Raw genomic sequence first — 44073 nt, 5'->3', positions numbered from 1 at the left:
CCGCGGCAACCTCGCCTCCTCCTACTGGCAGGCGGGGCGGACCGGCGAGGCGATCGAACTGCTGGAGCAGGTGGTGGCCGACCTGGAGCGGCTGCTGGGCGGCGAGCACCCCAACACGCTCACCGCCCGCGCCAACCTCGCCTCCTCCTACTGGCAGACGGGGCGGACCGGCGAGGCGATCGAACTGCTGGAGCAGGTGGTGGCCGACCTGGAGCGGCTGCTGGGCGGCGAGCACCCCGACACGCTCACCGCCCGCGCCAACCTCGCCTCCTCCTACTGGCAGACGGGGCGGACCGGCGAGGCGATCGAACTGCTGGAGCAGGTGGTGGCCGACCTGGAGCGGCTGCTGGGCGGCGAGCACCCCGACACGCTCACCGCCCGCGCCAACCTCGCCTCCTCCTACTGGCAGACGGGGCGGACCGGCGAGGCGATCGAACTGCTGGAGCAGGTGGTGGCCGACCGGGAGCGGCTGCTGGGCGGCGAGCACCCGGACACGCTCACCGCCCGCGCCAACCTCGCCCATGTCCGTGATGCTGCGGCAGCTGTACAGCAACCGGATACAGCAACCCCAGCAACCGCCCCCGACCACCAACCCCCCTCAGAAATCCCCGAGCGACCGGTATGACCGTCCCCGCCCGATCTCTGTAGAGCTACGGATCAGATGCTGCTCTACGCAAGCACCTCCAGGACGCATCAGCGGTGAGTGTCTAACTGCGTGACAACGCCGACGAACACCGGCGGACGACCGCGAACGTCAGCGGACCAACAACGCAGGTGAGATACGCACCAGCCCAAGGCAGCGCCCCCGCCCAAGTTGCTTCGGGACGAAGAGGTCGTGGGTTCAAATCCCGCCACCCCGACAGCCAAGTAGCAGGTCAGAGGCTCCTAGGAAATTTCCTAGGAGCCTCTGACGTTGCTGCATGTCTATCTGCTTGTGCCAGTCGGGTAAGCGCTCATGGATGACCCGAGCTCACGATCAAGCCGTGGCCAATTTCGCAAAGATCGCAGGTCGCCTGGACGGCTTTGTGGATCTGATGGGTCCAGTGATCGGTGGCATGGTGCTGGCGGTAGGCATCGGTCCTACCGCGACGGTGGATCCACGGGCTGGCCCATCGCGGGAGCGGTCCTGCTGGTGATCAATCTCTGGGTGGCCTGGCGCCATCTCGCCAGGCGCCGGAAACCGGTCTCCGCACCGTAGCAACGCCACACAAGCGCCAGCTTCTGACTTCCGTCCCCGAGTCCGGGCGCACCTTGTCTCACCATAAGGTCCGTCCTATGACGACGCGTGCTTGGTTCGAGATCGATGATCCGGACGACGACTTCGAGTTCGACGACGCTGAGAGAGCTTTCGTATCAGCGCTGAGCGGGCGTTGCACGGCCTGGGCGCCGACTGATGTTGTCGGGGAGGTCGGACGCCCGGACGACTGGGAATCACTCCTCGCTCATGTCAGCCTGTCCGACCGGGCGGAGCCCCGCCGACACTTGATCGATCTGGGTGTGCACCTGGTCGGTGACCGCGTCCGGGGGGACCGTCTGCACAATCAGCTGTATCTGCTCCCGGATCGTCCCAGTGCTTGGGCACTTGATGCCACGGGCTCCACGGAACAGCTCGCCGAGCTTGCCGCCGAGTGGTTCCGCGCGGTGCTGGACAAGCCGATCGTGTTGTATGTCTGGCTCCACGAGGGCTACGCCTACGCTGCGCGCTACGCATTCGCCGACAGCGGCGAGACGATCTGCCAAAGCTACGCGGAGAGCATCGCCCCACCGGGCCAAGCCGCTGAGCTGAAAGCCGCCGGCCACGTGCTCGGCAAGGGCTGGATCCAGACCGTCGGCTTGCCGGCGGCCTCCCTCTATCTGCACATCCGGGGCGACCTCGAAAGGGGCGGCACCGTATCCGGTGTTCCGGCAACGACCAAGCGTGGACCGCTTCCCGGACTTTGGTACGAATGATCATTTGCCTCCCGTTGGCCTGCGCCGCACCACGACCGCACCAGAAAAAGCGGGGAAGGGGCCTTGCCCCGATCGGTCGGTGCTGATCGGCTGAGCCCATGGCTACGGACCCCAGCGAGTACGACAAGGCAATGCCGATCGTGGTAGCCCATCTCGCGAAGATCGAGCGGGCGGTCGACCGGACCCGTGCCTCATATGCGGGGCAGCCGTTCACGGCGGTCCATCAGGCACTTGCCCAAGCGCTGGAAGACGAGGGCGCTCAACGAGTCGTGCCGCAGGTCGTCGAGGAGTTGGCGCGCCAGATCTCCGGTGCGGCGACCGAGCCGAGAGGAGCGGAGGGGTGAGTGCCCAACTGCGAGACAACCACGAACAACAGTGCGTTGCTCCGTGCCTGCGGCCACGACTTACGGCTGCTGCTGGGCGGCGCCGAAGGTTTCATCCATGACGACGGTTCTGGTCTGGGCTGATCCCGTCGACGCTCGTGAGCGCCCGGCGGACGTGGGCCGCGTCGACCGCCCTGGCTTCCTCTGTCCTCGGGTCGTGGACGTCCCATGTCGGAGATCCGCTACGCTCCGCGCCATGAAGCTGAAGGCAGTGGCCAAGCTCATACTCGTCGGCGCGGGCGGCATGGCCGTCATCGCGGCAACGGGAGTGTGGGCGCTGTCCGGTGGGCTCTACGGCTGTACCAGGGCTGACGAAGAGCTCGCGCCCACCCTGGCGTCCCTGTCCATCCTCGACGCGCGCCCGAGCCAGACGCAGCCCCAGGACGAGCGGTACTCCGGATGCGACGAGGACGACGGGTTCGCCTACGCCGGGCAGTACTACCGACTCACGACCTCCCGGGCCGGCGTGCTGAACTTCTATCGCGAAGCCGCCAGAGAGGACGGCTGGCGACTCGAGAGTGCCGACTCCTCACCGTCCCCCGCACCTGGCAGCCTCGCGGTCGACATCTCGGCGCTCTGTTTCGAGAAGCCCCTCGCGGGCACTACCGCCCATCTCGCTGTGTGGTTCCCCAGCGATCTCGGGGAGGACTCCGACGACTTCGGCGTGGAAGTCACAGCCAGTCTTGACGGGACCGCCTGGTGCTGAGTCGGAGTGCGGCTGACACATGACGGCCTTCAAGTACCGGTGACGTCTGAGTTCCCGCGAGGGTCGCGTCACTGGCAATTCAGGTGAGCTCGGTGCGTCGTCCGGTTAGGGTCGGGCCGTGCCCGAGCTGAAGCAGCTGGATGCTGGTCATGCCCCGGCGGTCCTGGCCTTCGAGCTGGCGAACCGCGAGTACTTCGCTGCCTCGGTTCCTGATCGCGGCGACGACTTCTTCGACCAGTTCACCAGCCGGTACCAAGCCCTGTTGGCTGAGCAGGAGGCCGGCGTCTGCGCTTTCCACGTCCTCGTCGCCGAGAACGGCTCGGTACTCGGCAGGTTCAACCTGGTCGACATCGAGGACGGCGCCGCGGACCTCGGCTACCGGGTCGCGCGGCACGTCGCCGGCCGCGGCGTGGCGACCACGACCGTCCGGGAGCTGTGCCGGTTGGCGGCGTCGCGGTACGGGCTGCGCGCACTGCGGGCGGCCACGGCCCACGAGAATGCCGCGTCCCGGAAGGTGCTGGTCAAAGCCGGGTTCGTACTGGTCGGCCCGGCTGGCCCGTCTGACCTCGGGGGTAAGACGGGAAGTTGGTATCAGCGGGACTTGGTGGTCGATCAGTAGCCCGCGATCAGACAACCAAGCGATCAAGCGGTCAAGCGGTCAGGTGCCACCGTAGGCCGCGGGAAGTCGATCGAGCTCCGCCAGCAGCAACGGCACCTGACGCTCGTTGAAGACGGCATCCCCGTACGGGTTCAGGGCCCACAGCATCGGGAAGTGCACCGGGTCCAGCGCAGGGAAGAGGTCCGTCCACTCCAGTCCCCCCTGAGCACGAGTTACCGGCTTTCCCCGGTCTCCGCGTACCTGCATGTTGATCACGCGTCGACCATATGGGCGGTTCGGCACTTCCGCATGCGCATACGTGGGCGGCCTCACATGGTGAGCGGCAGGGACGTGAGGCCGCGGGTCAGGCGGGTGTGGCGCCAGGTGAGGGAGCTCGGGGGGACGGCCAGGTGGAGGTCGGGGAAGCGGGTGAGGAGGGCTTGGAGGGTCAACTCGGCTTCGGCTCGGGCCAGCGGGGCTCCCAGACAGCGGTGGATGCCGTGGCCGAAGGCCAGGTGGCCGGTGGGGTGGCGGGTGAGGTCGAGGTGGTCGGGGTCGGGGAAGTGGCGGGGGTCGCGGTTGGCGGCGCCGGGGGCTATGAGGACCGGGGCGCCTTCGGGGATGTCGGTGCCGCCCAGGGTGAGCGGTTCGGTGGTGTAGCGGAACGTGGCGATCCCGACCGGGGAGTCGTAGCGGAGGAGTTCGTCCAGGGCGTCGGCGACGAGGTGGGGCTCTGCCCTCAGTCGGGCGAGCGTCTCGGGGTGTCGCAGAAGAGCGAGCGCCGCGTTGCCGATGAAGTTGGTGGTGGTCTCGTGGCCGGCCACGAGGAGGAGGACGGCGAGGGAGACCAGTTCGTCCTCGGTCAGGCGGTCCTGGTCGTCGCGCGCGGCGATGAGGGCGTCGAGCAGGCTGTCACCGGGCGAGTCGCGGGTGGTGGTGACCAGGTCGGTCATGTAGGCGGCCAGTTCGTGGGAGGCGGCGTCGATCCGGGCGGGGTCTCCGGCGGCGAACAGGTCGCTCGACCAGGTGCGCACGAGCGTGCGGTCGGATTCCGGTACGCCGAGCAGCTCGCAGATGACGGTGACGGGCAGGGGGACGGCCAGGGTCTCGACCAGGTCCACGGTGCCACCGTGTTGCGGCCAGGCGTCCAGGAGTTCGTCGATCAGGCCGGCGATGTAGGGGCGCATCCGGGCGACGGCGCCGGTGGTGAACGCCTTCGTCACCAGCGCCCGTAGTCTCGCGTGCTCCGGCGGGTCGGTGGCCAGCATGTTCTGGGAGACGGCCGGGTGGAGGTCACGCTGAGACGGTCGGCCCGCGAAGAAGCGCGCGGTGTTCTTCGAGAGGCGAGGGTCCGTGAAGGCCTGCCGTGCTTCCGCGTAGCCCGTGACCAGGTAACTGTGGCGGCCTCCCGAGCCCGTGGGCACCTTGCGTACCGGCGCCTCGTCCCGCAGTCGGGCGTAGGTCGGGTAGGGATCGGTGAAGAAGCGCGGGTCCTGCAAGGGGTCGGTCATGCGTACGGGTCCGTTCGCCTTTCTGAGGGTGCCGGTGGTGTGTGCGAGTCGGTCGGTCATGCGTGCGGGGCCTGTCCCGTGGCCGGCGTCGGGTGGCGCCGGTTCGTTCTCATGCTCGCGGGTCCGATCCGGTTCTCGAGCGCGTCAGGTCGTTCTCATGCTCGCGGGTCCGATCCGGTTCTCGAGCGCGTCAGGTCGTTCGTGGTGGTGGGGTGTGCGGGCTCCTGCTGTGCGTAGGCGTGGGCCACGAGGAGCAGCCATGCGGTTTCGGCTCGGAGGTCGCCTGCGCGGGAGGCGGCCCCGGGGGCGGGGGGCGCGGGTGCCCGCTGTGGTTCGCCGCCGGTGTGCTTCGCGTGTACGGCGGCTCGTAGGATCGCGGCCTCCACCAGCGCGTCCCCTTCCGGGGTGCCTGCCAGGCCGCGTGCGGTGGCGGTCCGCTCGGCCTGTTCCCGTACGTGTGGGGAGCGGTGGGGGCGCAGGGCGAGACCTCCGTCGTTGATCTCGATCACCCGGCGGTGGAGGTGGAAGTCGGAGTCGTCGGCGGGGGACCTGTGCACGTTGTCGGACTCGTGGGAGGAGTCGGTTGTGGCCAGGACGACTTCGGGGGTCGCGTCGGTGATGTCCTGCCACAGGGGGGCGAGCGCGGCGAAGGAGCGGGACTCCCAGCGCCGGCGGAGGAACTGGCTGAACGGCCAGGCGACCGCCGGGAGCGTGAGCCCCAGGGTGATGAGGAGTACGGCCAGGGCCGGCGCCGTCACGCTGAACACGCAGCGGAACGGGCTGATGGGCGTCGAGCAGCGGGTTCCGTGCGGGAGGAGGTTCAGTTCCAGCCCGATGGAGATCAGGCCGAACACCTTGTACGCCGCGTAGAGCAGGGCGAAGAGGCAGCCGGTGGCGGTGATGCGCAGTCCGACGCGCTGGCTCCTGCGCCGTGAGTGGTGGGACTGTTTCCAGGTCTGCTCGCAGAAGTCCTTGGCGGTGACGCCCAGGTAGGTGATGTAGATCAGGACGTAGAGCGCGTAGAGCTGGGGGAGTCGTCGTTCAGCTGGCTCGCGGCGAAGAGCACCGTCATGCCGGCGACGGAGATGCCTAGGAAGAGCACACGCAGGCGGATGCTTCGTCTCGCCTCCTCGGGCTCCAGGTTGAGCTGGAGCATGAACGCCAGGACGGACGTCGCTGCGGCCAGGGTGAATGAGTTGCTGAGCAGGCGGCCGACGTCGGGGACGACGCTCTCGACGGCGCGCTCCACGAACGACACGTACGAGGCGAAGGCCAGGGCGAAGGACACCAGCAGCGAGGCCATGGCCCAGGTGCCGGTGGGGCGGTGGCCGCCTCGTCCTCGTACCCAGTAGACGGCGGCGAGGAGCAGCACGATGGCCACCCCCGCGAACAGGAGGTCGATCATGCGTGCCGACGGCCCTTCTTGGTCGTCCTGGTCGGTCTGGCGAACAGGGCTTCCCAGCGCTCGGCGCCCTTCTCGGGCTCACTCGGCGGGAGTTCGCGTCCTCGGTAGATGTGCTGTCGGATGACCGTGGCCATGATCTCGGCCTCGCGCTCGTCGTCCGTGGAGTAGCTGGTGCGTCCGTTCATCCGCTGGACGAGGGTGGGGTTGAAGCCGATGGCGTGGAAGGCGTCGGCGTCCAGTTCCAGGCTGCCGGGGTGGTCACAGATGATGTGGCTGACCTCGTGCGCGAGTATGTGGTTCTGGTGCAGGGCCGAGGTTCCCTCCTCGTAGAAGAGGAGGTCGGCGTCAGGTGTCTCCAGGCGGATTCCGCAAGGGGCGTCGATCGCGCCCAGCGTGTTCAGGGGCCTGAGGATGATCGGGCGGCCGCGCTTGTCCGCCACGGCGTCACAGAGGTCCCGGGTGTTGAAGCGGTGGGGAAGGCGCAGCGCGTCCACGCGCCGTTCGCACTCGCGGCGTATCCGATCGAGGTCCATGTCCGGTCCTGACGTTGCTCGGGTCAGGCCCGCTGGAGCGTGCCCCGTACGGCCGGAGTGCGATCCGGAATCCCCGGCGCCGAATCGCTCGAAAGCTTAGGCGAATGCCAGGGTCACTTGAAGAGGATCTCGGCCCTGTTGGCCGAATGGCCGGAAACCGAGTGCTTCTGCCGATCCTTGACCGCCGTGAGTGCGTGAGTGCCGTGGCCGGCGGTCTTCGGGGGCGTCGAGGGTCGTCGCCAGCGGCCTTCGAAGCCGCCGAGTGCCGTTGCCTGCACCGCAGGGGCCCGTACGGTGCCGTGGCCGGCGGTCTTCGGGCGCGTCGAGGGTCGTCGTCGACGAGTGCCGTCAGTCGTCCAGGTTGAGGGTGTTCGCCGCGGTTTCGCCCGGCAGGCCCTCCAGGATCCGGGCCTGTTCGATCACCGCCGACACCATCTGGAGGGTCTCCGTGCTCAGGCCGTTGGCGCGCAGGGCGACCGTGCGGACGTTCTGGTCGCGCATGGCGGCCAGGACAGCGATCTCCGCCCGGGTGCGGTGGGCGGCCTCCTCGTCGACGAAGTAGCCGGCGGGGACGCCGAAGAAGTCGGCGAGAGCCTTGATGGTGTGCATCGTGGGGTTCTTCTTGGCTCCGGTGCGCAACTGCTGGATCGCGCTCGCGGTGAGGCCCTTGCCCTGGCCTCCCGAAGCCTCCCGGATGCCCTCGGCGACCTCGGCGTATGTGTAGGGCCCGCGATTCTGCGGGTGGACCTGTTGGAACAAGTAGTCCAGCAACTGCGCGAAGCTGCGCGGCTCGTCGTCTGTCACAACCGGCACGTCCTTGTCCCCTGATCGACGCCATGTCCACTCTGGTGCGTGCGGAGCGGCAGACGCGATGGCTTCCGGCCCACTGTAGTTGACGATCGCCCACAACCACGGTGTACGTTCTGCGGGGAGTCGCTCACACCAGAGTGTTCCCCACAGCGGGTGGCCGGGTTCCACGGGGGTGGACCCGGCCACTTCCATGTGCGGCATCCCGCTTCTTCCATGTGCGGCATCCCGCTTCGTCACGGTCTCCCGTCCCGCTTCGTCCGGCACCGGTCCCTCCCCACGTGGGGACCGGTGCCGGACGGCGCGGGGGTGTCGATCCGTGTCAAGGGACGTGGATCGAGGACCGTCATGAGGGCTCGCGGAGGTGGGCGGCGGCGCGGCGGTGTCATCGCCGGGCTGGCCGGAAACGTACGGAGTCGTGGGTCGGTTCTGCGGGTACACGCCGGGGACCCGTGGGTGCGCTGCCCTGGCGGTACGCGGCTGCGCTGATCCTGCCAGCCCCGGGGTCACGGCGAGGAGGGCCTGGGTATCCGGCCATGACTTCGTCGCAGGTCAGCCATATAAAGTGAGTTTTCCGGTCCGGATATCCAGGTGGCGGGGGGAGCTGAGGGGGGATGCCTTGAGTCACGACTCAGGGGCACGCACGGCCTTCGCGGAGCGTCTCGCACTGCTGTACAAGGAAGCGGGCAACCCACCTCTCAAGAGCGTTTCCGAGTCGGTTGTCCGACTGCAGCGGGTGGACGAGCGCGGCCGGCCCGTACGGGTCTCCGCCCAGCGGATCAGCGACTGGCGGCGGGCCAGGAACGTACCGGCGCAGTTCGCCGCGCTCGCCGCCGTACTGCAGGTCCTGATCCCCGAGGCCCGGCGCGCGCGGCCCACTCCGGTGTCCAGAGGGCTGTACGACATGGCCCAGTGGCAGCGGCTGTGGGAGCGGGCCCTGGCCGACCCCGTCGGGGAGCGCGGGGCGGCTTCCGCTTCCTCCCCGTCGGAGACGGCCTCCGCCGCCGTCGCGGAGGAGCACGGTCCGAGCGAGGGCCCGCCCTTCCCCGGTGGCGTCTGCCCCTACCGGGGGCTGGCCTCGTACCGGCAGCAGGACGCCCGCTGGTTCTTCGGGCGGGAGCGGAGCACCGGCGCGCTCGTCGCTCAGTTGCGCGCGGCGGAGCGGACGGGTGGGCTCGTCATGCTCGTCGGCGCCTCGGGCGCGGGCAAGTCCTCCCTCCTCAACGCCGGGCTCGTGCCCGCGATCCGTGGCGGCGCCCTGGACGGTGCCGAGGGAGACGCCGATGAGGGGCAGGCGAGCGGGGGTCGCCCCAAGCGCCGGAGGACGGGTGAGGTGCTCCAGTTCGTGCCGGGTGCCGATCCGCTCGGTGAGCTGACCCGCTGTGTACCGGAGCTGGGGCGGGTCGTGTCCGGCGCGTACGAGCCCGGCACGCCGATGTTCGCCGACGCCGTACGGGAGGCGGTCACTGACTGGGCGCTGCGGAGCGACCGGGGTGGACGGAGCGAGCAGAGCGGACCTGGCGCACACAACGGACCGGACCCGCACAACGGACCGGGCGCGCACAACGGACGGAGCGAACAGAGCGGGGCGGGTGGAGAAGTCACGCCCCCCGGCTCCCCCGCCCGCCCCGTCCTGATCGTCGACCAGTTCGAGGAAACCTTCACGCTCTCCTCCGACGAAGCGGGCCGGCGTACGTTCGTCCAGTTGCTCGACGCCGTGTGCACGCCCGGCGGTGCGGGTGAACCGGCGCCCGTGCTGGTCGTCCTGGGTGTCCGGGCCGATTTCTACGAGCAGTGCCTCGCCCACCCGGAGCTGGCGGACGCGTTGCAGCACCGGCACATGGTGCTCGGGCCGCTGACCACGGCGGAGCTGCGGGAGGCGGTGACGGGGCCGGCCAAGGCCGTGGGGCTGGAGCTGGAGCCGGGGCTCGCGGAGCTGATCGTGCGGGAGGTGAGCGCGGACGGTCCGCGCGGCGCGCACGACGCGGGGGCGCTGCCGCTGCTGTCGCACGCGCTGCTCGTCACCTGGCAGCGGCGCAAGGCGGGACGGCTGACGGTGGCCGGTTACCGCGCCGCCGGCGGCATCCAGGGCGCGGTGGCGGCCACCGCCGAGCGCGCCTGGTCGGGCCTGGATCCGGCGGCCCGTACGGCGGCCCGGCTGCTCCTCCTGCGGCTGGTGCGGCTGGGCGAGGACACCCACGCCACCCGACGTCGCGGCACCCGGCGGCAGTTGGCGCACGAGTCGACCGACCCCCGCAAGACGGAGGAGTCGCTGGAGGCGCTGGTGCGGGCCCGGCTGGTGACGCTCGACGCGGACACCGTGGAGATCACCCACGAGGCGCTGCTGCACGCCTGGCCCCGCCTGCGTGGCTGGATCGACGAGGGCCGCGGCGACCATCTGCTGCGCCAGCGGCTGGAGGAGGACGGCCGGGCCTGGGAGGACTCCGAGCGCGACGCGTCCCTGCTCTACCGGGGCTCGCGTCTCGAGCAGGCCCGTACCTGGGCGCGGTCCGCCGGGGACACCCTGCTGACCCGGAGCGCTGTGGAGTTCCTGGCCGCCTCGGTCCGCCTGCGCAGGCGGACCGTGTGGATCGCCCGGAGCGCGGTGTCGGCACTGGTCGTCCTCGCGCTCGTGGCCGTGGGCTCGGCCGTGGTGGCGTGGCAGCAGCGCAACGACGCGGTGTTCGAGCAGGTGGTAGCCGAGGCCGATCGCGTCCAGTACACGGATCCGTCGCTCTCCGCCCAGCTCGACCTGGTGGCACACGGTCTGCGGCCCGACGACGAGGGCACCCACAACCGCCTCGTCTCGATCGTCAACGCCCCGCTGGCCACCCCGCTCCTCGGCCACGACGGTGCCGTCTACCTGACCTCCTTCAGCCCGAACGGCCGGACGCTGGCCACCGCCGGCTACGACCGGACCGTACGGCTGTGGGACGTGGCGGACCCGTCCCACCCCAAGGCCCTGGGCAAGCCCCTCACCGGTCACACCGGTTGGGTGAGCAGCGCGGTCTTCGGCCCGGACGGTCGCACCCTCGCCAGCGCGGGCGACGACGGCACGATCCGGCTGTGGGACGTACGGGACGTGCGCGCCCCGCGTGCGCTCGGCGAGCCGCTGACCGGGCACGACGGCACGATCTTCCTGCTCGCCTTCAGTCCGGACGGCAGGACGCTGGCGTCCGTGAGCGAGGACCGGACGGTACGGCTGTGGGACGTGAGCGACCCCGCGCGCCCGACCGCGCTCGGCGAGCCGCTGACCGGGCACTCCGCTCCCGTGCGGTCCGTGGCGTTCAGCCCGGACGGGAAGACGCTGGCGACGGGGGGCGACGACGACGTCATCAGGCTGTGGGACATGGCCGACCGGCGGCATCCGGTGCGGATCGGCCGGGTGTTGGCGGGGCACACGGCCACGGTGCACTCGCTGGCGTTCAGCCCGGACGGGAGGACTCTGGCCAGCGGCAGCTCGGACAACACGGTGCGGCTGTGGGACGTGGCCGCACCGAGGCGGGCGAGCGCGCTGGGGTCCCCGCTCACCGGACACACCGGCCCCATCTGGTCCGTGGCCTTCAGTCCCGAGGGGGGTCTGCTCGCCGCCGCCAGCGCGGACAGTACGGCGAGTCTGTGGAATGTCGAGGACCCGGCGTTCCCGTCCAAGGTCGGCGAGCCGCTCGCCGGGGCCAGCGGGGAGATGTTCGCCCTGGGGTTCGGTCCCGACGGCCGGACGCTCGCCACCGGGAGCGGTGACGGCAAGGTCCGGCTGTGGTCGATACCGACGTCGGACATGGTCGGCCGGAACGGTGCGTTCCGGCCGGACGGGCGGGTGCTCGCCACGGCCGGGCGCGACGGCCGGGTCCGGCTGTGGGACGTGGGGAAGCCCGGCCGGCCCGTTCCCCTTGGTGAACCGTTCCTGTCCTCGGACCACGGCAATCGCGCCCTGGCCTTCTCCCCCGACGGCCGCACCCTCGCGATCGTGGCCAGCAACCGGGCGCTGCACCTGTGGAACGTCGGCGATCCCGCTCGCCCCGTCCCGTACGGCTCGCCCGTCGAGCTGCGGACCCGGTACACCGACGCGCTGGCCTACAGCCCGGACGGGCGCACGCTCGCCACCGTCTACGACGACCACACCGTCCAGTTGTGGAACGTCGGCGACCCGGCCCACGCCGTTCCGTTGGCCAAGCGGCTCACCGGTCACACGGGGTACATCCTCGCCCTCGCCTTCAGCCCGGACGGCCGCACGCTCGCCAGTGGCAGCGCGGACGGCACCATCCGGCTGTGGGACGTGACCACCCCGGGCCGCGCCACCCGCCTCGGCGAACCCCTGCTCGACCACTCCGGGTCCGTCAGCGACCTCGCCTTCAGCCCGGACGGCCGCACGCTCGCCAGTGGCGGCGACGACGACACGGTCCGGCTCTGGAACGTCGCCGACCCCGCGCGCGCGACCCGGATCGGCGCGTCCCTCACCGGCCACACCGAGGCCATCGTCTCGCTGTCCTACAGTCCCGACGGCCGGACCCTGGCCAGCGGCGGCGACGACAGCACCGTCCGCCTGTGGGACGTCGCCGACCCGGCCGAGGCCTCCCCCATCGGCCAGTCGATGAGCCCCACCGCCAAGACCGGCAACTTCCTGGCGTTCAGCCCCCGGGACCACATACTCGGGGTGTCCAGCGGCGCCGACACCGTACGACTGTGGGACCTGGACGTCGACGACGCCGTACGGCACATCTGCGCGACCACGCGCGGGGTGCTCACGCGGGAGAAGTGGGACGAGTACCTGTCGCGGCTGGACTACGAGCCACCTTGCGCGGGTGCCTGACGGACGTTCGGGCGGCGTGAGCGGCCGGGCGACGGGGCCTGACGAACGGGTGCGTGACGCCCGCAGTCACCTAACAAACGTTTGGACAATGCCTCGCGATCGAGTGATCCCGATCACAACTTGTCAACGCACTCGACCAGTCGGCTCCCGTCCGGCGACCAGCCTTGTTAGCCTTGGCCATAGCCCGGTCGCTGGTGCATCCCCCGTCGCCAGCGACCGGGCCCTTTCATGCCCCGCGCCGACGTCCACGCCCACCGGGCCCGCACCGTCCCTGATGGCCCGCCGGCTCACGAGGGCCGTGCCCCGCCGTCAGCCGTTCCAGGCCTCGTCGTACGGATCCTGGGGTGCCTTGACCGGCTTCGTGGTGGTGACGTGGAGGTAGGGCACGGCGGTGCCGTTGAGCGGGTCCTCGGCCCGCTTGGGGGTGTAGGCGCCGGTCACCTCGATCCAGGTGTCGGGCTGGAGGACGGGCGGGAGGTCGCCGGTGAGGGCGATCTTGACGGGCTGGGCGTCGGCGGCGCAGCAGTTGAGGGCCATACGGACGAGATACGGGGCGCCGGAGCCGTCGAGGGCGAGGAAGCCGGTGACCTTGAGTTCGCGGCCGGCGAGGGCGCGGCCCTCGTCGTAGACCGCGCGGCCGGCGTAGTCGGCGACGCTCAGCCGGAGGGTGCCGTGGGCGGGGAGCGTGGGGTAGCCCCAGGGCTGCTCCTGGAGGGCCGTGCCGGTGCGCATCGCGGTGTAGGAGCCGGCGGCGGGCGGGGCGACCAGGACGAGGGCGAGGAGGGGCAGGACGAGGAGCCAGGCGACCCGGGGTTCGTGGTGGGGGTGGTCGCCGTCGGCGTGGGGTCCGCCCCTCTCGGCCTCGGCGCCCTCCCGCCGGGGTGCCGGCCGGCGTTCGTACCGGAGCGTGGCGATCGCGGCGGCCACGAGGACGATGCCCGCGCCGATCAGGAGGGGGCGCAGGCCGGCCTTGACGTAACGGAGGTAGAGGTCGGTGAAGCCCGCGTGCAGGAGGGCGCCGCCGGTGAGGAGGAGGACGACGGCCTGAGCCTGGCGGTTCACAGGAACACCGCCCCGACCAGGGCCGACACCAGGATCGCGAGGGCGAAGGTGGCGGGGGCGAAGCGGAGCGCGAAGGCGCGGCCGAAGGTGGCGGTCTGCATGGCGAAGAGTTTCAGGTCGATCATCGGGCCGACGACCAGGAAGGCCAGCCGGGAGGTCAGGGAGAACTGCGTCAGCGAGGCCGCCACGAACGCGTCCGCCTCCGAGCAGATCGACAGCAGTACGGCCAGGACGGCGAGGGCGAGGATCGCGACGACCGGGTTGTCGGCGGCCGCGTTCAGCCAGCTCGCCGGGACGACCGCCTTCAGCGTGGCCGCCGCCATCGCGCCGACGACCAGGAACCCGCCCGCGTGCATCACGTCGTGCCGTACGGAGCCCCAGAACGCCGCGCCCTTGCCCTGCCCCTCGTAGGACGGCCGCTCCGGTGGGCGCATCCACTCGCCGCGGCCCAGCCGTTGCCACAGCCAGCCCATCGCGCACGCGACCAGCAGGCTGGCCACGAACCGCGCAAGCACCATCTCGGGATCGCCCGGGAAGGCCACGGCGGTCGCCGTCAACACGATCGGGTTGATCGCGGGAGCGGAGAGGAGGAAGGCGAGCGCGGCGGCGGGCGTCACGCCCCGGCGCACGAGGGCGCCCGCCACCGGCACCGAGGCGCACTCGCACCCCGGCAGCACCACACCGGCCATCCCCGCCGCCGGCACCGCCAGCGCGGGCCGCTTCGGCAGCGCGCGGGCGAAGAACGACGCCGGCACGAACACCGCGATGGCCGCCGACAGCAGCACGCCGACGACCAGGAAGGGCAGGGCCTGGACGACCACCGCCACGAACACCGTCATCCAACTCTGGGTCACCGGCGCGGACAGCAGGCCCCGGAGAGTGTCCTGCGCGACCACCGCCAGGACCAGCAGCATGGTCAGCAGGAGGGGCGGGTTGAGGTGCCGACCGTGGGGCTCGGCTTCCTTGGATGTGGCCACGGGGGACGGTACCTCCGTACGGGTACGGCAGTCGTGCGGGGGCCGGTTCGTCACCGGACTCCCCTTCTCATACGGGGACGAAGGGGCGGCTGCTCAGCCGCGGAGCCCTCTCCCTCGACCTCTTTTCATAATGGGATCCATTTTCATGTAGCGTGTCGACCCCGATCCGAGGAGGACCCCATGGCCGTTCCCAAGCGGAAGATGTCCCGCAGCAACACCCGTCACCGCCGCGCCCAGTGGAAGGCGAGCACGCCCCCGCTCGTGCCGTTCACGGTCGACGGCACCACCCACCTCGTACCGCAGCGCCTGCTGAAGGCGTACGAGCGCGGACTGCTCCACCCCGAGGGCTGAGGCCGTGGCCATGGTCCGGGACCGGCTGCCCGTCACCGTGCTCTCCGGGTTCCTCGGCGCGGGCAAGACCACCCTGCTCAACCATGTCCTCGCCAACCGCGAGGGGCTGCGCGTGGCGGTCATCGTCAACGACATGAGCGAGGTCAACATCGACGCCGCCCTCGTGCGCGGCGGCGAGGCGGCGCTGTCCCGCACGGAGGAGCGGCTGGTCGAGATGACCAACGGGTGCATCTGCTGCACCCTGCGCGACGACCTGCTGGAGGAGGTGGACCGGCTGGCGCGGGAGGGCCGTTTCGACTATCTGCTCATCGAGAGTTCGGGGATCTCCGAACCCATGCCGGTCGCGGCCACCTTCGCCTTCGCGCGCGACGACGGGGCCACCCTCGACGACCTCGCCCGGCTCGACACCATGGTCACGGTCGTGGACGCGGCGAACTTCCTGCCGGAGCTGGCGGACGGCGACGAACTGGTGGCACGGGGGCTCGACCAGTACGAGGACGACGAGCGCACCGTCAGCGATCTCCTGATGGACCAGGTGGAGTTCGCCGACGTGATCGTGCTGAACAAACTGGACCTCGTCGACGCGGCGACCGCCGAGCGGCTGGCGGCGACGCTGGCGCGGCTCAACCCGGCCGCGCGGATCGTGCCGGTCAGTCATGGCCGGGTGCGGGTCGCCGAGGTGCTCGGCACCGGGGCGTTCGACCTCGAACGGGCCCAGCAGGCGCCGGGGTGGGTGCGCGAGCTGAACGGGGACCATGTGCCGGAGACCGAGGAGTACGGCATCTCCTCGACCGTCTTCCGGTCCGAACTCCCTTTCCACCCCGGGCGTTTGTGGACCTTCGTGACCGAGGCCCTCGACAGCGGTTCCTTCGGGGCCGTTCTGCGCTCCAAGGGGTTCTTCACTCTCGCCAGCCGGCCGGGGGTCGTCGGGCTGTGGTCCCAGGCCGGGTCCGTGGCCCGCTTCGAGCCGTCCGCCGCGTACGACGACGAGGCGCCCTACGCACAGGAGTTGGTCTTCATCGGCACGGGCCTGCGGGCGGAGGCGTTGCGCTCGGCGCTCGCGGAGTGCCTGGTGAGGGAAGGCGAGGCGCTGCCCCGGTCGGCCTTCGCCGATCCGTTCCCCGCGTGGGAGACGTACGGGATCGATGACAGCTGTGAGCACGAGCATCAGGTGTCGGGGTAGGGGTCGGGGCGGGGGTGACTGCCGGGTCGTGAGTCGTCCGCGGGTGATTCGTGGTTGCTCGCGCAAGTCCCCGCGCCCCTGACAAGCAGGGACTGCGCCCCCTGCTTGTCTCACGACCGCACGACGCTACGCCCCCGTTCTCGCCCGCCGCCCCAACAGCTCCGCCAACCCCCTGCGGGTGGCCGCCAGCACCACGCGGTCCTCGGGGCGCAGCACGTACGTGGGCGGAAGGTCCCAGACCAGGCCCGAACCCGGCGGTGGCGCCGCCGTCCGCTCGCCGGCGTCCTCTCCGGACGCGCCCGTGTCGAGGGCCAGCACCCGCCACGAGCCCGCCTGGAAGGTTTCGGCGACGGTCCGGCCCTCCAACCGGGGGTGGCCGCGGACCTCGACGGCGGCGAAGAGGAGGACGCGGCGTTCGACGGGGATCGCGCCCAGGATCTGGCGGCCCATCATCGCTCCCGCGAAGGCGGGGGCGGCGAGGTGGGTGACGCTGCGGCTGCGGGTGAGGGCGCCGGGGTGGGCGGCACGGAGGGTGCGGTACACGGCGGTGGCGAAGTCGTCGTCGTAGAGGCGCAGCACGACACGCAGGTCGGGGCGTACGGAACGCGCGTACAGCCCCGCTTCGAGGTTCGTCGTGTCGGAGCTGGTGACGGCGAGGAGGGCGTGGGCACGGTGGATCTTCGCGGCCTCCAGGACACCCTCCTGCGTCACGTCGCCCAGCACGACCGGTACCCGCAACCGACGGGCCTCCGCGAGCCCCCGCGCCTCCGGGTCGGCCTCGACGCACACCACCGGGATGTGGAGTTCCCGCAGACGGGCGAGGACACGGGTGCCGATCTTGCCGAGACCGAGGAGGACGACGTGCCCGGAGAGCCCGCGCGGCGGCTTGCGCAGGGCGGTGCCGCTGCGGAAGGTGCCCAGCGCCTCCAGCACGGCGGCCAGGAGCACGGGCAGGAGGAGTAAGCCCATCAGACCCGAGAGAAGTTGGAGGATCTGACGCGAGTCGCTCTGGTCGGTCGCCGGGTCGTTGATCGCGAAGAGGTCCAGGAGGGTCGCGTACGTCGCCTGCAGCGGAGGCTCCCCGGTGATCACCATCTGGGCGACGGCCAGGGCGAACACACATCCGACCAGCCCCGCGAGGGACCATCGCAGCCGCCGTGAGAACAGCGACCCGAAGGCCCCGAACGCTCCGAACGCTCCGAGCGATCCGCCACCCGCCCGGCCGGGCGGCAGCGCGGGTCCCGCGTAGCGGACGGTGTCGAGCACGACGGCCCCGCGCCCGGTGGCGGCGGCCACGGCCCGCTCGTCGGGCAGGAGTTGGGGTCCGCGCTCCCCGCTGCCCTCGGAACCGTCGGCTCCGGCCGGGTCGTTGGTGGTGGCCGAGAGGAGCGCGAGCGTGCTCAGGCCTCCCGGGCTCTGACCGCCACGTCCCGGAGGGCGTTCCACGGCCCGCAGCATCAGCCCGTCCGTCTGCACGACCTTGCTGGTCCCGGCGACGGCGGTCGCGGCCAGCGCGGGCGCGGCGGTGTCGGCGTCGGAGAGGACGGTCGTCGAGGCGCCGAAGCCGTCGATCCCACCGTCGGCACCGTCCCCCGTGGCCAGCGCCGAGGCCTGGTCGAGGAGTTCCTCGATGTGCTGCCCCAACCGGCGGTTGTAGAGCCGCAGGACCAGCCGGAGACGGGGGTTGAGCCGCCGAGCGGTCAGGGCGGCGCGGATGTTGGTCTCGTCGTCGTCATAGACGAGCGCCAGCGCCGCGGCCCGCTCCACTCCGGCCTCGGCGAGCACCGCCTCGGTGGCCTCGCCGGCCTCCAGGACACGCTCACCGTTCCGGTCGTTCGGTTCCGGGGTCCGGTCGCCGGTCGCCGGATCGGCGTTGCCCGCGGCCCGGTTGACCACGGCCGTGACCCGGTCGAAGAGCGCGGCGGCGCCTCGGGCGCGTCCCACCACCGGTCGTGGCTCGACCCGTGCGGTGGGCGGAACGACGAGCGTCACCTGCTCCCGGTACACGGTGCGCAGTTCGGCGGCGAGCCGGTGCGCCAGTCCGTCGTCCCCGCAGACGACCATGTGCGCGCCGGAGTCGGCGGGCTGTCCGCTCCGGCCTCTCGGACCGGGCTGCCGGCCCACGCCGAACGGACCGGCCGGCGCGCCGGGGCCGGACGGCGTGTCACGACCGGCCGGACTGCCGGGGCCGGTACGGCTGTTCTGCTGAGAAGGGGTCACCACGAGGCAGAAGACTGCCGTATCGACAGGACCGGTTCCTTGGTGATCCAGATCACAGTCGGCGGTGTGAGTGCGACGACGGGTGGAAATCCGTACTCAAGAGGGACGGGGTGACGACGGTGTCCGGATGCGAGGATGGGGCGCCATGACCGCAGGGTGGGGTTCGCGCGCGGTGCGCGCCGCGATGTTCGCGGCCGTCTGCGTGCTGCTCGCCGCCCTGGGACACGTGATGATGTCCGGCAGTCAGGTCCCCTGGTGGGCGATGGCCACCGGGGCCGTCGCGACCGGCGCGGTCGGCTGGTGCCTCGCCGGACGTGAGCGCGGACTGCCGCTGATCACCTCCGTCGTGGTCGCCGCCCAGACCGCCCTCCACTGGGGCTTCGAACTGGCGCCGTCGCCGGGCGGGACGGTCCCGCCGAGCCGTACGGGTCCCATGGGTTCCGGCCATATGACGCACGCGGTCCACCCTGGTGCGGCCGGTCACATGGACCATGTGGACCACGTGAGCCACTTGGACCACACCGGGTCCCTCCTGGACGCCTTGGACCGCACCGGGCCCCTCCTGGACGGTCCGTACGCGTCCTCGTCATCGCTGCTGTCGGGGCTCGTGTCCCTGTACGCGTCCTCGTCCGGGATGTTCGCCGCGCATCTGCTGGCTGCGCTGCTGTGCGGTCTGTGGCTGGCGTACGGCGAACGCGCGGTCTTCCGGATGCTGCGGGCCGTGGCCGGGTGGCTGGCCGCACCACTGCGACTGTCGCTCGCGCTGCCGGCCACGCCGGAACGGCCGCGACCCCGGGTGCGTCGCGGCCGTACGGGCCGCTCGCCCCGACGGCTCCTTCTCGTCCATGCGATCACCTCTCGGGGTCCGCCCGCCGGGACCGCTGTCGTCTGACGACAGCCGGTGACCCGGGGCCGCCGCCATGGCACACGCTCCGGGCTTCGGTCGTACGCCGTCCTCTCGCGGAACGCGGAAGCGAACGCGGAACGGAACGCGGAACGTACGGCCGGTTTCCTCTTTCCCTACCGGACCCACCGGACACGGACGAAGGGGCGCACCCCCGCACCCCCGCACGCGCGCACGTGTGCACGTGCGGACGCCCGCACGCTCGTACGCCCGCAGGGCCACACGCCTTTGAGGCGATGCGCCCACAGGGCGCTCGCGTGCTGTTGTGGGCGCCCTTTCGGCCTGCGCCTATGGCCTGCCCTTCAGCTTGGCCCTGCCCGTGTCGGTGGTTCGGATCCCGGATGACCCGAGAAGGACACCAGGTGATCACCCTTACTCCCCCCGACGAGTCCATAACCGCCTGGGCGCTCGCCGCCCGAGGTGGGGACCCGGAGGCCGTCGAACGGTTCGTCGGCGCACTGCACCGTGACGTCCAGCGGTTCGTCGCCCACCTCTGCGCGGACCCCCAGGCCGTGGACGACCTCGCCCAGGACACGTTTCTGCGGGCGCTCGGCAGCCTGCACCGGTTCGAGGGGCGCTGCTCGGCCCGTACGTGGCTGCTGTCCATCGCTCGGCGGGCGGTGACCGACAGCTTTCGGTACGCGGCGGTCCGGCCCCGGCTGTCCGACGTGCCGGACTGGCGGCTGGCCGTGGAGCGTGCCCAGCCGCGTGGGCTGCCGGGGCTCGACGACGGGGTGGCACTGGCGGATCTGCTGGGGGCGCTGCCCGAGGAACGGCGTGAGGCGTTTGTGCTGACGCAGTTGGTGGGGCTGTCGTACGAGGACGCGGCGGAGGTGTCCGGGTGTGCGGTGGGGACGATCCGGTCCCGGGTGGCTCGGGCCAGGGCGGCGTTGGTGGGGTTGTTGGCGGCGGCTGAGGGGTGCCGGGAGGGGCAGGGGGCGGAGGTTCTGGTCGCCGCCTGACTCGGGGGCGCGTCGTCGTGCCGGGGGTGCCGGGATGTTTTTCGCCCCCGCCGCCCCTACCCGTCCCAATCCCCAGGGGCTGCCGCCCCTTCTACCCCCAGGAGGCAGGATGGGTTGGTCGGTTGGGTGCGGGTGGGTGGGGGCTGGTCGCGCAGGGCTTGTCGCGCAGTTCCCCGCGCCCCCAAAGGCAAAGAGCACGGGGCGCAGCCCCCGCCCTTTCAGGGGCGCGGGGAACCGGGCGAGCAACCACACACCACCCGCACCCACCGACGCACCCGCACCCCGAGCTCTCACGCGCCCGGCGAAGCCCCCACGTGGCGCTGGGCGAAGTCGAGTTCCAGGCGGACCTGTTTGATGCGTTCGTCGACGACGAGGGAGCCGTGGCCGGCGTCGTAGCGGTAGACCTCGTGGACGGCGCCCCGGTCGGTGAGTCGGGCGACGTAGTTGTCGATCTGCCGGATGGGGCAGCGGGGGTCGTTGACACCGGCGGAGATGTAGACCGGGGCCTTCACGGCGTCGACGTACGTCAGGGGCGACGAGGCCTCGAAGCGCTCGGGGACCTCCTCCGGTGTGCCGCCCAGCAGCGTGCGGTCCATCGCCTTCAGCGCCTCCATCTCGTCGTGGTAGGCGGTGACATAGTCCGCGACGGGGACCGCGGCGATACCGAGCGCCCAGGCGTCCGGCTCTGTGCCGAGGCCGAGCAGGGTGAGGTAGCCGCCCCAGGAGCCGCCCGTGAGAATGAGACGGCCGGGGTCGGCGAAGCCCGAACTCACGGCCCACTCACGGACCGCCGCGATGTCCTCCAGCTCGATCAGACCGACCCGGTGCTTGAGTGCGTCGGTCCAGGCGCGGCCGTACCCCGTGGAACCCCGGTAGTTGATGCGGATCACGGCGTACCCGTGGTCCAGCCAGGCAGCCGGTCCGGCGGCGAAGGCGTCGCTGTCGTGCCAGGTCGGGCCGCCGTGGATGTCGAAGACGGTCGGGTACGGGCCCGTGACACCGGCCGGGCGCTGCACGAGGGCGTGGACACGGCCGCCGGGGCTGTCCACCCACACGTCCTCCACCGGCACGGAGCCGGGCGACCTCATACCCGGCGGGTCCAGCACGATCTCGCCCGTCGTGGAGCGGACGACCGGCGGTTCGGCGGCCGAGGACCACAGGTACTCGACACTGCCGTCAGGGCGGGGCGTGGCTCCGGAGACCGTCCCCCTCGGGGTGTCCACGCGCTCCAGCCCGCGGTCCGCCAGGTCGTAGCGGAACAGCTCGCTGCGGGCCTCGAAGCTGTGGGCGACGAGCAGGGCGGTGCCGTCCGGGTACCACTCGGCGCTCAGGTCGCCCTCCAGCCGGTCGGAGAGTCCAAGGTCGGTCTCCTCGCCGGAGAGCACGTCCCAGACGAGCGGCTCCCAACGCCCGCCCCGCTGGTGGACGACGAGCAGCCGGGTGTCGCCGTCCACGGGGGCGAAACCCATCACCTCCAGCCCCAGCTCGACCGTGCCGCCCTTGGTGTCGTCGAGCTCGGCGACCGTCGTGCCGTCCGGCCGGACCACGCGCAGCGCCGAGTGCATCGCGTCCCCGTGCTCCGTGTGCTCGATGGCGATCAGCGAGCCGTCGTGCGAGAGGTCGCCCACGCCGGCCGACTCCCGGTGCCGGTAGATCTCGACGGGGGCCTCGCCCTGCCGGGCCACATGGATCGTGGAGCCGTCCTCGTCCGTGGAGCGGCCGACGATCGCCGTGCGGCCGTCGCGGCCGATGGCCAGGCCCGCCGGGTACGACGGCTCCAGCCCCGGTGTCGCCTCCTCGTCCGGGCCGCCGTGGAACGGCTGGCGGCGCCAGATGCCGAACTCGTCGCCGTCCTTGTCGTCGAACCACCAGATCCACGCGCCGTCCGGCGAGAGCACTCCGTCCGTCGTGCCGTTGGCCCGGTCCGTGACCTGGCGTTGCTCGCCGGTCACGCGGTCCCACGCGTACAGCTCGTACGTGCCCGTGGCGTTGGAGACGAACAGCGAGCGGTGCGGTGCGTCCTCCGCCCAGTCCGGCAGGGACACCCTCGGTGCCCGGAACCTCTTCTCCCAGTCGGGCATGGACCCGCTCTGCTCCTGCGGGGTGGCCCCGTTGCGCTCAGTCATGGCCCCATACTGCCCGGCCCGCACGACAATGTGCCGCCGAGGCCCCCAGCCTGTGGATAACCACCGCCTGGCCGCGTACGGACCGTGGAGCGGCGGCGTCGACCCCGCGGCCCGGGGCCCGGCGCGGGCACCGTACGGTGGAAGGCGTGTACCGGTTTCTGCTGACGCCCCGATGGTGGGGGATCAACGTCTTCGTGCTGCTCGCCATCCCCTTCTGTGTGTTCATGGGGTCCTGGCAGCTCAGCCGGTTCGAGGACCGGATGCAGGACCATCGTGCCGCGACCGAGCGGATCGACCCGGCGGACCGGGCCCCCGCGCGACCGCTGGCCGAGCTGTTGCCGGTGGACAAGGAGACCTCGGGCGAGCAGGCCACCGTGACGGGTCGGTACGGCGAGCAACTCCTCGTGCCCGACCGTGAGGTGGACGGCCGGAACGGCTTCTACGTGCTGACGCTGCTGCGCACGGACGAGGGCAGGGCCCTGCCCGTGGTCCGGGGCTGGCTGCCCGGCACCGCCGATCCGGACCGGGCGCCGGCCCCGCCCACCGGTGAGGTCACCGTCACGGGCTCGCTGCAGGCGTCCGAGACCCCGGGGTCGAACGGCGTGCCCGTCCAGGGCGGGCTCCCGGCCGGGCAGACCTCGGCGATCAGTGCGGCGACGCTGGTGAATCTCGTGCCGGACGAGCTGTACGACGCCTGGATCACGCTCGACAAGGCCGACTCCGGGATGAAGGCCGTGCCGGCGACCGCCCCGCAGGACACCGGCCTCGACCTCAAGGCCTTCCAGAACCTCGGCTACACCGGCGAGTGGTTCGTCTTCGCCGGCTTCGTCGTCTTCATGTGGTTCCGCCTGCTCCGCCGCGAGGTCGAATTCCTTCGGGACGCGCGACTGGGCCTGGTCCCGGACGACATCCAACCGGACGACATCCAACCGGACGACATCCGACCTGCCGGAAACACCCCCGACGAGAACCACCCCCGGGAAGCCGAGCCGGCCAAGTAGGACCGAGGGTTGCGACCGCCGAGGGAGCCCCTGCCCGTACACCCCGTCCAACCTGCGGGACGCCGCGAGGGCCTGAGTACGGCGGATCGGCGCCTACAGCGAGCTCCGGCGGATCGGCGCCTGCCACGCGACCCGGCGGATCGGCGCCTGCCTCGAGCCGCAGTGCCGTCGGTCCTGCCGGGCCTTCCTGCCCAGCGGTGCGCCCCCGCCCTCCTACTGTGCGGGACAGCCCGTCAGGAGCCGGCCAGCAGTCCCGTGCGGTAGACCACGCCCGCGCAGGCGTTGCCGACGGTGGTGGTGAAGGTGGCCGTGCCGCCCTCGGCGGTGTAGGAGACGAGGACGCTGCCGTCGGCGACGCCACCGTCCTCGGTGACGAGCTGGGGGGAGACGGAGCCGGCGCCGTCGGTGGTGGTGCCGGTGGTCTCCTCCGCCGTGGGCGTCGGGGTCGGTGACGGGTCCGTGCCGCCGGTGCCGCCGTCGGTCGTACCGCCGCTGGTGGTGGGGCACGGCTCCGACGGCACCCAGGCGAACTGCACCTCGTAGGCGGCCCCCGGCGCCAGCACGAGCTGGGTGGGGGACAGCGACGGGTCGGGCAGCCCGGCCGCCACGTCACCGGTGACATGGTTCGTGACGGCGATCTTCGCCCCGTCGGCGGCACCCTGCGCGGCGGTGCTCACCCCGCCCGCGCCGCTGACCGTGCAGCTTGTGCCGGAGATGTTGGAGACGCGGAACGAACCGTAGACGGCACCGCTGGAGTCCGGTGCGCCCACGTTGGCACCGCCGCCGAGCTGCGCCGCCGTGCACAGGGGCGAGGCCGCGGTCGTCGGCGTCGGGTCCGCGCCGGTCGTGGAGCCGTTGCTCTCGCCCTTGCCCTTGTCGCCCTTGTCCTTGTCGGTGCCCTTGTCCGACTCCTGGGAGCCGCCGGAGGAGCCGCCCGACGTACCGCCTCCGCCGGTCTGGCCCTTGGACTGGCCCTCGGTCCCCTGCGTGTGCGAGCCGTTGCCCATGGGGGAGGTGTTGACGTCCGAGCCGGTGGAGTTGGAGACGTGGACGAGGGCCGGGATCGCCGTGCCGATGAAGAGCGCGGCGGCCGCCAGACCGACCACGGCCTGCCTCTTGCGCGCCCGGCGGGCCGGTACGGCCCGCCGCAGATGGTCCAGCGTGCCGTCCCGGGGCTCGATCTCCGCCACCGCCTGGTGCAGCAGGTTGCGCAGCACCAACTCGTCCGACTCGAACCTCGAGTCGCCGCCCGTCCCCGGTTCGGCCGAATTCAGGTCGGCCGCATCCGGGGTGTCCGAGCGTGAGTCGTTCGGGGCGCGGCCTTCGAGACCCTGGCCCTTGGAGGTGGGGCCTTGTTCTTCGGGGCCGTGATTCACAGTTCCGTTCCCAGCGTGCGATTGCGTTTCTTCGTGCTCTTCGAGCCCGCGCCCCCCGACGCGCCCGTCCCGCCCGCGCTCCTCGGCGCGTTCGTCCCCGCGCGCTGCCGCGCGTTCGTCCTCGTCCCGACGTCCCCATGAGGCACGCCTACGGGCGCTGAGCTCATCGCGCTCGTCGCGCCCGTCACTCCCGTCGCGCTCATCGGGCCCGTCACGCTCATCGCGCCCGTCATACGACTCGCGCCTGTCGGGTCCGTCGTCCTTGCCGTGCGTGCTCATGCCGGCGCCTCCATGGCGACGCGCAGTGCCGCGATGCCCCGGGAGCCGTACGCCTTGACCGATCCCAGCGATATGCCGAGCGTCTCGGCGACCTGGGCCTCGGTCATGTCGGCGAAGTAGCGCAGCACGAGAACCTCGCGCTGCCGGCGCTGCAACCCCTTCATCGCCTTGATGAGGGAGTCGCGCTCCAACTGGTCGTACGCGCCCTCCTCCGCGCTCGCCATGTCGGGCATCGGCTTCGACAGCAGCTTCAGACCGAGGATGCGGCGGCGCAGGGCGGAGCGCGAGAGGTTCACGACCGTCTGGCGCAGATAGGCGAGCGTCTTCTCCGGGTCGCGGACGCGCTTGCGCGCCGAGTGCACCCGGATGAAGGCCTCCTGCACGACGTCCTCGCAGGAGGCGGTGTCGTCGAGAAGGAGGGCCGCGAGGCCGAGGAGCGAACGGTAGTGGGCGCGATAGGTCTCGGTGAGGTGGTCGACCGTCGTACCGGAGGCCGGCACCGTGGTCGTGTCCTCCGCGCCGTCGCGCTGACTGGGTATGCGGGTCGGCCGCGCCGCGGGCATCGGCGCGATCACCGGCATGCCGCCGGCCGGACCGGGCGCGCGGGGACGGCGGGGTGGACGCAGGGGGGTGCCCCTCGTCTGTACCGCGGTGAAATCGAGAACCTCTGCCACGCCTGTTGGACCCGTATCCCCCCGTCGAGGTTGTACGCGGCAGGCATCACTTTTACGTCACACCGCACACGTGTCCGTATGGCTCGTGCGCCGGTCCGTACGGCGGACGCGCCTGTCGGCGCGCTGCGCGCAGCCGTCGGTACGACCCACCGAACACCGGACAGCGCGTCGAACGCCCTCATGCGTACCAGCTCTTCCCCTATGCCCGAGTGTGCTGCGCCCAGCCCCGCCGAAGGGCGCCTGTTAAAGACGCTCCCCGTCGACCGCGTGGTTGCGGCGGACGGGGAGAAAAATGCTCGATCGCCGGGAGGCCTGAATCAACCCGGAAATCCACGACTGCCCGGCCACGAACACTTGGTCCACCGAACCGCCGACTCGAAGAACCTACACGGCGCTACCGACAACGGCCCACAGCGGATCGACAGCCGGTGCGCATGTGCTCGGCCGCCGGTCTACACCACGGGGGCGGGAGGTGGATAGGAAAAGCAGAGGTCAGTGCACTGTGAGCCCAGGAAGAGTGCACCGACGGACAACCGGACGGGTCTGCGCGCTCGGCCGCCGTGTCAGGGGGCGGGACGCCCGCTCCGCCCGGCCTTCTCGGCCACCACCAGTTCCGCGATCTGGGCCGTGTTCAGGGCGGAGCCCTTGCGGAGGTTGTCGCCGCAGACGAAGAGTTCGAGGGCGGTGGGGTCGTCGAGGGCACGGCGTACGCGGCCGACCCACGTGGGGTCGGTGCCGACGACGTCGGCCGGCGTGGGGAACTCACCGGCGCCCGGGTCGTCGCAGAGGACGACCCCGGGGGCGGTGGCGAGGATCTCACGAGCCTTGGCGACCGTGACCTCCCCCTCGAAGCGGGCGTGGACGGTCAGCGAGTGCGCGGTGACGACCGGGACGCGTACGCAGGTCACGGCGACCGGCAGCGTCGGCAGTCCGAGGATCTTGCGGGACTCGTCCCGTACCTTCATCTCCTCCGACGACCAGCCGTCCGCCCGGAGCGACCCGGCCCAGGGCACCACGTTCAGCGCCACCGGCTCCGGGAACGGCCCGGTGTCGTCGCCCACGGCCCGCCGTACGTCACCGGGGGTGGTCCCCAGCTCCGTACCGGCGACCAGCGCGATCTGCCGCCGCAGGGTCTCCACACCGGCCCGCCCCGCGCCGCTGACCGCCTGGTACGAGGAGACCACCAGCTCGCGCAGCCCGAACTCGGCGTGCAGCGCGCCGAGCGCCACGATCATGGAGAGGGTCGTGCAGTTGGGGTTGGCGATGATCCCGCGCGGCCGGTTGCGGGCGGCGTGCGGATTGACCTCGGGGACGACGAGGGGCACCTCCGGGTCCATCCGGAAGACGCCCGAGTTGTCCACCACGACCGCGCCCTTGGCCGCGGCGATCGGCGTCCAGTGCGCCGCCACCTCGTCGGGTACGTCGAACAGGGCGACATCGACCCCGTCGAAGACCTCCTCCGACAGGGCCGCCACCTCGATCTGCTCCCCGCGCACGGCCAGCTTGCGGCCGGCCGAGCGCGGGGAGGCGATCAGACGGATCTCGCCCCAGATGTCCGCGCGGTGGGACAGGATCTGGAGCATGACCGTGCCCACGGCCCCGGTCGCGCCCACCACAGCGAGCGTCGGCCTGCCGGTGCGCCCGGCGTCGACGGCCATCAGAGCCCGCCACCTCCGTGGATACGGGCCATCAGTGACCGCCACCTCCGTGGATACGGGCCATCAGCGACCCGTACCCCCGTAGACGACGGCCTCGTCGCTGTCGGAGTCGAGCCCGAAGGCGGAGTGCACGGCGCGCACGGCCTCGGGGACGTCGTCGGCGCGGGTGACGACCGAGATACGGATCTCGGAGGTCGAGATCAGCTCGATGTTCACGCCCGCGTCGGACAGGGCCTCGAAGAAGGAGGCGGTGACACCCGGGTTGGTCTTCATTCCCGCGCCGACCAGGGAGATCTTGCCGATCTGGTCGTCGTAGCGCAGCGAGTCGTACCCGATGGCGGTCTTGTTCTTCTCCAGGGCGTCGATCGCCTTGCGGCCCTCGGTCTTGGGCAGGGTGAAGGAGATGTCCGTCAGGCCGGTCGTCACGGCGGAGACGTTCTGCACCACCATGTCGATGTTGACCTCGGCGTCCGCGATGGCACGGAAGATCGCGGCGGCCTCGCCCGGCTTGTCCGGGACGCCGACGACCGTGACCTTGGCCTCGGAGACGTCGTGGGCGACTCCGGAGATGATGGCGTGCTCCACCTTGTGGTCCCCTTGCGACTCTGGCTTCTCGTTGCTGACCCAGGTGCCCGGCAGTCCGGAGAAGGACGAGCGGACGTGGATCGGGATGTTGTAGCGGCGGGCGTACTCGACACAGCGGTGGAGCAGCACCTTCGAACCGGACGACGCCAGTTCGAGCATGTCCTCGGAGGAGATCCAGTCGATCTTCCGCGCCTTCTTCACGACCCGCGGGTCGGCGGTGAAGACGCCGTCGACGTCGGTGTAGATCTCACAGACCTCGGCGTCCAGCGCGGCGGCCAGGGCGACGGCGGTCGTGTCCGAACCTCCGCGGCCGAGGGTGGTGATGTCCTTCTTGTCCTGGCTGACGCCCTGGAACCCGGCGACGATGGCGATGTTGCCCTCGTCCAGCGCCGTACGGATACGGCCGGGCGTGACGTCGATGATCCGGGCTTTGTTGTGGACGGAGTCGGTGATGACGCCTGCCTGGCTGCCGGTGAACGACTGGGCGTTGTGACCCAGGTTTTTGATCGCCATGGCCAGCAGCGCCATGGAGATACGCTCTCCGGCGGTCAGCAGCATGTCGAACTCACGGCCGGTCGGCATCGGAGATACCTGCTCGGCGAGATCGATCAGCTCGTCCGTCGTGTCGCCCATCGCGGAAACGACGACGACCACCTGGTGGCCGTTCTTCTTCGCTTCCACGATCCGCTTGGCGACGCGCTTGATGCCCTCGGCATCGGCTACGGAGGAGCCTCCGTACTTCTGCACGACAAGGCCCACGTGCGCTCCTCGCTCCGTTTCAGTCCCTTATCCGCACATACACACGTACTGCGGCGGTCGGCTCAGTCTATCGAGCGGCCGGTTTTACCTTCCCTGGTACCGGATGGTGAGATGTCCCGCTCACCCCTTGATCACCTCGGATTTCTCCGGGCGCCTACCGGATTTCGCCCCGGCTTCTTCGCCGGGGCCGTCGGGGAGGCGGCCGCTCCGGGGTGGTCCCTGCCCGCAGGAGGGGGTGGGCAGTCCAAAAGTGGGAGAGGTCACTCAGGAGGCTCGAAGGGTGCCGTCCCATGGCCGGGCCGGCCACCGTCTTTAAAGTTCAACCATTATTGTTCGCCTGTGCGCGTACTTCTGGTGGAAGACGACGAGCCGGTCGCCGAGTCGCTCCGGCGTGGCCTGCTGCGATACGGCTTCGAGGTGGAATGGGTCTCCACGGGCGGGGCGGCGTTGTCGTACGCCGGTCCCTACGACGTCGTCCTGCTCGACCTCGGCCTGCCCGACACCGACGGCCTCGACATCTGCAAGGCCCTGCGGGCCCGCGGTCAGGTGCCGATCATCGTGATCAGTGCCCGCAGCGACGAGACGGACCGGGTGGTCGGCCTGGAACTGGGCGCCGACGACTACGTGTCCAAGCCGTTCGGCGTACGCGAGGTGATCGCCCGGATAAGGGCCGTCATGCGCCGTGTGCAGCCGCGCGCCGCCGACACGCCGGCCACCGGCCCCGACCGCTACGGCTCCCGCCTCACCATCGACCGCAAGGCCGCGCGCGTCCACCTTGACGGTACGGAGGTGGGGCTCGCCCCCAAGGAGTACGACCTGCTCGCCTTCCTCACCGAGGAACCGGGCGCCCTGATGTCACGCGAACAGATCATGGAGGCGGTCTGGGACGCGAACTGGTTCGGGCCGACGAAGACGCTGGACGTCCATGTGGCGGCGCTGCGGCGCAAGCTCGCGGGGGCGATCACCATCGAGGCGGTGCGGGGCGTGGGATTCCGGCTGATCGTGAACGACTCTGACGCCGACGTCGACGCGGCGGCCGGAGCGGACGGCGGCGGCACCCCGTGATCCGTCAGCTCATTCGCAGCTATGTGCTCCTCGTGGCCGTGGCCATCGCCCTGTTCACCGTGCCGGTGGCGTTCACGCTCACGAACCAGTTGCGGGGGGACACCAAGGAGTCCGTCGAACGCGAGGCCGAGACCATGTCCCGGCTCCTCGGCACCGGTGACGTCGCCTCCTGCGAGGCCCTGGCGCGGATGGCGGGGGCGTACCCGAAGAACGAGGAGAAGGTCGACGTCAGCGCCACCGGCAGGTGCGCGCGGGAAGATCTGCGGGAACCGACGGCGGACGCGGCGCTGGCCAAGGCCCTGGACCGTGGCGAGGCCACCGTCGACTGGGGCTCCGACTTCATATGGGGCGAGAATCTGGTGGTCACCGTGCCCGCCTTCGAGCGCTCGGCGGACGGGAAGACGGAGACGGAGAACGTCGTCGGAGCCGTACGGATCGTCTTCTCGACCGACCACCTCACATACCGACTCTGGACCATCTGGGGCTTCCGGGCCGCGTTGGCCGCCCTCGTCCTGCTGGCCGCCGCGTTCATCGGCGTCTTCGCCGCCCGGCGCCTGACCGCTCCCCTGCGCCAGCTGAACGAGATGGCCAGCAAGATGAGCGACGGCGACCTGACGGCCCGCTCCCCCGTCACGGGCCCCCAGGAGACACAGACCCTGGCACGCACGCTGAACCAGGCGGGCGAACGCCTGGACACCCTGATCGCCTCGCAGCGCATCTTCGTCGCCGACGCCTCCCACCAGCTCCGTACGCCCCTCACCGCGCTGCGGCTGTCACTGGACAACATCGCGGACGGGACGGACGACGAGTTCGTGCGGGAGGACGTGGAGCAGGCGACCGCCGAGGTCGTCCGGATGAGCCGGCTGGTCAACGGCCTGCTGGTGCTGGCACGGGCGGAGGCGAAGGTGACGGCGGCGGAACCGCTGTCTCTCCGCGAGATCATCCAGGAGCGCCTGGACGTGTGGAGACCGGCCGCCGACGAGCGCGGAGTCACCATCACGCTCAGGGGGAGTGCCGACGGCCGGCCGCTTGTGCTGGCCAGTCCCGGTCATCTGGACCAGGTCCTGGACAACGTGCTGTCCAACGCCCTGGAGGTCTCACCGGACGGTGCGACCATCACGGTCGCGGTGGAGGCCCGGGGCGAGGAGGTGGTGCTGTCGGTGCTGGACCAGGGGCCCGGTATGTCGGACGCCGAGAAGTCCCGCGCCTTCGACCGCTTCTGGCGCGGTCAGGGCCTCACCGGGAAGTCCGGTTCCGGCCTCGGCCTCGCCGTCGTCAAGCAACTCGTCACCGACGACGGCGGAACCGTGACCCTCAAGGACGCCCCCGGGGGCGGCGGGCTGTGCGTCACGCTCACCCTGCGGGCGGCGCGCCACGGGGGTGGCTGAGCCGGGGGGTGGCTCAGCCGGTCTTGGGTGGCTGGACCGGGGGGTGTGGCCCAGCCACGGCTGGGGGCTGCTGCCGCTCAGCCCTCGGGCATCATCGACGAGTGGTGGTTCACGATCTTCCACACGCCGTTCCGCTTCTCGTACTCGTAGGTGTAACGGGCGTCGACCCGCCTCTTCTCACCGGTCTTCGGATCGGTGAGGATGAAGTAGTACGAGCCGGTGTCGATCGCGGAGTTGCCGTCCAGGACGTTGATGATCGTCTTGGTCTTCTTGCCGACCGGCTTGTTCTCCAGGAAGTGGTCGAAGTAGTCCACGATCCCGGCGCGGTCGGTGCGGATCTTGTTGGAGACCGTCGGCAGGAGCACCGCGTCCTTCGCGTAGCGGTCCGCCACCTTCTCGGAGTCGCCGGTCCGCAGCGTCTTGTTCCAGCCGTCGAAGAGCGCCGCGATCTCCTTCTTGGAGGGCTTCTTCGGCGCGGCCTCGGCCCCGGCCATGCTGACTCCGGCGGTGACCGTGCCGGCGGTGACCAGTGCGGTGGCGGTGACGATGGCGGCGCGTATGCGGTTCTTGCGGGTCATCGCGATCTCCCGTGCGAGTGTGGGGTGTTACTGCCTCCGCTTGTTGTGCGGTGGAAGTGACTCAAGATTCGCGCGGAGCCGGTTAGGGGCCGTGCAGCGGACATCCAGGACCGGGGCAAGATCCGTACAAGGTCTTTCGGCGGGGGACAGGGCAGCGGGTCAGCGCACGGCTCGTGGTCGGAGCCGAGCAGACGTTCGTAGTCGGCCGGCATCCGGGTCCGCAGGTCCAGGGCCCGGTCGAGGTCTCCCGTGAGCGAGCAGGCCACCGCAAGGGTTTCCCTCGCCGCGTTGGTCTCCACATCGTCCGGGCCGAAAGCGCGCAGCGCGGCGACGAGCGCACGCTCGCACAGCGGCACGGCGCGCCGGGGGTCGCTCATCACTCATCCGAGCCGTTGTCTGAAAGGCCGTGCAGGGGAACGGAGTCACCGCTCACCGCAGTGACGGCCGCGTTCACCGGGGTAGCAGACTGCCATGAGCGAAGTGCTGCTGACTGAGACTTTCCGTAGTGCGTCGGGGGCCGTGCGGTGGGGCAGGGTCGGGGAAGCGGGGCAGGACCCGGTCGTGCTCTGTCACGGCACCCCCTTCTCCTCGTATGTCTGGCGCGGCATCGCCCAGGCGCTGGCCGACACCGACCGGTACGAGGTGTTCGTGTGGGACATGCCCGGCTACGGGGAGTCGGACATGCACGCCGGTCAGGACGTCTCCTTGGCCGCCCAGGGAAGGGTTTTCGTCGAGTTGCTGACGGAGTGGGGTCTGCGGGAACCCGTCGTGGTGGCCCATGACTTCGGTGGAGCCGTCTCCCTGCGGGCCCATCTGTTGCACGGGGCCCGCTACCGCGCGCTCGCCCTCGTCGACCCCGTGGCGCTCGCCCCCTGGGGTTCCCCGTCGTTCCGGTTGCTCGGCCGGCACGCCGACGTCTTCGCACAGCTACCGCCCGCTCTGCACCAAGCCCTCGTACGGGAGTACGTGAGTTCCGCCAGCGGTCCCGGACTGCACCCGACGGTCCTCGACCGGCTCGTCCGGCCGTGGCTCGGCGAACTCGGGCAGCCCGCCTTCTACCGGCAGATCGCCCAGGCGGACCAGACCCACACGGACGAGATCCAGGGGCGGTACGGGGAGATCGGCATCCCGGCGCTGGTGTGCTGGGGCGAGGACGACGGCTGGATCCCCCTGGCGAAGGGACGGGAGCTGGCCGGCCGTATCCCGGGTGCGCGGTTCGAGCCGATCGCGGGCGCGGGGCACCTCGTGCAGGAGGACGCCCCCGCCGAACTCACCGCCGTACTGATGGACTTCCTCACGGAACAGTCGAACGGTACGGAGCAGTCGAACGGTACGGAACAGTCGGACGGTCAGGGCTTTTCTGTCGGGCCCTAAAGCGTTCCCAGCGCCGGTGCGAAGGCGATGAGGAGAGGGAGGAGTGCGAGGAGCGCGGCGGCGGTCGTGGTCGCCGCGCGACGGGTGCGGTCCAAGCGGGGCGGGGGTTCCAGGAGGCGCTCCACCCGGTCGCCCAGCAGGCGGCGGGTGTTGGCACAACTCAACACGCCACGGTGCTGGTTGAGTTCGATGAGGGCGAGGGCCGTGGTGAGGTGGCCGCAGCGGCGCGACGCCGTGTCGTCGGCGGCCAGTTCGACGAGGCGGTGGGTCTGGTCGGCGAAGTGGGCGAAGAGGGGGATGCGCGGGAAGCCCGTGGCGAGCGCGGTGGACAGGTGAAGCAGCCAGTCGTGGCGGGCTCGGGCGTGACCCAGCTCATGGGCGAGCACGGCGTCGAGCTGACGGTCGCTCAACTTGCCCAACGCACCCGTGGTGACGACCAGTTGAGGCCGGGCACCCGGCATGAGCCAGGCGTCCGGGTACTCGTCCTCCAGGACCAGCAACGGCCCCTTCGTCTGCGGCAGGCCCGCCGGGAGGTCCGGGGCGCGTTCCCGCAGATGCGCCCGGCGGAGCTGACGCCGGCGCCGGGCCTCGACCAGCTCCCGGGCGAGCATCGCACCGCTCCACGCGGCGCCACAGGCCAGGAGCAGGGTGAGCACGGCCGTCCAGGGCGGGGCCGCGGTGAGGTCGTACGCGGCGGTCACGGCCGGGGGCGCGGGCGCGAAGGCGTGCGTGCGGACGGTCTCGAACACCGCCGCCGCGCCCAGCACCAGCGCCGCGAGGCAGCTCAGCAGGGCCGCCGCCACCAGACACTGCCATGCCCACAGCGCAACCACGGGTTCCCGCTCGGGCCACCCGGCCCTCAGCAGAGCACGGGGGCCCAGCACTGCGGCGGTCAGGGCCACGGCGATGAGAAGGAGCAGGAGAACGGTCACGTCTCTGGGTCCGGTTCCTGGTCGAGGGGCGGGCGGGGGCGTGCAGGGGGTGCGAGGGCCGTGCGAGGCCACCGTCGTACGACGGTGCCTACGCTACCGCCGGTACTCGCGCTTTCCAGTCGCTCGGCGAACCGGGACGCACATGCTTTCCGCCGGCTCTCCGTCGTACCGGGCGCCGGGACGTACGTACTTTCCGCCGGCTCTCAGTTGCCCGTGGACGCCGTACCGATGTCCCCGCCCGCGGCGATGGCACCCTGGCCGGAGGCGTTCACACCGCCGGAAGGCGGGGGCGGGGGCGAGGCCGGGGACGCGGGTGGGGTCGCCGGTGGGGTCGCCTGCGGCAGCGGCGCCCCGCCCGTCGACGCCGCCCCGATGTTGCCGCCCGCCGCGATCGCCCCGGCGCCGGAGGCGCGCACACGGCTGGAGGGCCCGGCCGGGGGCGGGGCGGGGGCCGGGTTCGGAACCGGTGGTGGCGTCGGCGCGACAGTGGCCACGCCCGTCGACGCGGCCCCGATGTTGCCACCCGCCGCGATCGCCCCGGCGCCGGACGCCTCGACGCCCGGGTCGGGCGGGGGCGGGGTGGGCGTCGTCGGTGAGGAGTCGGTCAACCGGGCGACCAGGGCGAGCGCGATGCCGACGAGGGCGGCCACTCCGCCCGCCACGCTCGCCCAGGGGTCGGCGGCATCGACGTCCAGCACCGCACCCACGACCAGTCCCACCGCACCGGCCGCGCAGAGACCGATTCCCGTCCACAGCAACACCGTTGACCGGTTGCCGTTCTGTCCCGCCCACCCCATGGTCATGCCGACATCTTCCCGCCCCGAGCCGTTGATCACTCCTCGTGACGGGACAGGGATGCCAACCTGTGACGGTCAGGCGTCTCACCGGCGAGTGGCGCCTCACGCCCGGGCGGAACGCCTCCGGACGGAACGCCCCCGGACGGAACGCTCCCGGACGGAACGCCCCCGCTACGGGGCCAGTGGCCGCGCTTCTCCACCCGCGGGTTCGCCCTCCGCGTGCTCCTGCGCCACCGTGAACATCGCCTTGAACATACCGAACATCAAGGTCGCCACCGGGTGCTCCTCGCCCAGGGCGGAGAACATCTCCGTGAGCAGACGGACCGCCGGCTCGGCGTAACGTTCGTCCTGGGCGAACATGTACGTCTGCACCAGGGCGAGCCGGGCCAGCATGGTCTCGGGGTGGTCGTCGGCGAGCACGCGCAGACACGTCTCCAGGTTGCGCTCCGCCTCCGCCACGTCCTCCTCCGTGGCCGGAGCGGGGAGGGCCGGTTCCCGCGACTCGATCTCCGCGGCCAGGTCGCGCATCACACCGACCAGGGCCTCCTGCCCGTCCTGGGAAGCGGCGAGGACCCTGGCCATCAAGGTGCCCGAGACCGATAGCACCGGGAGGACGGCCTGGCGCGCCAGCAGGATGGCCAGCCCTTTGGCGGCGAGGGTCTCCGGGTGCTCGTCGCCCAGCGCGCGCACGCAGTCGCCGACCAGCTCCTCGACCATCTCGCGCGCCCGCGTCAGGTCCCCGCCCTCGGCCGCGTTCGCGATCAGCTTCTCCCGTGCCGCGAAGGTGCGGGGATGGTCCTCGCCGAACACACGGACACTCCCCGCGAGGATCTCCTCGGCCAGTCGCGACGCCCGCTCCGAGTCCCCCTCCAGATTGACGGCGTGGTACATGTTCACCCGGGCCGAGAGCGTGATCTCGTGCTCGGCGCCCAGGACACGCTCACAGTCCGCCAGGGCCCGCTCGGCGGCCTCGACCTCCTGCTCGGTGTGGAACATCACGCGGCGGGCCTGGACGAGCAGGGTGCGCACGTCCAGGGTCTCCTCGGTGTCGGGGCCGTGCAGCCGTACACAGGCGGCCTCGGCACGCTCCAGGAGGTCGGCCGCACGGAGGGCGAGCCGCATTCCGGCGGTGAGCATGAAGTCTGCGGTCCGTATCAGCAGCCGGGCCCTCACCGCCGAGTCCTCGTCGGGCCGGGTGTGTTCGGCCAGCTTCTCCACGTGCGGCAGCAGCATCCGCATGACCGGCCACGCCGAGGTGTCCTCGACGTCCGGGGGCAACGCATCCGCCAACGCCTCGGCCGCCGCCGCCCGCGCCTGTTCGATGGCCTCCGGGTGCCGGTGCCGGTCGGCGGGGTCCTCCGTACGGGAGACCGCCTGCACCAGGGGGTGCACGGACACGGTGTCCCCGGACAGCGTGATCATGCTGTGCGCGGCGAGTCGGCCGAGCGCCCCGCGTACGGCGGGCCGGGTGCCGAGGGAGGAGAGGAGGGAGCGCGGGATGCCGTCGGGGGCGTACCAGGCGAGCATCAGCAGGATGCGTACGGTCAGCCGGTCGTCGGCGAGACGGTCGAGGGTGACGTGCCAGACACGGGCGACGGTGCGTTCGTGGTCGCGGCTCTCGTCCTTCGCCGCGTACATCTCGACCGGGTGGACCGCGAGGTCGTCCAGGTACACGCGGGCGGTGCAGTCGGTCTCCTGGCAGTACGCCGCCGCCTGGGCCACCGCGAGCGGGAGGCGGCCCAGTTCCGCACAGAGTTCGGGGGCGTCCGGGTCCTCGCCGCGGATCCGGGTGAAGAGGTCCACCGCCTCCTGGTCCGACAGCACGTCCAGGGGCACCGCCTCGGCGATGCCGACCCATCCCGTCGACTGCCGGCTGGTCATCAGGAAGCGTCCCGAACGCGCCCTGGACAGCAGGTGGTTGACATCGCCCGGAGCGGTGACGTTGTCGAGGACGAGAAGCCAGCCGGTGTGGGAGGTGAGCCAGCGCAGAGCCCACTCGGCCAGCTGTTCCTGGGGCAGCAGGGCGGCCAGCGAGTGCTGCAGGGCGCGGACGAGGTCGGCGAGGCCCGCCTCGATCGCCGCCCGGCTGTCGGCCGTGATCCACCAGACGGGGGCGTGCGCCGCGCTGTAGTCGGAGGCCCAGCGGGCGGCCAACGTGGACTTCCCGATACCGCCGAGACCGTGCAGTACATGGGCGAGCGCCTGGCCGGGAACCGCCGACGCCTCCTCCAGGGCGGCGAGTTCCCGGCCCCGGCCGACGAACAGCGGCGCCCGGGAAGGGAGGTTCGTCAGCTCCGGCGGGCAGTCGACCGACTCGGCCGGTGGACACGCGTGCGGCGCCAGCACCCCGACGCTGTTGATGTGCAGGCCCACCGAACCGGCACCGGTGAACGCCTGCGCGATGTTCCCACCGGCGGCGATGGCGTCCGCGCCGGAGGCCTCCACGCCGGGCCGATCCTCGAACAAGGCACTCATACGTCACATGATGACCGCCCGTGGCGTGCATCGTCATGCGTACGGCGGGAGTTGGCCGCGTCGCTTTCCGGCGGGTGGGCGGCTACTTCACCTTCCGCAGGCCCAACGGGCGCGCGATCTCCTCCGCCATGACCTTGCCTGCCTCGAACTCCAGGGTCTCGTCGCCCATGAGTTCCTGGTCGGTGTCGAGGCCGTCGAGTTCGGCGAGCGGCTGGTTCAGGCGGACGTGGGCGACCAGGGACTGCAGGGCACGGAGGGTGGCGGAGGCGGTGGAGCCCCAGTTGGAGAAGTAGGAGAACTGCCACCACCACAGGGCCTCGGTGGTGCGGCCCGCGCGGTAGTGGACCATGCCGTGGCGCAGGTCGGCGATGACGTCAGCGAGGTCGTCGGAGATCCGGGCCGGGACCGGCGCCTTGCGCGGCTCGTAGGGGTCGAAGACCTCGGAGTAGACGTCGACCGGGTCGAGCATCACGGCGAGGCGTTCGCGCAGCTCGTCCACGTCCGGCTCGAAACCCGGGTCGGGCTCGTAGCGCTCGTCCGGCACGATGTCCTCGTGCGCGCCGAGGCGGCCGCCGGCCAGCAGCAGCTGGGAGACCTCCAGCAGCAGGAACGGGACGGCCGAGTCCGGCTCGTCGCCCTTGGCCACCTCGGTGACGGCGACCAGGAAACTCTCGATCTGGTCCGCGATCTGGACCGCGAAGTCGTCCGGGTTCTGGCCGGTCGCGTGCAGCGTGGCGTCAGACATCCAGCAATCGTCTCCCCTCGAAGGCGCGGCCGAGGGTCACCTCGTCCGCGTATTCCAGGTCGCCACCCACAGGGAGGCCGCTGGCCAGGCGGGTGACCTTGAGGCCCATCGGTTTGATCATGCGGGCGAGGTACGTGGCCGTTGCCTCGCCTTCGAGATTCGGGTCCGTGGCCAGGATCAGTTCGGTGACCGTACCGTCCGCCAGGCGGGCCAGCAGCTCCCGTATGCGCAGGTCGTCGGGGCCGACGCCCTCGATGGGGCTGATCGCGCCGCCGAGGACGTGGTACCGGCCCCGGAACTCACGGGTGCGCTCGATCGCGACGACGTCCTTCGGCTCCTCGACGACACAGATGACCGACGGGTCACGGCGCGGGTCGCGGCAGATGTTGCACAGCTCCTCCTGCGCCACGTTCCCGCAGGTCGCGCAGAAACGGACCTTCGCCTTCACTTCGAGGAGGGCCTGCGCGAGCCGCCGTACGTCCGTCGGCTCCGCCTGCAGGATGTGGAAGGCGATCCGCTGCGCGCTCTTGGGACCGACGCCGGGCAGCCGCCCCAGTTCGTCGATGAGGTCCTGGACCACGCCTTCGTACACGGACTGCCGTCCTTCCTGGTGTCTTTCAGTACGTACCGTAGTCGGCCGCCGCCGGTCCGAGGAAGGCGGTGCGGGGCACGGATGGGTTCCAAAGGGGGCGCGGAGCAGTTCGGAGGTTTCCGGAGTGCGGTCGCGCCGGGGGCGCGGGGCGCTCGTCCGAACAGGCCGGCGCGGGGGCGCTCAGAAGGGCAGACCGGGGATGCCCATGCCACCGCCGCCGAGGCCCTGGGCGAGGGGGCCCAGTTTCTGCTGCTGGAGGGTCTGGGCGTTCTCGTTGGCCGCCTGGACGGCCGCGAGGATCAGATCGGCGAGGGTCTCGGTGTCCTCCGGGTCCACCGCCTTGGGGTCGATCTTCAGGGCGCGCAGTTCGCCGGAGCCGGTGACGGTGGCCTTCACCAGGCCGCCGCCCGCCTGACCCTCGACCTCCGTCTGCGCGAGCTCCTCCTGTGCCCTCGCCAGGTCCTGCTGCATCTTCTGGGCCTGCTGGAGCAGCTGCTGCATGTTGGGCTGGCCACCACCGGGGATCACGTTCAGCTCCCTCGTACGAGTACTTGCGGAGGCCCGCGGGGACGGTTCTACGGACACCCCGGTGGACCTTCTTGCGGTCGCAACGAGCCTACGTGTTCGTCACGGCCTCTGCCGCGCCACTCTTTCGAGTGAGTCGGCGGGGATTCGTATATCCGATCAAGGGCATCTTCCAGGGGATAAGCGGTGAAAACGCCATCTTCGCCACCCATTGGGCGGTAGGAAGGGTCCGGCCGCGTCAGGGTGGTGCGTGAGCGCCGTACGTACGTAGGGAGTGCCGGGTGAGCCAGCCGGAGATGCAGCCCGAGGGGGGACCCCAGGACGGGCGGGGTGAGGGGTCCGGGCTGTGGGCGGACCCGTGGGCGTCGTCGGCCGCGCCGTGGGCGGGGAATCTGGCCGGGCGGCCGTTCCCGCAGGGCGACTGGGGGGCGCCGGCGGAGCGGCTGGAGGAGCTGTACCAGTGGGTCGAGCGCGCGGCTCTGGAGACCGCCGCGTGGTATCTCGCGGACCGGGTGTGGAAACGGCTGGCGGCGCGGGCGCTGCGCGTCGGGGCGGCGGCCGGGGCACTCGTCGGGGCCGCGCTGCCGCTCCTCGACCTCACCGGCGTGCTGGACGGGGCGGCGGCCTGGGGGTATCTCGCCCTTCTGTCCTGCGTCGCGTGCGTCGCGGTGGATCGGTTCTTCGGGGTCACCTCCGGGTGGATGCGGGATGTCGCCACGGCCCAGGCGGTGCAGCGGCGCCTCCAGGTGCTGCGGTTCGACTGGGCGTCCGAGAGCGCCCGGGAGGTGCTGGGGCCGGCCGAGGGCACGGCCGGGGAGGCGGCCGAGCGGTGCCTGGGGGTGCTGCGGCGGTTCTGCGAGGACATCACGGAGCTGGTGCGGGCCGAGACGGCGGACTGGATGGTGGAGTTCCGGACCGGGGCCGCACCGCTGGGGATCCAGACGGGCGGCGCGACCTCCCGCCCCGAGGGAGGCCCCAACGGCCGGGTGCCGATGCCACCGGGGGCACGACCGAACATGCCCCGACAACGGCCGCCGGAGGCGCGGTGACCGGAGGGTGTCGGGGCGGCCTCGCGCACACCACACCCCGATCAGTGCGTTCAGCCCTTTCGTGATAGGTGCGAATTGTGCAATATCGGGAGAATCCGGACATCGCGGAGCCGCGTGAGGAGTCCTCCCTGGACCGCTCGCTGCTGGCCTCGGTCGTCACCGATCCCGGGCACCTGCCCGAAACCCTCGCCGGCTTCGCCGTCCGCCACATTGGTCCGGCCGTGCCCGAAGCGGTCGACCGGCTTCGGCGGAACCACCCCGACGCCACCGAGGCGGAGCTCCGGACCCGAGTGATCGCTCGCGGCCGACGGGCCGTCGTATCGGAGGGTTCCCTGGTGGGTGGCCCCTTCGTCGTGCTCATCCCCGTCGCGTTCTGCGCGGCGCTGCTCCGCCAGGCCCGTACAGTCCTCGAACTGGCCGCCCTCGGCGGCCGCGACCCCACGGCGAGCGACCGCGCCGGCGAACTCCTCGTACTCCAGGGCGTCTACGAGACCACCCGGCAGGCGCGGGACGCCCTCGACCGGACCGGACGCGCCGCCGAGGCACCCGCGCGCTGGAGACGCTGGGCGGCCCTGTGGAGGGTCACCCTGCGCATGGCCCACTTCCTCGGCGTGCTCGCACCGGGCGACGAGGGCCAGGACGCGGGCCCCCGCGCACGCCGGGGCGCCGTTCAGGCCTGGCGGTGGCTGCTCCTCGGCGTGGTCTTCCTGGTCGGGCTCGTCGCCCCCCTCGTCTGGCTCCCGTACATGGCGGTGGTCTACCGGCGCGCCGACGCCCGCCTGGCGGGCCGTGTCCTCGCCTACTACTCCGCCGACACCACACCCGCGCCGCGCCACCGGATCTCCCGCCTCGAACCGGAGGCGACGGCGACCGCCCTCCGCGCGCTCCTCTCCCTCCTGGTACCGCTCGCCCTGACCACTGCGACCTTCCTGACCGGCCTGCGCATCGCCGGCAGCCGTTGGCCGGTCCTGGGCATCGCCCTGGCCACGGCCTCCACCGTGGTCGGCGCGCTCTGGTACTGGCGCCGCCACCGGCGCGCTCGGCCGCCCGCAGTCGACTGAGGGGACCTTCCGGCGGCCGCGAGCGAGTCCTTCCAGCGGCTGAGGACGCCCCCGACGCGACGGCATGACCGACAGGCCGGACGGCGGACAGGCCCGCCAGGGCGCCCGGCGGCTCGGTGAGCGCCCTGCCTGGCGGCTCAGTCGGACTTCGCGTACGTCACCGACTTGCCCGCCGTGTCCACGCGCCGTAGTCGGCCGTCGGGCAGGAGGGTGACCGTGGTGGCGGCGCCCGGGGAGCAGGACTCTGCCGGTTCGCCCTGGGTGACGGTGGAGGGGCCGATCTCCAGAGGGCCGCCGTCGGCCGGGTCCTCCGTCAGCGCCCCCTCGAACACGCAGTGGTACGTGCCGCCCCCTTCGAGCGGGCCGTCCGCCGTGAGGGTGAGCACGGTGTCGCCGACCTCGCCCTGGCGGAGGACGAGTGCGCGGGTGTCCGCGCCGTCGGAGCCGTCGAGGGTGGCGTTCCAGGTGCCCAGGAACTTCTCCGGGATGGTGCCGGAGTCCGGCGACTCGGTGGCCTCGTCCGGGGACGCCCCCGCGTCCGTCGGCTCGGGGGTCGTGGGGCCCGGTGTCTCCGGCGCGCTCGTCTTCGTGCCGCCCTTCGCGTCGTTCTCCTTGCCGCCCTCCTCCCCCTTCATCAGCGCGTACACCGACCCGCCGGCGCCGAGCGCGACCACCAGCGCGACGGCGACGAGCAGTACCGAGGCACGATGGTTGCGGCGCGGCTCCTCCGGCTGTCCGCCGCCGAGACCGTAGACGGGGTTCGGCCCGTACGGCAGGGTCGAGCCGAGGCCGGGCCCGAAGCCCCCGTCCCCGGGCCCTTGCCCGTACGAGCCGTACGGCGGCTGTGGCGCGCTCTGTGGATAGCCGTACCCGTAGCCGGAGCCGGAGGCGGGGGCCGCGCCGGGCTGCCGGGTCTGCTGCGGGAAGCCGTACCCGGCGGGCGCCGGCCCGGGCGGGGCGCTCGGCAGAGGCGGCTGCGCCCCCGCCGCGGCGATCTCGGTCGGCATCCGATCCAGCGACGCCGCGCCCGGTGTCCCCGGCGGAGGCGGTACGGTCCCGCCGGGCGCGCGCTCGGGCGGGTTCCCGGCGGCGCCGGACGGGTTCTCCGGGCCACCGCCGTACGAGGAGGCGGGAGCACCGGACGGACCCGCCGGGCCACCGCCGTACGCAGCCACGGGAGTACCGGCCGGGTACGCGGGCGAGGACGCGGGCGGGGACGCGGGCGGACCTGCGGGAGCGGGCGGGGTCACGGAAGCGGCGGCGGCCGGCTGGACAGGATCAGACGCCCCTGAGCGACCGCCTTCCGCCGAACCACCTGGCGCACCCGCGCCCCCGAGCGCACCCGGACCTGCCGAAGCCGCCGCACGCCCGGCGGCCCCCGGCACCCCTGGGGCCCCCGGTGTGCCTGAGCCCCCCGTCCCCTCGGACTCCTCCGGATCCTCCGCGTCCAGCAACCGCACCGCGTGCCGCCCCAGTTGCGCCACCAGCGCGCTCGGCAGCCACGGATCCCTCGACCGCCCCGCGAAGACCGTGTCCTCCGCGCCCGTGCGCTGGAGGATCTGCGCGAGGGTCGGGCGGGCGGCGGGGTCCTTTCTCAGGCAGTCGCGGACCAGGTCATGGAGGCCCTCCGGCAGGCCGTCGAGGTCGGGCTCCTCCTCGGCAATGCGGAACATCAGCGCGTGGACACCGGAGTTGGCGGCGCCGAAGGGCATGGTGCCGGTGGCGGCGTAGGAGAGGACGGAGCCGAGGCAGAAGACGTCGCAGGCGGGGGTGATGCGGTCGCCCCGTACCTGCTCGGGCGCCATGAAGCCCGGCGATCCGACGAGCGCCCCGGTGCGGGTGAGGCCGCCGTCCGCGACGGTCTCCAGCGCCCGCGCGATGCCGAAGTCGATGACGCGCGGTCCGTCGATGGTCACCAGCACGTTGGACGGCTTGAGGTCGCGGTGGATGAGCCCGGCCGCGTGGATGTCCTCCAGCGCGTGGGCGAGGCCGGCGGCGAGGGTCCGTACGGTCCGCTCGGGCAGCGCCCCGTGTTCACGCCCGACCACGGCCTGCAGCGACGGCCCGGCGACATACCCGGTGGCGACCCACGGAATGACCGCCTCGGTGTCCGCGTCCAGCACCGGCGCGGTCCAGTACCCGCCCACCTGCCGCGCGGCCCGCACCTCCTGCCGGAAGCGGGCCCGGAACTCCTCCTGCTCCGCCAGCTCCTTGCGGACGAGCTTGACGGCGACGGTTCGGCCCCGGTCGGACCGGGCCAGGTACACGTTCCCCATCCCGCCGGCACCCAGCCGCGCGAGCAGCCGGTACGCCCCGATCCGCTGTGGATCCCCCGGCCCGAGCTTCTCCATGGCCACCGTCCCCGTCGTCCCCGTGCGATCCCCTACGCGTACGTGTACGCCTACGTACGGGTACGTCCACTAAGCCTTCTAAGCGGCCAACGTCGCGTACGTGCGCAACGGACCGATCGTAGTGCGGCCGGACGGGGAGTCGGACGGACCGGCGTCTACGGTTCCGTAACAGCCGCCGGTGCCGGTGTCCCCGTCGGGGGCGACACACTGTCGTGGCTCCCCGCGCGGGCGATAGACAGGTCGCCGATGTCCCCGGCTGCGGCGGCCCCCTAGCCTCGGTCCCATGATTCCCCAGGCAAACCCCCGGGCCGGCGCCGCAGT

General features: G+C 71.6%; 40 protein-coding genes (1 of these 40 cut by a window edge). 18 read left to right on the top strand and 22 right to left on the bottom strand.

Translation table 11 applies throughout. From position 1 onward, the window contains the following. From ACFY9I_RS30245 to ACFY9I_RS30225, 5 genes are all read left to right on the top strand, one after another. Positions 1–625: tetratricopeptide repeat protein (locus ACFY9I_RS30245; protein ID WP_391007282.1), on the top strand; the 625-nt coding region annotated here is incomplete at its 5' end. A 650-nt stretch (positions 626–1275) separates the two neighbouring features. Beyond that, positions 1276–1950 (top strand): hypothetical protein, encoded by a 675-nt coding sequence (locus ACFY9I_RS30240; RefSeq protein WP_391007280.1) that lies wholly within the window; start codon positions 1276–1278, stop codon positions 1948–1950. Positions 1951–2048: 98 nt separating this feature from the next. Continuing rightward, complete coding sequence (locus ACFY9I_RS30235; RefSeq protein WP_391007279.1) at positions 2049–2294, top strand: hypothetical protein; 246 nt, start codon at positions 2049–2051, stop codon at positions 2292–2294. 235 nt (positions 2295–2529) lie between these two features. Beyond that, positions 2530–3039, top strand: coding sequence for a hypothetical protein (locus ACFY9I_RS30230; protein ID WP_391007277.1), 510 nt, complete (start codon positions 2530–2532; stop codon positions 3037–3039). Positions 3040–3157: 118 nt separating this feature from the next. Next, complete coding sequence (locus ACFY9I_RS30225) at positions 3158–3658, top strand: GNAT family N-acetyltransferase (RefSeq protein WP_391007275.1); 501 nt, start codon at positions 3158–3160, stop codon at positions 3656–3658. A gap of 39 nt (positions 3659–3697) precedes the next feature. Here ACFY9I_RS30225 and ACFY9I_RS30220 read toward each other — a convergent pair whose 3' ends face one another. The 6 genes from ACFY9I_RS30220 to ACFY9I_RS30195 form a co-directional block, all read right to left on the bottom strand. Beyond that, positions 3698–3913, bottom strand: a complete 216-nt coding sequence (locus ACFY9I_RS30220; RefSeq protein ID WP_391007273.1) for a hypothetical protein — start codon at positions 3911–3913, stop codon at positions 3698–3700. 53 nt (positions 3914–3966) lie between these two features. Then, entirely contained in the window at positions 3967–5148 is a 1182-nt protein-coding gene (locus ACFY9I_RS30215; protein ID WP_391007272.1) for a cytochrome P450, read from the bottom strand. A gap of 155 nt (positions 5149–5303) precedes the next feature. Then, the gene (locus ACFY9I_RS30210) at positions 5304–6137 is read right to left on the bottom strand and encodes an MAB_1171c family putative transporter (RefSeq protein WP_391007302.1); all 834 of its coding nucleotides are present in this window, start codon (positions 6135–6137) and stop codon (positions 5304–5306) included. 14 nt (positions 6138–6151) lie between these two features. After that, positions 6152–6553: a hypothetical protein gene (locus ACFY9I_RS30205; protein ID WP_391007306.1), complete on the bottom strand. Its 402-nt coding sequence runs from the start codon at positions 6551–6553 to the stop codon at positions 6152–6154. Then, the gene (locus ACFY9I_RS30200) at positions 6550–7086 is read right to left on the bottom strand and encodes a regulator component (RefSeq protein ID WP_391007270.1); all 537 of its coding nucleotides are present in this window, start codon (positions 7084–7086) and stop codon (positions 6550–6552) included. Before ACFY9I_RS30200 ends, ACFY9I_RS30205 begins: the two co-directional genes overlap by 4 nt. Positions 7087–7434: 348 nt before the next feature. Next, positions 7435–7890, bottom strand: coding sequence for a helix-turn-helix domain-containing protein (locus tag ACFY9I_RS30195; protein WP_391007268.1), 456 nt, complete (start codon positions 7888–7890; stop codon positions 7435–7437). Positions 7891–8512: 622 nt separating this feature from the next. Here ACFY9I_RS30195 and ACFY9I_RS30190 point away from each other — a divergent pair. Next, on the top strand, positions 8513–12703 hold the full coding sequence (locus tag ACFY9I_RS30190; protein ID WP_391007267.1) for a hypothetical protein: 4191 nt from the start codon (positions 8513–8515) through the stop codon (positions 12701–12703). A 309-nt stretch (positions 12704–13012) separates the two neighbouring features. Here ACFY9I_RS30190 and ACFY9I_RS30185 read toward each other — a convergent pair whose 3' ends face one another. Together ACFY9I_RS30185 and ACFY9I_RS30180 are read right to left on the bottom strand one after the other, a co-directional pair. Beyond that, positions 13013–13765, bottom strand: a complete 753-nt coding sequence (locus ACFY9I_RS30185; RefSeq protein ID WP_391007265.1) for a TIGR03943 family putative permease subunit — start codon at positions 13763–13765, stop codon at positions 13013–13015. After that, positions 13762–14742, bottom strand: a complete 981-nt coding sequence (locus tag ACFY9I_RS30180) for a permease (RefSeq protein ID WP_391007263.1) — start codon at positions 14740–14742, stop codon at positions 13762–13764. Before ACFY9I_RS30180 ends, ACFY9I_RS30185 begins: the two co-directional genes overlap by 4 nt. Positions 14743–14922: 180 nt before the next feature. Between ACFY9I_RS30180 and rpmF the strand changes: the two genes are divergently transcribed. Together rpmF and ACFY9I_RS30170 are read left to right on the top strand one after the other, a co-directional pair. Then, positions 14923–15093 carry a 50S ribosomal protein L32 gene (gene rpmF, locus ACFY9I_RS30175; protein WP_391007261.1) on the top strand — a complete coding sequence of 57 codons (171 nt, stop codon included), beginning with the start codon at positions 14923–14925 and terminating at the stop codon, positions 15091–15093. 10 nt (positions 15094–15103) lie between these two features. After that, a complete protein-coding gene (locus ACFY9I_RS30170) occupies positions 15104–16276 on the top strand; it encodes a GTP-binding protein (RefSeq protein ID WP_391007301.1) in 1173 nt (390 codons plus the stop codon). Positions 16277–16402: 126 nt separating this feature from the next. Here ACFY9I_RS30170 and ACFY9I_RS30165 read toward each other — a convergent pair whose 3' ends face one another. Further along, a complete protein-coding gene (locus tag ACFY9I_RS30165) occupies positions 16403–18340 on the bottom strand; it encodes an NAD-binding protein (RefSeq protein WP_391007299.1) in 1938 nt (645 codons plus the stop codon). A gap of 301 nt (positions 18341–18641) precedes the next feature. On the opposite strand from ACFY9I_RS30165, the gene ACFY9I_RS30160 reads away from it, so the two are divergent. Both ACFY9I_RS30160 and ACFY9I_RS30155 read left to right on the top strand, forming a co-directional pair. Beyond that, on the top strand, positions 18642–19388 hold the full coding sequence (locus ACFY9I_RS30160; RefSeq protein WP_391007259.1) for a hypothetical protein: 747 nt from the start codon (positions 18642–18644) through the stop codon (positions 19386–19388). A gap of 353 nt (positions 19389–19741) precedes the next feature. Further along, entirely contained in the window at positions 19742–20362 is a 621-nt protein-coding gene (locus tag ACFY9I_RS30155; RefSeq protein WP_391007257.1) for a sigma-70 family RNA polymerase sigma factor, read from the top strand. A gap of 290 nt (positions 20363–20652) precedes the next feature. Here ACFY9I_RS30155 and ACFY9I_RS30150 read toward each other — a convergent pair whose 3' ends face one another. Further along, positions 20653–22488 carry a prolyl oligopeptidase family serine peptidase gene (locus tag ACFY9I_RS30150; protein ID WP_391007255.1) on the bottom strand — a complete coding sequence of 612 codons (1836 nt, stop codon included), beginning with the start codon at positions 22486–22488 and terminating at the stop codon, positions 20653–20655. A 146-nt stretch (positions 22489–22634) separates the two neighbouring features. Between ACFY9I_RS30150 and ACFY9I_RS30145 the strand changes: the two genes are divergently transcribed. Beyond that, positions 22635–23489: an SURF1 family cytochrome oxidase biogenesis protein gene (locus ACFY9I_RS30145; protein WP_391007253.1), complete on the top strand. Its 855-nt coding sequence runs from the start codon at positions 22635–22637 to the stop codon at positions 23487–23489. A 233-nt stretch (positions 23490–23722) separates the two neighbouring features. Here ACFY9I_RS30145 and ACFY9I_RS30140 read toward each other — a convergent pair whose 3' ends face one another. Then, positions 23723–24865 (bottom strand): hypothetical protein, encoded by a 1143-nt coding sequence (locus ACFY9I_RS30140; protein ID WP_391007252.1) that lies wholly within the window; start codon positions 24863–24865, stop codon positions 23723–23725. A 15-nt stretch (positions 24866–24880) separates the two neighbouring features. Between ACFY9I_RS30140 and ACFY9I_RS30135 the strand changes: the two genes are divergently transcribed. Continuing rightward, a complete protein-coding gene (locus ACFY9I_RS30135) occupies positions 24881–25006 on the top strand; it encodes a hypothetical protein (RefSeq protein ID WP_391007250.1) in 126 nt (41 codons plus the stop codon). A gap of 134 nt (positions 25007–25140) precedes the next feature. On the opposite strand, the gene ACFY9I_RS30130 is transcribed toward ACFY9I_RS30135, so the two are convergent. The 3 genes from ACFY9I_RS30130 to ACFY9I_RS30120 all read right to left on the bottom strand — a co-directional run bounded on the left by ACFY9I_RS30130 (position 25141) and on the right by ACFY9I_RS30120 (position 28820). After that, complete coding sequence (locus ACFY9I_RS30130; protein WP_391007248.1) at positions 25141–25818, bottom strand: SigE family RNA polymerase sigma factor; 678 nt, start codon at positions 25816–25818, stop codon at positions 25141–25143. 563 nt (positions 25819–26381) lie between these two features. Next, positions 26382–27476, bottom strand: coding sequence for an aspartate-semialdehyde dehydrogenase (locus tag ACFY9I_RS30125; protein WP_391007246.1), 1095 nt, complete (start codon positions 27474–27476; stop codon positions 26382–26384). A gap of 63 nt (positions 27477–27539) precedes the next feature. Continuing rightward, positions 27540–28820, bottom strand: coding sequence for an aspartate kinase (locus tag ACFY9I_RS30120; RefSeq protein ID WP_391007242.1), 1281 nt, complete (start codon positions 28818–28820; stop codon positions 27540–27542). Between the two features lie 339 nt (positions 28821–29159). Here ACFY9I_RS30120 and ACFY9I_RS30115 point away from each other — a divergent pair, with 339 nt between their 5' ends. After that, positions 29160–29885, top strand: coding sequence for a response regulator (locus ACFY9I_RS30115; protein ID WP_391007241.1), 726 nt, complete (start codon positions 29160–29162; stop codon positions 29883–29885). Continuing rightward, the gene (locus ACFY9I_RS30110) at positions 29882–31273 is read left to right on the top strand and encodes an ATP-binding protein (RefSeq protein ID WP_391007239.1); all 1392 of its coding nucleotides are present in this window, start codon (positions 29882–29884) and stop codon (positions 31271–31273) included. The genes ACFY9I_RS30115 and ACFY9I_RS30110 overlap by 4 nt, the downstream gene beginning before the upstream one ends. A 77-nt stretch (positions 31274–31350) precedes the next feature. Here the strand turns inward: ACFY9I_RS30110 and ACFY9I_RS30105 are convergent, their stop codons facing one another. After that, complete coding sequence (locus ACFY9I_RS30105; protein ID WP_391007237.1) at positions 31351–31851, bottom strand: SgcJ/EcaC family oxidoreductase; 501 nt, start codon at positions 31849–31851, stop codon at positions 31351–31353. Positions 31852–32322: 471 nt separating this feature from the next. On the opposite strand from ACFY9I_RS30105, the gene ACFY9I_RS30100 reads away from it, so the two are divergent. Further along, positions 32323–33225: an alpha/beta fold hydrolase gene (locus ACFY9I_RS30100; protein WP_391007235.1), complete on the top strand. Its 903-nt coding sequence runs from the start codon at positions 32323–32325 to the stop codon at positions 33223–33225. On the opposite strand, the gene ACFY9I_RS30095 is transcribed toward ACFY9I_RS30100, so the two are convergent. The 6 genes from ACFY9I_RS30095 to ACFY9I_RS30070 all read right to left on the bottom strand — a co-directional run bounded on the left by ACFY9I_RS30095 (position 33222) and on the right by ACFY9I_RS30070 (position 39294). Then, positions 33222–34157 (bottom strand): M48 family metalloprotease, encoded by a 936-nt coding sequence (locus ACFY9I_RS30095; RefSeq protein WP_391007234.1) that lies wholly within the window; start codon positions 34155–34157, stop codon positions 33222–33224. The two genes, ACFY9I_RS30100 and ACFY9I_RS30095, sit on opposite strands and share 4 nt — an antisense overlap. 203 nt (positions 34158–34360) lie before the next feature. Continuing rightward, positions 34361–34960 (bottom strand): hypothetical protein, encoded by a 600-nt coding sequence (locus tag ACFY9I_RS30090; protein WP_391007232.1) that lies wholly within the window; start codon positions 34958–34960, stop codon positions 34361–34363. A gap of 165 nt (positions 34961–35125) precedes the next feature. Then, on the bottom strand, positions 35126–37429 hold the full coding sequence (locus ACFY9I_RS30085) for an NB-ARC domain-containing protein (RefSeq protein WP_391007230.1): 2304 nt from the start codon (positions 37427–37429) through the stop codon (positions 35126–35128). An 82-nt stretch (positions 37430–37511) separates the two neighbouring features. Next, the gene (locus tag ACFY9I_RS30080) at positions 37512–38174 is read right to left on the bottom strand and encodes a DUF5063 domain-containing protein (protein ID WP_391007228.1); all 663 of its coding nucleotides are present in this window, start codon (positions 38172–38174) and stop codon (positions 37512–37514) included. Further along, positions 38167–38766, bottom strand: coding sequence for a recombination mediator RecR (gene recR, locus ACFY9I_RS30075; protein WP_053664569.1), 600 nt, complete (start codon positions 38764–38766; stop codon positions 38167–38169). Before recR ends, ACFY9I_RS30080 begins: the two co-directional genes overlap by 8 nt. 180 nt (positions 38767–38946) lie before the next feature. Beyond that, entirely contained in the window at positions 38947–39294 is a 348-nt protein-coding gene (locus tag ACFY9I_RS30070; RefSeq protein ID WP_391007226.1) for a YbaB/EbfC family nucleoid-associated protein, read from the bottom strand. A gap of 278 nt (positions 39295–39572) precedes the next feature. Here ACFY9I_RS30070 and ACFY9I_RS30065 point away from each other — a divergent pair, with 278 nt between their 5' ends. Both ACFY9I_RS30065 and ACFY9I_RS30060 read left to right on the top strand, forming a co-directional pair. Further along, a complete protein-coding gene (locus ACFY9I_RS30065; protein WP_391007224.1) occupies positions 39573–40340 on the top strand; it encodes an SLATT domain-containing protein in 768 nt (255 codons plus the stop codon). A 77-nt stretch (positions 40341–40417) separates the two neighbouring features. Then, the gene (locus tag ACFY9I_RS30060; protein ID WP_391007223.1) at positions 40418–41401 is read left to right on the top strand and encodes a hypothetical protein; all 984 of its coding nucleotides are present in this window, start codon (positions 40418–40420) and stop codon (positions 41399–41401) included. A gap of 137 nt (positions 41402–41538) precedes the next feature. Here ACFY9I_RS30060 and ACFY9I_RS30055 read toward each other — a convergent pair whose 3' ends face one another. Further along, positions 41539–43752 carry a protein kinase gene (locus tag ACFY9I_RS30055; protein WP_391007221.1) on the bottom strand — a complete coding sequence of 738 codons (2214 nt, stop codon included), beginning with the start codon at positions 43750–43752 and terminating at the stop codon, positions 41539–41541. A 283-nt stretch (positions 43753–44035) separates the two neighbouring features. On the opposite strand from ACFY9I_RS30055, the gene ACFY9I_RS30050 reads away from it, so the two are divergent. Beyond that, positions 44036–44073: the 5' end (the start) of an aminotransferase class III-fold pyridoxal phosphate-dependent enzyme gene (locus ACFY9I_RS30050; protein ID WP_391007219.1), read on the top strand. 1318 nt of this gene lie beyond the right edge of the window; 38 of the gene's 1356 nt are visible here — the first part of the coding sequence; its start codon is at positions 44036–44038; its stop codon lies beyond the right edge, outside the window.

This window comes from Streptomyces sp. NPDC012510, from assembly GCF_042955065.1.
Taxonomy (GTDB): domain Bacteria; phylum Actinomycetota; class Actinomycetes; order Streptomycetales; family Streptomycetaceae; genus Streptomyces.
The sequence above is the reverse complement of the archived record's forward strand: the minus strand, read 5'-3'. Positions and strand labels throughout refer to the sequence as shown.

What these genes read in the sequence shown, in the direction of transcription:
- ACFY9I_RS30240 (WP_391007280.1), top strand. Translation starts at nt 1,276, where the DNA reads ATGACGACGCGTGCTTGGTTCGAGATCGATGATCCGGACGACGACTTC.
- ACFY9I_RS30235 (WP_391007279.1), top strand. Translation starts at nt 2,049, where the DNA reads ATGGCTACGGACCCCAGCGAGTACGACAAGGCAATGCCGATCGTGGTA.
- ACFY9I_RS30230 (WP_391007277.1), top strand. Translation starts at nt 2,530, where the DNA reads ATGAAGCTGAAGGCAGTGGCCAAGCTCATACTCGTCGGCGCGGGCGGC.
- ACFY9I_RS30215 (WP_391007272.1), bottom strand. Translation starts at nt 5,148, where the DNA reads ATGACCGACCCCTTGCAGGACCCGCGCTTCTTCACCGATCCCTACCCG.
- ACFY9I_RS30205 (WP_391007306.1), bottom strand. Translation starts at nt 6,553, where the DNA reads ATGATCGACCTCCTGTTCGCGGGGGTGGCCATCGTGCTGCTCCTCGCC.
- ACFY9I_RS30200 (WP_391007270.1), bottom strand. Translation starts at nt 7,086, where the DNA reads ATGGACCTCGATCGGATACGCCGCGAGTGCGAACGGCGCGTGGACGCG.
- rpmF (WP_391007261.1), top strand. Translation starts at nt 14,923, where the DNA reads ATGGCCGTTCCCAAGCGGAAGATGTCCCGCAGCAACACCCGTCACCGC.
- ACFY9I_RS30170 (WP_391007301.1), top strand. Translation starts at nt 15,104, where the DNA reads ATGGTCCGGGACCGGCTGCCCGTCACCGTGCTCTCCGGGTTCCTCGGC.
- ACFY9I_RS30165 (WP_391007299.1), bottom strand. Translation starts at nt 18,340, where the DNA reads ATGGTCGTCTGCGGGGACGACGGACTGGCGCACCGGCTCGCCGCCGAA.
- ACFY9I_RS30160 (WP_391007259.1), top strand. Translation starts at nt 18,642, where the DNA reads ATGACCGCAGGGTGGGGTTCGCGCGCGGTGCGCGCCGCGATGTTCGCG.
- ACFY9I_RS30155 (WP_391007257.1), top strand. Translation starts at nt 19,742, where the DNA reads ATGACCCGAGAAGGACACCAGGTGATCACCCTTACTCCCCCCGACGAG.
- ACFY9I_RS30150 (WP_391007255.1), bottom strand. Translation starts at nt 22,488, where the DNA reads ATGACTGAGCGCAACGGGGCCACCCCGCAGGAGCAGAGCGGGTCCATG.
- ACFY9I_RS30125 (WP_391007246.1), bottom strand. Translation starts at nt 27,476, where the DNA reads ATGGCCGTCGACGCCGGGCGCACCGGCAGGCCGACGCTCGCTGTGGTG.
- ACFY9I_RS30105 (WP_391007237.1), bottom strand. Translation starts at nt 31,851, where the DNA reads ATGACCCGCAAGAACCGCATACGCGCCGCCATCGTCACCGCCACCGCA.
- ACFY9I_RS30100 (WP_391007235.1), top strand. Translation starts at nt 32,323, where the DNA reads ATGAGCGAAGTGCTGCTGACTGAGACTTTCCGTAGTGCGTCGGGGGCC.
- ACFY9I_RS30090 (WP_391007232.1), bottom strand. Translation starts at nt 34,960, where the DNA reads ATGACCATGGGGTGGGCGGGACAGAACGGCAACCGGTCAACGGTGTTG.
- ACFY9I_RS30085 (WP_391007230.1), bottom strand. Translation starts at nt 37,429, where the DNA reads ATGAGTGCCTTGTTCGAGGATCGGCCCGGCGTGGAGGCCTCCGGCGCG.
- ACFY9I_RS30080 (WP_391007228.1), bottom strand. Translation starts at nt 38,174, where the DNA reads ATGTCTGACGCCACGCTGCACGCGACCGGCCAGAACCCGGACGACTTC.
- ACFY9I_RS30055 (WP_391007221.1), bottom strand. Translation starts at nt 43,752, where the DNA reads ATGGAGAAGCTCGGGCCGGGGGATCCACAGCGGATCGGGGCGTACCGG.